The following is a 43440-nucleotide window of genomic DNA, read 5'->3' as shown; positions in this document are numbered from 1 at the left end:
GACGAACATGTCTCTAAAATACTCAAAAATCCTTCTGGGACACCCAAAACAGCAAACTGAAAATCATTAAACCAAACATTATCAATGACTTATACGAAAATGGGACTGACGACTGTCGAAGTCAGGACTATAGATTTAAAAAATGGGCTGCTATTGGGAACAGAAAAAAACCGCTTGGTTATAAATATTGTTACTAATTTCCTTATTAAAATAGGTTATCTGATTTTTATTATGTTTTCCTGCCAATGATAATTTCACTACGGAAGGGTGAATTGACCGCCAAGGCAATTCCAACCTTATTGCCTGGATATCATTGATCATCCGGCGGCCTTTTTTATTGCGTCGAAACTTTTTCAATGCTGGCAAAGCACAGCTCTCCTCTTTTCTGTTGCAACTTTAAGCCCTCGAGATCAGACCATATGATAAGGAATGCTTTGTCTGAATACATTTACTTAAAAAAATATCAAATTTTATTTTTGCCCATTTTTATTGCTTAAAGCAAAATAATAAGTACAAAAAACACAATTCGTTTATCCAATTTTAGTTTGTCAAATCAACAAAATCCGTCAGCATTTACCGGTTCTTAAAATTTGTTTTTTATAATTTTTGACTTTTTATTAAGAAAAAATAAGAGAAATTTAAAATTTCATATTGATCAATACAAAATTCAAAAAATTAAATTCCAAAAATCAAAATACTGTTTTATCTCTATAAAACCCGAAAACCAATAGACGAAAACATGAATAATAAAAACCTAATCTATCCGGGTAAAAAATAACAAGTAAAGTAAATAAATGCCATGAAAAAAAGAATTACGAATCTAATGATGTTATTATTAATGTCATTTACATGTTATGATTCAATTGCGATTGATTACTATTTTTCCACCCACTTGGGCGATGATAGTAGGACAGCTAATCAAGCACAAAATCCATCCACCCCTTGGAAATCAATTGATAAATTGAATTCTATAATTAAAAGCCTGAAACCAGGAGATGCTGTTTATTTTCGAAGGGGAGAAACGTATTTTGGGACGATTCACATTGAAAACTCGGGAAGCCCGGGAAGCCCTATAAAATTTGGAGCATATGGCTCCGGAAACAATCCTGTCATCACATCATTAACGCCATTGGTCGGGTGGAAATCTGTAGGAAACGGCAGGTTTGAAAGCAACCAAACTTTAAATACCCAAGATGTGGGTATTGTCCTGATTAATGGAGAGAAAAAAGAACTGGGCCGCTTTCCCAATGCCAATGAAGGAATAGAAGGTTATGTCACCATTGAGCGTACCACCGGCGGCAATTCAGTGACGGGAACCGGTTTCAGTGGGTCTCCCAACTGGTCCGGAGGGGAAATTGTAATTAAAAAAAACCAATGGATTATAGACCGGCATAAAATAACCTCACATAGTGGCAGTACAGTAAATTATGATAGAGTGGGTAGTCAATACACCCCAAGAGAAGGATATGGCTTTTTTATTCAAAATCACCTTAACACGCTTGACGAGCCAGGGGAATGGTATTTCGATGTTTCAAAGAAAAAATTATACATTTACTTTGGTAGCCAAAACCCAAGCGGAACAATCGTTCAATCAAGCACCCTCCCGCATTTATTAACCAAATCTTATAATGCCAGCCATTTATTGATTGAAAATATACATTTCAACGGATCATCAAAAGATGCCATCAACGTTGCGGGGGGAAGAGACATTACGTTTAGAAATATATTTGTAGAAAATGCTGGTGAAAATGGTCTGCTTTCATTGAGTGTACTCGAACTACTGATAGAAGACAGCAGAATAAAGGATTGCTATAATAACGGACTGTTTTTACGCTTTGGAAACGCGGGCGCAAGGGTTAAAGGTAACAAAATAGAAAACACCGCATTGATACCTGGCAGAAATGAAAATGGGGACGGTAACGGAATAGGAATATTTGCAGTATCAGACAACATCATCGTGGAAAACAATATAGTTGAAAACACTGGGTTTAACGGTATTAATTTCAATGGCAACAATACAGTAATAAAAAATAATTTTGTCAATACTTTTTGCTTGATAAAAGGTGATGGAGGAGGAATTTACACTTATGGCGGCCATAACAATCCGGACGCTCACAGCAGAAAAATAACCGGAAATATTGTAATTAACGGGATTGGAAGCAGGGGAGGACTGCCCAACAACACAGCGGTTAACTTCCGACCTTTAGCTGAAGGCATTTTTTTGGATGATAATTCCAATGGTATTGAAATTTACGGAAACACCGTAGCACATATCACAAACAACGCTATTAAAATGTCCAATACCTACAATGTAGTGATGGACAATAATAATCTTTTTGATTCTAATGTATTATTAACATTGGGCAATAGTACCATAGGTGGGGACGCTAGGAACATCTCAGTAAAGAACAACATCTTTTTCTCCAAAAGGGCAGACCAGAATACATATGCTATACGCTCACATAAAGATGATATTCGCCAGATGGCGGATTTTGACCTAAATTATTTATTCCGTCCCTTTGGGGATCAATTTTTTATCAGCACCCGATACGTGAATGGGTCAGGCAACAATGTTGAAGGAATAAAAAATTTAGAATTATGGAGAAACGAATTCGGAAAAGACAGGAATTCCAAAAACAATATTGTTGAAGTAGACCAGTATAGGATCAACAAAAAGATAGGGTCAAATATTTTTGCCAACGGAACATTTGATAAAAATGTTCTGGGCCAAGGCTGCAATAGTTGTTCATCCAGCTGGGATTCCGGAAAAATAAATGGGGGCACATTGAAAGTTACAGCCCCAGGTAGCTCTTCGGTCAGAATTGACGTGGGAAGTTTGAAGAAAGATAAAACTTACTTGGTCAAATTTAAATCATTGGCTAGCAAAGAGGGGAATATCAGGACCTATTTTCGACACTCTGAATCTCCTTGGCAAATTGTTTCCACAATGACTTCTTTCGAACTTAACGGGAAAGTAGCCACCTATGAAACCGTTCTATCTCCCGTTGCGGATATCGAAAAAGTTTCACTGATGATAGCGACCCAAGAGACCGATTTCACTTATTGGATAGATGATTTGGAGATTATGGAAGCGGATGTGACCATGGTGAATCCTGACGACGAAATAATATTTGAATATAACACAAGTAGTACTCCAAAAACGATCGCATTGGGTGGCACTTATGTGGATGCCACAAAAAAAGAATACAGCGGATCTGTTACCATTCCGTCCTATGGTTCCGTAATATTAATCCGCATATCAAATGAGGGGGCTCCTGCCATCATTGAAGAAACTAAAGCACCGGAAATTCAACTGGTGCTATCGGAAGATCCTAACAATTTAAAAGAAGGAGATGACATCACACTGAAAGGAAAAATTACCACCAATGGGTCAGAAATTAAAAAGGTGGATTTTTATTGTGGCCTGGAATTGATAGCGTCGCGTGCTTCTGAACCTTACGAAGCCGTATGGAAAAATATACCTAGTGGAAGTCATTACGTATGGGCATCTGTATACGATGTAAAAGGAAATCAGGCTGTTTCCCAGGAAATCGCATTCGATGTCAGCGCTCCTATTGCAGATATCATAGATCCGAATAGACTGGGCAACCCTGGTCTATCTCAGTTCTATAATTTTGGAAGCAATCAAAATGTCTTCTTTCAAAATCAGAATTTTAAATCTGAGAACACTTCATTTTTCAGTTCGGGAAGCAAAATAAGCTCAAATGCCAATGCCAGTGACCATCCCATCTTTCAAACGGCCAGATTTGCGTCAAGTTTAGGTATTACTATACCGGTCCCCAACGGGGTTTACACCGTTCAGACCTTACACAACGAAACGTATTTTGGTAAAAACGGGCCTGCTGACAGGGCAGGACAAAGGGTATTCGATATTTCACTCCAGGGCGAAGTAGTAAAGAAAGGTTTTGACATGTATGCGGAAAGCGGCAACAAAGAAACAGTTCTGACCTTTCAAAACATAGAAGTCAAAAACGGTCAACTGAACATCAACCTTCAGGCTTCTGCCAATAATGCCACCATCTCCGGAATCGCAATTGTCCAGACCTCAGGGGAACTTGGTCAGGATAAGGGAAGCGATTTCAAGTTATCTTTCAATACCAGCAATATTGGCAATATCTCCTATCTTAATACAGATTTTGAGAGACTACCCAACGATTATCTGCTTACGGCGAGTTCCAACATAAGTTCCAATAGCTCAGCCAGTAAAGACCGGCTGTTCCAGTCGGGCAGATTTGCGGCCGATTTAAAATATGGCATTCCTGTGCCCAATGGTACTTATACCGTCAAAACGTATCATAATGAAACTTACTTTGGCAAAAATGGACCGGCTGCCAGGGCAGGACAACGGGTGTTCAACATTTCAATGGAGGGCAATCTTGTAAAAAAAGATTTTGATATGTTTTTAGAAAATGACAACAAAGAAACCATCCTTGTCTTTAAAAATATAGAAGTAAGAGACGGTTCTCTCAATATTGATATGATTGCTTCAGCTAACAACGCCATTATCTCAGGTATTGCCATTGAACGACAATCAAGCGACGGAACTGCTGCTTCCAGTGGATTATTTCTAAACACGGGATCCAACAGGGAAGTATCTTTTCAAAACATCACCTTTGAGAACACTCCTAAATATTATTTGCTGACAGAGAACGCGAACACCAGCAACAACCCCTCCGCCAGCAATGAGGTATTGTTCCAGTCTGGAAAGTTCGCATCTAATTTAAGGTATCATATTCCCGTACCCAATGGCACGTATACTGTCAAAACCTATCATAATGAAACTTACTTTGGCAAAACCGGGCCAACGGCAAGAGCGGGGCAAAGGGTTTTCGATATTCTGATAGAAGGAAAAGTCGTCAGGAAAAATCTCGACATGTATGTAGAAAACGGGAACAAAGAAACCGTTTTGATCTTTGAAAATATCGAAATAAATGATGGAGTGGTCAATATTGATATGGTTGCCTCCGCTAATAATGCCGTCATTTCGGGGATAGCTATTATCGACGAAAGCGGACAGAATCAACTGGGTACTGCACACCTAAGAGGGTATGGAGAAACGGATACCTACTTTTCCGAATCCACTACAGAACCCGATAACCGGAAATCGGACGGCATGGATGATGTTAAAATATTTCCTAATCCTGCCAGTGAAAAAGTGTTTATCGAATTGCCAATGGATACTGAATTTGGAAAGGTTTTGATACATACTACCGGAGGCCGGCTTATAAGCCAATACAACCTGGAATGGATTCACCTGGAAGGAAATAAATACATAATCCCTCTCGACGGTCTCTCCCAGGGTGTTTTCTTATTGAGCATTACAGAAAAAGAAACCATAATCAAGAGACAAAGACTGATTGTTAATCCTTAAAATCTCCAACATCCAAAAAAGAGGCTGCCCCAAATTGACTTAAGGCAGCCTCTTTTTTATGCTACACCATGTTCCTATTGGACCTTCACGTTTATCCGAAAGTTAACCGTTCCAATTTTAACGTGAAAAATCTTAAATCCACTGAATTTTCAGACCGTCCATAGCTCAACATATAAAAAGTAAAGCCCTGATCCTAAAACGGCTTTTGCGCCGGATTTATGGAAAAAGAACAGTTTATTGTAAATATTAAACAACATGTGGGACTAAAGTCTGAAGCTTTCTGTATATATAGGCAGCCGTTCCCTTTTCCGAACACTTTTCCTCCCACCACTTTATGGTTTTTTGTTGAATCCCGGCCATCGTGTCCAAATCATCAATCAGATTTTTTGCAATAGCAAGGCCTTTCCCCCAATCCTCAATCTGGATGATAGGTGAATTTTTATAAAATTCCGTTTCCGGAAGTTTTTCTGATATGATCACACAACCTGCTCTCATGGCTTCGAAATGTCTGAAACATTCCGTCATATCAAATCCTTTGGGACATAATACAATTTTACTGTCCGCAAGAAATTCTCCATACTCATAGGGTGAAAAACCTGTTTTAAAAGAACTATTGAACATTATGATTGAATCGGGAAAATAATCACTAAAATCTGTCCTCAGCTTTAACAATAATGCTCTGTATTTTGTGGTTTTGTTCCAAAGCCTTTCTTTCAAAAAGGTCTGGGAAGGCAATATTGGTTTCCATTTTGAAAAATTACGGTAAAAATCAATTCGGTTATTGTTCAAATTTCCTCTAAAAAACACATTAAACTTCCTCTCCTTAGTAGGAATAATTGGCAGCTGCGGCACGTCCTTGACATAACCTAGAGGCAAGGGAAATACATTGTCAAACTTTACACTAGTGCCGATATAAGCTTTAAAAACTGCATAATAATCCCTCACATATGGGCTTGGGTCTGAACCCGATTCATCAGAAAAATACAAGAGGACTTTTTTGCGCTTGGAGTTGTATGAAATACTAACTGGATATGTGTCACCTTTAAAATTGGAGTAAATAAAAAAATCATATTCATTAAACTCCTCTCCCATAACATCTTCAAGGTTCTGAAACAATAATCTGATAAAAAGCGACTCATTCAATTTATGAAATTCATGGAGTGAATTTTCATCAAAATGAAGATTATCGTATCCAAACAACTTCATAACTACCTCATATTCAGAAATATGGACATAATTTTAGACATTTGTCCCTCCATATAATCACTCTAAAGAAATCTATCCGACAAGTAATAATAGCTTTCCGCACAAATCAACCAAAGTTATAGTAAAAACTGCTTTAGGTATATATGATAAAGGTAACAAATTACACTTTTATATATTTAAAAAAACAAATAAAATATTTGAAACTTCAAAAAAATACACCACAGATCAGTCTTGGATTTACCCATTAATTCTTGGCATTAACATGGCTTGTCGATTTGCAGTCAAATATCCCCTCATACAGATAAAAGCTTTCGACTGTATACTTCTATCAATTCTTTAGACTGGTGGATATTGGCCCTGGAAGAAGCGCCGAAAAGTATGGAATCCACACCTTCCAGGTTACATACATATTCAAAAGCTTCCGCCGGCCTGAGGGCGCCCGCGGCCAAAACCTGCATGGCCACTAATTTACACCGTTTTTGGGCAATCACTTCCTCGTATACTTTGATGCCTCCTGACATTCTAAAGCCGATTTTGTTGATAGAAGCGCAAACAGTGGGGTTTTCAATGCCTGCTTTTTCCAAGGTGTCCAATAACAAGGGCAAATTCATCGTGATGAAGCCAGGCTCGGCGCCGTGTTTATGCTTCACATGGTTATAAAAAGTAACCAAAAACTCAGTCATCCCCAACCCCAGCAATAAATCGGTTATGACATTCTGCATCCAGATAACCGGCGTATTTATTCCCTGAAACATTTTGAGTTCCGCATCGATCATCAGTTCTGCCAGTGCGGAAAAATCCTTTTTTACAAATGCCAGCCCACCTTTGGCAAAGGTGCTGAAAATGTTCCCTGGCACAAATTGTTTAATAGTGCCCATGTAACCCAATTCAGTAACAGCATTGGCATACTTATGGGCATAAGGCATACAGGGATAAATTTTAAAATCCTGGTATTTGCTGTCATTTCTTATGGTGTCGCAGATATTGGCTATCCGGTCATGGGTAGTACACATAAATGTACTGATGCCTTCGTCTATAGCAATATCCAGCACATCCATAATGGCCTTATCCTCTTGAAATCTGATGGTCTGTGACCTGGATTTTTCGTCAGAACTATGATTCACGCCGAAAAATTGATTATCGCCAAATAGTATTCTATCCATGATTTTGTTAATTAAGCGCTTAATAATTTAGTAATCAGTGCATCGGTGAAACCGGCACTTTCAAATGAACTCTTGTTTTCTTTCTCCTTGCCCTGCACGCAGGCAATAAAGTGATCCAACTGGGAACTGTATTCCTCGCCCCTTAAATAATAATCCACATTTTCCGTCAAATCCGTCAGGTATTTTACGGTCCATCCCTTTCTCAAACCTTCCCCTAAATGCTCTTCTTTTAGATATATTTTAACTTCCGTAGCATCGGCAATGAGCTTTCCCTTTTTACCCAAGATGGTTATCTGGGTATTCATTTTCCGGTGTGTCTCATCGCTCCAGTTTACCGAAAGTTGCCCGGTGATTCCTGATTCCAAAGCCATGCTACTGTAGACCGCATCTTCTACTCCTTTTGAATAAATACTTTTCAAAAGTGTCCCCGATACAGAATCGGATTTACCTAATAAAAAGTGAACCAAATCAATTGTGTGGGAAGCGTAGTCATACAGACACCCTCCTCCCTGTCCCTTCTCGGATCTCCAGGTACCGCCTTTTTCCCGCAGCACCACCGGGCCATAGGATTCTGCCATAAAATGGTAAACCTCTCCGATAAGGTCGGAATTTAATAACCTCTTGACCTCATTGAAAGTACCCAGAAATCTGTTGTGGTAACCTACTTGGTTAACCAGACCTTTCGATTCGGCTTTTTTTGCCAGCATAATGCCTTCTTCAACATCCAAGACAAACGGCTTCTCACAAAAAACGTGGATGCCGTGGTCCAAGGCGTAAGCAACCATTTCCGCATGGTGTTTCGTGGGTGAGGCTATGACCAGACAATCCAGCCTGGCCTTTTCGATCATCTTTTTGTAATCTGCATAAAATGGATAGGGAGAATATTTTTTGAATACATCCATCACCAAAGCAGATGTATCACAAACACCCACCAGGTCAACATCGGGGTGGGCACCCAAAATGGCACAATGGGAAATCCCCATTTTCCCCAGGCCGATAATTCCAGCTCTAATCATTATTTTTAAAGTTTAACAGTTCAGTTTTAAACAGTTTATATGCTTCTTTTCCTTTTTCGATCAAAATTCCGCTATTGACCAATTCCCGGTTTTGTTGAATCATCTTTTCGATAAAAGAAACGTTGAGATCCGGCTTATGAATCAGGAAATTTTCCTGGATCAGAAATCTATCCACATCCAATAATTCTCCTTGGTAAACTGAGATGGTAGGCACGCCAACCATTGCCATCTCCCTGGTCATCGACCCCCCTGCCCCAATGAACAACATGCATTTTGTGGCGACTTCGTCAAACGGTATGGGCTCTAAAGGCACCTCCAACTTGGAAAATTTTTCATGGGAATAATGGCGAAGTTGGTCTTCGTCTCTTACGAGTACAGTAACGGGGTACTTCTGGCTGAGCTCAATTAAAACATCGTCCATAAAATTGAGCTTACCGGAATAATACTGCGCGGTCTGTGGTTCAGGCCGGACATAAATTCGCTTGCAGCAATCAGGATGCCGCCTCAATGCCTGGATTTCCAAACCTTTTACCCACAGGTAAACACCTTCTTTTATGCCCGGATATTGTTTTAGTTTTCTCTTTTTTGCTCCCTGTTTCGCTATTTTTTCCAAAGAAATGTTTTCAGGGACGAATATCCTTGAAGCAAAGTAAAAGCTTGGAATGTTTCCCAACGCATGCTCATTGTCATTGGTATATATAGAAGGGAAGCCCAATAATTTAGCCGTGATTGGCAGGTAGAAACTGCTCTGGCATATCCCTATATCCGGCCTTATGGATTTTAAGAATCTGTAAAGTGACAATACCCTTAGGGGAAAAGCAAACACTTTCCTGAAGAAAGACCGCTCGGCCCTGTCTCCCACAATGGTGTGGACCCAGTTCCGTTGCTGTACCAACTGGACAGTATTGGCCGAATCCCTACAGGTAAAGACAAATTCGTGACCCTCAGCAGTGAGTTCCTTTACCAAAGGATCAAAGAAACTCACCTGCGGCGAGTTGATAAAATCAATCCATATTTTCATACTTCCTGCTTTTCACGTTGGACTTCATTTCAACAAGATATACGCTCAAGGCCAGAAACATCCACGCTTGTGCCCATCGCATATAGGGTATTTTAGAGGTAAAAAGCCTATTGATCTGGTAATAGAAATAACCTCTTGGATCCTGCATGTTTTCTATCGTCCATACCAAAACCTTTTCGGCAATTTCCTTATGTTGATGAAACCGTTCCAGTTTATTGAGGGTAATGACAAGTTGGGTAGGGGCATGGATATCTATGGGATAAATGCTGTTGTTGTAGTATTTCGGAATTCCCTCTTCGGTGAAAAAAGTGTTGATATAATACGCAAATCCTTTTTCAAGGTATTCTTTGTACTCATCATCGCCTGAATATTTCATATAATCAGCCAGGCATTCCAAATTATATCCGGTATGAAAATTATCCACCCATTGATGAAAACCGTAAGTTCCGTACCCCCAAGCCCCATCCTCACGCTGATGTTTACAAGCAAAGGCCACGGATTTTTTAGCTTGTTCTACAAGTTCATCTTCCAGGGTATAGCTGTAAACCCTTGATAAAATTCTCGATCCCAACAATGAAGCATTGAATACCACACTCTTGTCCAATGGTGAATAGGAGAAAGAAAAATCCCGGTCCTCATCATAAGTCCTGTTCAAATCCTTTAAGATGAAATCGCAGGCACTGCGTGCGGTCTTCAGATAGGCCTCATTTCCCGTTACTTCATAGGCATCCAGCAGCGCGGAACCTATGAAAGTGGTTGCCACTACAGTAGGCGTATGTTTCGGTTGGAAAAAGGCCCTGGATTGCCAATCAAAATTATAGCCCCAACAGCTCCCGCTCCAGTTTGGATTTTGAAGCTCGATCAACTTATTGGCAAAAAATACAATCTTGTTTCTATATTCTTCAGAAGGATCCAGTTGATAAAGGTTGCAATAAGATGACAGGAACAACCCTAACGCTTTGGGATTGTATTCTTTATCTATTCCTACATAGGGTCTCAGATTGATGGGGGCTCGTTTAAAGAACTGCGTCCAAGCAAGCTTGACCACAGGTATCTTCGAAACCACAGGGATTTTGTTGAAAAATCTACTGTTTAGGCTGTCATAAGGATCATAGCCTTTAAATTCTTGCAGCTCGCAATAATCCGATAATTTTTGAAAAGCTGATACTATGATTTTTTTCATATTGATTATTTAATAAAGAGCGTATTGTCCAGGAGTCATTTGGACAGTGACAGCTCCAATATGATTGACTGGTAATTATTAGATATGTATACGGCCCGGCTTTCTTCAGACAAATCCGGTTTTAAGTAATTACTTTATGCAGTTTATCGATAAAAAGCGGCCAACTATTTGTTTTACAAAAATTCATTCTTTCTTCGTCGTCTGAAAGGGTGTTTTCCGAAGTTACTTTGGCAATCTCAAAAATGTCATCAAACGAATCATACGTTTTTACAAAGCTGAAGTGATTGCCTATATCTCTAAATGCTCCGTGATTAGGGCCGATGATGATTGAATTCATTCGAATAGCATCAATCAAGGTTCCTGAACTTATCACGGTGACGGAATTATATGTAAAAAGAGTAAACTTACATAGGGATGAAAACGTCGCAATCTCATTTAATTCAAAAAACTTATCATAAAAAGTGACATTATCCGACATCATTTTCAATAATTCATTTTTATAATCCTTGTCCGGGCACTTCCCAATAATGAGCACTTTGAAATGATGCAAACTGGAATTTTCTTTGATATATTTTAGAAATTTATCGATTCCTTTATATGGAAAAACAGTGCCCCATATTAAGAAATCATACTGTTTTTCGGAATTTGTAGGATTGTCAAATACTTCTCCAACTGGATGGATAATCACTTCTGTTTTGGATTCGGCTTCAGGATAATTTTCTCTTACAAAATCCAATCCGGATTCTGAATGAGTGATTATTCTGTCTGCCCGCTTCATTAACACCTGAAACATATAATCTGTCAATTTATTGTCCTGACGGTGATGGGAGCCCTTGTTGTGCAATATCCATACGATCTTCTTTCCCATGAGATTCGACAACCAGGCGAAAACGGTGAAACCAAGTATTTGGATTCTCCCGAACTTTTTTTCCGCTAAGAACTCGATCCAGTTTAAAAAAAACAGGTCTGCTTTGAAAAAGCATAAAAATAAACTGATTACCCCCCTGTTGGGGATATTCTCGTTTACGAGATGATACTTGCTTTTTATTGATTCCTGAAAATGATATAGATAGGGATTCGGACTACCATCGGTTCTGTTTTTTACCGGATATAAAAAAACCTTCTTCATTGTTTCCTTATTCAACTCAATGTCTTGTCAACGACTAACGAAGACAGCGTGTTTCTGAATTTCTCCCTGACAGTTTCCGCATCATGTCTATCTTTAGCGATATTTATTGCGTTGTTGGCTATTATTCTTCTTTCCTCTAAATGAAGTAACATCGATTTCAGCGCAGTCTTGAGCAAATCTTTGTCATTTTCTGCGACCACTTTAGCCCATGAGTATTTCTCAGCATAACTAGCAATGGCTGTATCTTTTGGAGCGAAGACCAAAATTGGCGTTCCACTGATCATATATTCGGAAGCCTTGGTAGGCATAGAATATTTTATAAATGCAAGAGAGGAATCTGAAAAATCATAGGGCAAAAAAAGAATATCCGCCTCGGCAAAATGCTTTGGCAGGTGTTCATAAGGAACAAACCCTCGAACAACTACGCATGCATATTTCTGACTCCATTTAGGTACTTGGCTCACTTGTAAGACCAATTTCAAACTAAACCCCATCTCCTGATTCAATGAATCAATCACGTCCGCCATCATTTCCAAAGAACTTTGAATTCCCAATCCCATCCTACCAGCGTAAAGGACAACAGGGTTCTCAGGCAGATCGTAACTGTTCCTTTGATAGCTGCTCCAAAAATCCAAATCAATTGGGTTATGGAAAGTTAACCATTTATAGCCATATCTGGACTCGTATTCCTGTGCCATTGACTCGCTGATACTCAGATGAAGTGCTGTCTGGCTTAACAGCTTTCTAAACTCAGAATCGATTTTTCTGTACCAAAATTTCCCTAACAACCCCTCATGTTTAATCAGTTCAGGCCAATCATCCATCATGTGAAAAATCATTGGTTTATGTAGGTAATTTTGGATTTTGGAACAAAGTAAGACCGCATCCCTTCTTTGAGCCTGGGCATAAATTATGTCCGGTTGGAACTTATCCAACCAATTACCCAAATCTTTAGATAACTGATATTTTGCGATACTGTTGGAAAACCCTGTCCACTTTAAGAACGGATTAAGATAACCTTTTACAAATTTTGACCTAAATGAAGGATTTTCTGAAGGAATCGGGTTTTGACTTTCAAATTCAAATGGCCCAGAAGGATATTTTTTACTGAGAACATTAAAAGGGAATGCCCATACATGTTCTTTATACCCCAACTGATAATAATTTTCACATACCTCCATATTTGTGTTCCCATTTAACAAATAGGGGGAACAAACTACCGCCAGTTTGCCCTTTTCCCATTTAGAAAATAAGTTGGAAAGTGTAATCCCCCCTCCCGTTTCATTATTAAATGGTTGGCCCACTATCAATACTTTCGGTAGATTCATTAAATTATATACTGGTTTATGTTTTTTTCTTATTATTCCTGGTTATGGGGTATATTAAATCTTCTTAAGCTCAAGCCGTTGTATAAAATCATTTAACTCCGCCTTATTCCCCTCATAATAAGTAGGATAAGTGTTGTGAAAAATATCGAATACTTTTTGAGGAGTTGATGCCATATCATAAGTTTCTTTCATATCCCTCAACTTCTTTTCCAGATCCCTCCTGCTATCATATACTACAAAACACTCGGCGAGGGTTCCCGGTCCATGTATAGAAGGATTTTCATCTAACCTCCATGCCATCGCCCAGGAACTATCAGGCGTAAAAACATACGCTCCACAACTCAGGCATTCCGCGATTGGCACTCCAAATGACTCTCCAAATTGGATAAAATAAAAAGTAGCTTTTTTATAGATTTCCCTGATTTCCTGAATAGAATATTTTTTTGATAAGGCGATATAGGGAATATGCAATTGTTCCAAAACACTGATCTGCTCATTCCGGGTTTTTTCATGTCCCTTTCTCTCAAAGTCCACCACGGCAAATAAACCGTTTTTTACTTCAGGTTTAAGGCCTGTACATTTAAGGTACATCCCTATCTGATTCCAGGGAGGAGAAGGCTTTTGACGGACTTCTGTCACTTCTGAGACGGAAAGATGCCAATCGAATAATTCAGAAGTATGATGTCCTTCTTTTTTAAATAACTCAATGATAGTCGGCGCATTCCCTAAATAATATACCCCATGATATATAAGTGGAATATTTTCAAGGTACATCTTAACCTTCAAAAGGTCATATTGGTCTTTCAAAAAACACCTAGGACTGGTTTCTATGACTATTACCGCGTCAAATCCTTTTAATTTCTTTATAAACTGTTTGTCGTGAAAATAATTTACGGCCTTATAGATAAACCATGAAAAGCGATTATATTTTTTTTTGATAACAGCGTAATTCAGTAATCGTCTAAAAACATTTATTTTAAAAAAAACCTTGGCATCATGTCCATGCTCTGACAAGAATTCCGCCAAACAATTGGCCAAAACTTTTGGACTGGCATTGCTAGGTTTGGTTACTAGTGCAAATTTTAACATATATAGCTTTCTGATAATTTAATTTCATTTTTATTTACGGCCTAAAATAAGCCAGCAAGAAGTTTTCAGGTAAATTCCTTATTACATTCGAATAACAAATACCCACTGCAAACCAAACGATCATATAATTCAAAGTAAAAACTTGGACGGTTGACGGATGGGTATTGAGCAGCCAAAACAGTATCCATATTGCTGAGGCTTTTGACAGGAGATTTTTTGACCGAAATAGACCATTGTAAATAGCAGGAAGCAATATCAACAGCAATAACGTAAGATTTATTATTCCTCCTTTAAGGATCATATTCAGGTAATCTGTTTCAATAGTCCCTCTAAGATTACCCTCACCCATCGTAGGTGAATAATATCGCCCCCTCATCCCCCTACCGATCACCCAGTCAAGCCCCTGCATATCCTTGTAAAAATACCTTTCCACTCCAGATCGGGTATCTTCCATACCTCTCTTTTCAAGGTATTCCAATATTTCTATCTCCTGTGAATTTATATAATAAGCCCCAAAGGCAGAAATAATAAAAAAAGCAGACAATGATAAAATTGTCATCAATAACCTTGATTTACTTTTTATCCAAAAAATAACATAAAATATAAATAATGATCCAACAGTCATAAACAATAGACCCCGTCTAGCTCTCACCATGGCAAAAAAAATCGTTAAAAGCAGCACACCAAGGGCATACATGTTTTTAGGTTTAGAATGATATATAAAAGTAAAGAGGATAAAACCAATAGGTACTGCAAGCGTTTTAGAAAAATACTCTACAATTTCACGGCTCAAAACATCTTTCTCCTTCTCCATTAAATTTGAGATAAACATGATGTCATATATGATATAAAACACACTCAAAATGATGATAACAGCAAAAACCTTCTTATAGTAAATCAGTTTTTTGGGAAACAACATCACCAGGGGAGTGAAATAAAGAAAACCACCAAACCACGCATCCAAAATAGTAGTCTTCATATCTCCTTTATCCATGGACAACCCCCTCAAAAAAATAATAGAAGCCCAAAACATAAATATAATGAACAATATTTTGATATATTCATTATCAAATTTAAATTTTATAAGCCTTATCCAGGCGGGAACAAAAATCATTATCCCCAACAGTTGAAACGCCTGAAAAAAAACAATATTGACTTGTCTTGTTTTTATTATTGTCCAACTGGCAGTATATATAATAAAACCAATCCAGAAAAGGTTAAGGGTGACCAATTCCAATCGGTCATAATGCAAAACACTTTTTAGTATTTCTTTGGCACGGATTCGCACAATTATGCTTGATGATTAATAAAAGAGAACAAATCGTTGTGTTTCTCAAGGATAATAGCTTTATCAAACTGTGGTAGCAGCCTTCCTTTTAAACCGTTGGTTAAACAGTATTCAATTCCTTTGGAAAAATCTGCCGCATCCTTATAATCAGCTAAATAACCATTTCTCCCATGTTCTATTATATCAGGGATGCCTCCTGTTTTGAAACCTACGACAGGAGTGCCACAGCACATACTTTCAATAATGGTAGTAGGGAGGTTATCAGCCAGAGAGGGGGCCACAAAGACATCCGCTGCGTTGTATATTAAATTTGTAGTATAATCATCGCGGATAAATCCCATGAATTTTGAATCGAACGGTATTTCATTTGCCAAGTCTTGACGCGAAGCATTTCCAAAAACCAATACCCCTATTTTTTTTTCACTCAGCTTATCCCTTAGATTATGTAATGCCTCTTTCAGATAACCCCATCCTTTATATGGACTGTTAATAAAATTCGCTCCAAAACATATAATATGGTCATAGTTTTCCATATTTAATATTTTCTTGGCTACATGTTTGTCAAAAGGTTTGAACAGTGTATCATCGATCGGATTAGGAATTTGGAAAACCGGCTTGTTTTGGGTAAGAGGTGCCGATTTTGCCAAGTTAAAGAGCCAGGAACTCGGTGAAACCAGATATATATTATCATGTTTCCGATAAAATTTTTTCTTTTCTTCAAATTGCTTATAGGAAACATCATTTTCTTTCCTACTTATTAGCAAGGGACACTTACCGCAGTGCGTAAGAAATTTTTCACAGTCAAAACTGTAGGAGCACCCGCCGGTCAATGACCACATATCATGCATTACCATGATCAACGGCTTTCCTAAATTCGCCAGTTTGTCTAAACTTTTGACACTTAAAAAACCACCCAATACCCAATGTATATATATATAATCTGCCTCTTTAACTAAAGGATGGGAACTGACATCCGAACCCATAAAAGATAAAGTAAAAGCCCCATGGATTTTGCTTTTTTTACGGGTCACATAATCTTGTAATCTTTGATTGATCTTTCTAATCAATAATCCTTTTTTTCCCAAATTTTGGATTCTAGGATTCCCTTTCACATCAGAATTAAGTGATAAAACAAAAGAGTCAAAGCCATGCTCTAAAAGCGCATCATGTAACCTGATGGTGTAATTTCCAGAAGGGCTGGATCCAAACTGTAAATGAACTACTTTATTTTTATTTGGAGGTATTACCTTATCCATATACCTTTTTTATTTTTATAAATAATCAAATAATATTGAATTGGAGCAATGATAATCCCGTTAAAGTTGGCTATTAATGATGCAATGAATAAGGAGTATACTCCCATATCCAAATATTTAATCATGGCCAATGCTACGAGAATATATATGATTGGGCTTACAAGACTGGCCCAAAACTGTATTCGCAAAGCGCTGATACCATTTAAAAAATTAACAAATACATTCCCGAACATATAAGTGCTTACAAAAATGAAACCCCAGAATGAAAGGATAAAATCGATTTCAACATTTCCTCTCAACCAGATTCTGTAGACTTCATCAGAAAAAATCAGCATCACTGCTCCCCCACACACTAATAATACAATTAGCTGGAGGTATTTTTTGATCGCTTTCCGGATCCAACCAATATCATTTTGAAAGTAGGCGTCAGTAGAGGCAGACCAAAAAGGGGATAAGAAGATCCCAAAAGCCATCCCCAACATATTGAAGTATTTGTAAACAATATTGTACGAAGTAACTTCATAGGTACCAAAACTTTGCGCTATGATTATATTCGCAGATTGGTATTGGATAAGGCCCGCAACCTGAATTATAAAAAAAGTCAGTCCTAAATTAAACAATCCCTTTGAATGCTTGAAGTCAATTTTAGATATTTTGGGTCGATAGTTATAGTATTTTCTCCTAAAAAAAATCAAGTTGGCTATTCCCAAAATAAGAATTGGCGACAGGCATAAGGCTACTCCTAATTTAAGTAACGAGCCTTCCGTTGTTTTTACCAATATGGCGATAAACAAGAGCGAAATCAATTGTCCGAATAAATCTATTAGTGAAGCCTTGGCGGGTTGTTGATCAGCTGTAATTAAAGTATTGATGATTTTAAGAACAAACTGAAGGCAAAAATAGGTGAATACGATGACGGCTAGTAGAGATACTTCAGATCGCATCTCCGAGGAAACGTTCAAAATAGATACCCAATCCAAAAAAGGATTCACGAAAAGAAAAACTAGCCAAACCCCTGAAAAAATTATTGTTAAAATAGCGTAAGTAGTACTAACGTACATTTGAGCGGCAGCATGATCTCCTTTGGCTTTGGCTTCCGCAAACTTATTCCTCAATCCATGTGTTAGGCCTATATTGAAAAAACTAAACCACCCTACTATAGAGCTCAGGGTCAACCATATCCCATACCTTGTAGGATTAACATAATCAATAGTGAGGGGAACCATAATTAAACTAATGGCGATACTCCCCCCCTTTATTAATATAGATCCTAAAATATTCTTTCTGGCCTTGACTGTTCTCCCCTTTCCCTTGTGCAAATATGCTTTTGAAAGGGTAAGAAGGGAGGTAAGCTGTTTATTCATCTAATATGTTGAATGATTAAAAATCCTGAGACAATAACTTTGAAAAATCAAGAATAAACGCGTCGTCTTTTAATGTCTTTTTCAGTGTATCCATATCCATAATTGTAACCATAATACCCGTTTCCAATTTTGGCATCATTCATCACTATCATGGTTTTTTTAAGTTTATTATTCAGCTTAAGCTCTTCAAGAAATATTAAATTATCTTTAGAGGTATAATTATATCTAACCAAGACCAAAGCCAGATCTATATAAGGTGATAAGTTAAAGGCATCTGAGACGGTACCAACAGGAGCCGTATCTATAATTATGTAGTCAAACCTTTCTTTAAGACATTTAATCAGAAAGCCTGCTTTCGGACTTAACATTAGCTCAGCAGGATCTTCGGGAATAGCTCCACATCCAATGAAAGACAACCCATCAATTATTTCACTTTCGATAATCAATTCATCTAAGGAAATGCTCTCCCTTGACAGATAATCCGAAATACCCCTTTTGGATTTAAGGTTTACACTGCTCAGGAGCGCAGGCTTCCTTAAATCAAATTCCAAAACAACTACTTTCTTGTTCGCTAAACTTAAACTGGAGCCTAAATTTAGACTGAAAAAAGTTTTTCCTTCCCCGCCAATGCTGGATGTCACAAGAATGACCCTGTCTGGCTCCCCCTCATGTAGAAATTTGAGATTTGTCCTGAGCAACCGGAACTGTTCAGCAATGGGAGTCCTTTTTTTGTTTCCCATAGCCAATGCACTCTTTTCTTTTGAGTGGGAAACCTCTCCGATAATGGGAAACGGAATAATTTTTTGAACTTCAATTTTTTTTAGGATTTTATTACTGATATTGCTTTTAATATACACAAATCCGATAGGAAATACAATTGAAAGCATCAACGCCATCCCCAGAATCACCACCTGATTGGGTTTAACCGGACTACTGCTGGCAGACGCGGTATCAATCACCCTTGCATTGGAAATCGTTGTTGCTGCTAGTGATAATTCAGACTCTTCCCGTTTATTCTGAAGATAAAGGTATTGTTCCTGCTTACGGTTCTGCTCCCGCGTAAGTTCGAGCAACCCCCTTTCAATTTCAGGTACCCTTGATAACCTTGCATCCAACCGATTGATGCTCGCTGAAAGATTTCTGTTTTCTATCCGCAAGCTGTTCTTAATGTTGGTTAAATTGGTTCTGATATCTGATTTGAGCGCAGTCAATTGCTCGTCGAGAGACACTACAAGGGGGTTACTTGGCTGGGTAGTTCTCAAAAACCTGTCCTTTTCGGCCCTTAACTGATTAAACCGACTGATTAAGGCCACTAGCGTGCCGTCTTCAATGGAAAGATTACTGGGAACTTCAGCACCCATATTAGAACTACTGTTTAGGTAGGACTCAATAGACTCCAAAACTTCCAGTTGGATTTTGTTCCTGGAAAGCTGGGCTTCATAATTTCGGGTGTTCTCCACAAATGAGGAATACTCTGAGCCCGGACTGGTTATGCTGTTGTTCCTTTTATATGCTTCAATTTTCTCCTCCACTTCCCCCAATTCTTTTATCAAAGTTGATAGTTGTTGGTCAATGAAAGCAATCGTGTTTTCAGCCGTTATGTTTTTCTCCTTAACTGCCTGATGGTTATACTCCTCAATTAATCTGTTCAAAATGTCTTTACCTTTTTCCGGAACCGCATCAGTTAGACTCAGATTAAGGACTGAAGCAAATTTATTAGATACCGCTACCCTTAATCTACCGTTATAACGACTTGCCAGTTGGTCTTTGTTATTTAAGGCAACAATTAAATGACGGGGCGTGTCCTCGTTAAAGTCAAACTGTTTTTCAATGGAAAATATTCCATACCAATTTTGAATCTTCTCTCCATAGTCAAAAGTCTTTCGGCTGTTTTCGGAAGATTCTATTTCAAAATTTTCATCGTGTATATAGACATTCAATCTCCTATCATCGGGCGGCACAATACTTCCATCGCCCTCCTCGTGAACAATCACGGAAATTGGCACCTGTTTGCCATATAACTCTTTCTCTCTTGAAAATCTATCGACTACGTAAAATGAAGCGTGTAGCGGCAAATCCTCTATGGCGTCCCGCATTAAACTATAAGAACCCAAAACTTCAATCTCATTTTCGACCTGTTTAGTAGTTTCAAATGCTTCTAGATCGCTCATCACTATGTTTTGTGTAAAATCAGAGCTTTTATTGACTTTTATCAAAATGGATGAGGAAACACTATATAAGGGCGTGGCAAAAAACAAGTATACGATTGCCAAAGCGACAATTACAATAAGGGAAATCAGAAATAGCCACCAATATCTTAAGTACTGTACTAAAATTTCTTTAATATTGATAGGGCTGGACTCCTCGTCCCGAAATCCATCCAATAACATATCAGATAACAGATCAGATTTTTTCATAGTTTAATTTCTCGCTAAGAACCATCTAAGGTTAAACATCAGTGACACTGCCAGACTTGTGGCTATTCCAAAAAGTGTCAAAGACCTTTGATTCGTACTGGCCTGTACGGCTTTAATCTTGTCCGGTTCGACATAAATCACATCATTCTGTTGCAAATAATAATAAGGGGAGGCCAACAAATCCTTATTGTTTAAATTGAGTCGCTTTGCACTCCTCACACCATCTCTCTCCCGGATGATCAGCACGTTCTCTCTTTTCCCGTACATGGTCATATCACCGGCGAGTCCCAATGCTTCCAATATGTTGATTTTTTCAGTCGGTACGGTGAACGTCGAAGGATGATTGACTTCCCCGACCACCGTGATTTTAAAATTGACAAACCTTATATTGACTATAGGGTCTTTTACATACTCCTGCAATCTGGCGGTAACCGCTTCAACCGCCTCCGCCTTCGTCATACCTTCCAATCTAATTCTTCCAAGCACCGGAAAATTGATTTCACCATGTTGGTCTACCAAATAACCCTCATTCAATGGCTGGACATTGGATGAACTCCTTGCATCCGTACCCGCATTGAGGACACCCACGTTAAATAAAAGATTGGATTCGGGGCTTAAACTGCTTACCGTGATTTTAAGAAGGTCATCCTTCTGTATCTTAGGCTGGATCATTTCAGGTACTTTGACAGAATAATCAGATTGGCCTTCCACGTCACTAAAATAAACCAAGTTTCTTTTGGCGCAGCCAAAAGACATCCATACCACTAAAAAGAAAATAAAATGAGCTTTCATCATCCGAAAATTAAAATGTGTTAAATTAAGAATTTTAAAACCGTTAAACTTCCTTATACCACCTGGCTGTCCCTGGGGACAATTCCCGTCGATAAGTACTGCTTTATAAAAGAAATAAATATACAAACAAAATATTTTTATGTTCAAAATAAGTATTTTTAATTATAAAAATCACCGTGGCCCGGATACAGCTTCGCCCCGTAAGCCCCAAAATACGGCTTCTGAATTAGATAAGCTCCAAGAACTTTCCTCCACCTAGCCAACACCATGCCGATTTTTAAAAATCCACATAAATTTGATACTAAACAACAAAAAAATAGCTAGGAAACAGTTCTTAATGCATCTCTTCCATTCCCGTGACCCGACCAGTTGCCCCGTTCCCATTATCCTATTTCCCCCCTGATTTTCCCCTCCGCTTTAACTGTATGAGACAATACCGATCCCTCCTTTAATAAGCCTTGTGATTATTGTATATCAGTGAATTAGCTGTTTCTATTACTATTTTTATATCCAGAAGGAGACACCAGTTCCGTACATAGAAGCAATCCAGTTTAAATCTGGAATAGATGTCAAAGAAGTTTTTTATCTCCCCCCTATAACCTTTAGACTGCGCCAAACCGGTAATTCCAGGTTTTACCGCATGTCGGACCATAAAATTGTCTATCTCCTTGGCAAATTCGATGTTCATCGGAACAGCATGTGGCCTCGGTCCCACAATCGACATATTCCCGATAATTACATTAAATACCTGGGGCAGTTCGTCCATACTTGTCCTTCGAAGAAATTTGCCTATCCTCGTCACTCTTGAATCATCCTGGGTGGCCTGTTTGATATCCGCCTCATCATTGATAACCATGGTACGGAACTTATAACAGTAAAAGTGCCGGTTGCCCCTGCCATGTCTTAACTGCCTGAAAAAAACCGGCCCCTTAGAATCCAGCTTGATCATGATAGCCAATACCGGAAACATCCACGAGAGAAAAAAGACGACGGTCACCAAAGAAAACAACAGATCAAAAAGCCGTTTTAAAAGTCTTTTGGAAAAATCCCCGCTCAAATCTTTAGGCTGGAACTGATCCACATTTTTCATGGTGTTCCTATTGCTATTTCTTTGAACAGACCGGCTTGATTTTCGAATAGTTAAAATATTTTCCATTTTCTAATAATCATTTACTCCTATTTTCAAACCTAACATTTTATTTAAAAAGCATTTTTATATATCTAAAATACATTTTTACAAATATATGACTACCTGTTTTAGCAAACAAGGGATTAACAAAAAAATAAAATAAAAATCATTTTTATGTATGTAAAAAACTTTTTTATATACTTATTATAGGAATGTTTATTTTATCATTTCTCTTCTATTGTAGAATTAATTATTGATCATAGTAAAAAAACAGAATATAATATTCGGTTAATAAAAATTATCCTTTGAATTATAGAAAAACCGACAGGAATTTCAACGCCATTTTCTGGAATATTGAAATGAAAGCAGTACAAATGAAGCTAACATTTCATCCTGCTTCGTCGGCTTTAAAAATTCAACCTGACTTTCTGTCTTTTATTCCCTATATGGAAATGGCATTGATTTTTTTCTCCGTCCTTTTGGGCTGGGGTAAAACTTGACAAAGGACTAATAAGCCTTTTTATTTTTAAAAAACAAGGTATGGATGGTCCATACAATAATCTTTAGGTCCAAAGCCAGACACCATTTTTTTATATAAAAATGATCCAGTTTTACCCTGCCATAGATGTCAAAAAAATGACGGATTTCCCCCCTGTATCCTTTCGATTGTGCCAACCCGGTAATACCGGGTTTTACGACATGCCTGAACATATAATTGTCTATTTCCTTTGAAAACGCGTAGTTCATCGGTACGGCGTGCGGCCGGGGGCCAATTAAAGACATTTCTCCCTTCAGCACATTGATCACCTGAGGCAATTCATCCAGGCTCGACCGTCTCAGGAACCTTCCAATCTTTGTGATCCTGCTGTCATGTTTTGACGCCTGCTTCACATCCGCATCAGGATTCAGGCGCATGGTCCTGAACTTGTAGCACAAAAAGATTTTATTTCCTTTTCCATGCCTGTTCTGCTTGAAAAGAATCGGCCCCGGCGAAGAAATTTTTATGAGTACAGCCAGCAATGGGAACAGCCATGACAACACAAAAACAAGGAGAAACAAAGAAATGGCTAAATCCACCCCTCTTTTAATCAATAATTTGTAGGGATCAGTCAAGAAAACTTCACCGGCAGGGGTAACGAAACCACTGAGATTTTTGGAGATAAAAGTATTCTCATTCGTTTTCTTTAAAAACTTTTCCATAATGGGTAATCACCGTAGAGACCTAAAATGTAAAACTTTTTTATGTATTTGAAATACATTTTAACAAATATATTTAGCATATGAATAATATGCAAGCAATTCGAAGGAATTAATACAATAAAAAATGTTCGTTCATACTGTATACACAAATATGATTTCGCTTCCAAATGAACAACGCGAAAAATGACCACGGACAATATAAAAATGAAGAAAAACGGTCATTTTCGAAGATAGTGTGTCCATACTTCTCAAAAAACCCTAATCTGGTATTCGAGGATTTTTGATGTCAAAAAATAGGTCAGTTTATTTTGCTTAAAACTGATCTAAACTTTCCTGACTTGGATCTCGAGATGGTATCCACAGGCTGAAAAAGCATATTCACTTGCCCCCCAACCCGCTTCCGCAATTCGGATTCAATCTCTTTGGCTACGCCACCGGACTCCACCCCCTTTTCACGTACGAATTTAATTATTAGAGAATCCTTTTCTTCCTGAATAATCTGACATTCAACCAACCCAGATATATCTCTAAAAACAGTACTCAGCCTGCCGATAACCCTCCCGTCAGGTAAAATTAATTTATCATCATCTCTTCCAATCACTCTGGAAACATATCTGCTTTTGAGACCACAGGAACAAGGGCCGCTCGCTACTCCTTCCACATAGTCGCCCGTGTCGTATCTCAACAACGGCATGGCTTTGTTCTTTGGATTAGACCCAATAATCCTACACCCATCTTCAAACATTAAAAACTCTACGAAGGAATAATCCTCCCTTACATGGTAATTACCTAACCTACACTGCTGTAAAACAGCTACTCTTTCAGCTTGTCCGTAATGGTCATATACATTTTTAAAAATTTTTTTCACCATTCTCTGATCGTCGACAGGAAACGTTTCACTGCTCGTAAATACTCCTTTTATATCCCATTCGGCCCGCCATCCCATTTGTTCAGCTACTTTTGCAAGAAAGGTAATCGAACTTGGATAAGCCATTATTATATCCGGTTTAAATTCACCCAATCGATCCAAATAGCCCTTTGAATTATTCACCGATAAGTGATAAGAAGACATTAATAATCTTCCTGTAAAAGGCATTTTAAGCCAAAATGGCTCGCTCGTTTTATCTGGGTGAAATAAATGATCTCCCCTTATTACTGCAATTTTGGGATTAATTGGTACCTTTTGATTAAATAAATAACTCTTAACAATATATTCTTCAAATATAACATTGCCAACGGACCTGAAAACCTTAAGGGGGGCATTAGTAGTACCACTTGTAGAGCTCCTCACATAAAACAAAGATTGGGCCTTTATAAACTTTTCCGATTCTTTGATTGCCTCCTTGTTAAGGAGCGGGAAATCTTTGAATTTATTAGGTTTCGGTTCGTTTTTAAAAATATTAAGTTTGTAAATAATGTAAAAAAGATAATTCACCAGAAAATTGTCTTTTATTAAAAACCATTTTAAATCTTTAATATAGAACTTAAATTTACTCATGACGTCAAATGGAATTTTTATCTGGCTTTCGCTCTAATTTCTTTTTCTGAACCGGTTAAGGCACGGTAAAATTCGTTTATCATCACATCTACGCCTGCCTCATTCTCACTGGTTCTTAGGGCGTTTTCACTTAGTTTCCTTAACAGGGTTCTATCATTTAAAACCTTGAAAATGGCCTCAGCCAGCTTTTGTGGCTCATCCTCCGGCACAAAATATCCATTTACATCATTTTTCAAATATTGAATCTCAGCGCTATGATAATCTAAATCTTCTGTAATTATTGGCAAACCAAAAGAAAATGCATGTACTATTCCTAAACCGACTGAACCAGGAATGGAGTATATATCAGCAATTTCGAAATATTTACCTAATTCATCTTGATCGTAAATCGCTCCCTTAAAATGTATATTTCTTCCCAAGTTCAGATTTGTAGCTAAGTCTACACATTTTCCCATCTCTTCTCCCTCTCCAATCACAATTAAATGGATGTTGATGTCCCATCCCACTAAGCACTTCATCGCTTTAACAAGATTATGAACCTTTTTAAATCTATTAATTCTTCCCGAAAAAAGTATAAACTTACTTTCATAAGATATTTCAGGAAATTCAAGTTTTATAAATTTTTGTTTATTCAATTGCTGGCGGGTTCTATCCTTAATATTTTTCAGTTTATGAGTATCCAAAGTATTATAAGCCAAATAAATACGTTTTCTAGAATAGCCTATTTGAACCAAAAATTCATATCCTATTTTTGAATATACTATAATTGCATCAGCCCTTCTCAGAAAAAAATTAACATAACGCTGCCGCATTTTACGCAGAAGCAAGTTTTTAACCGGTTTATGTTCGTAAGCTCGAGTCCACCAAACATATCTGATTTTTAATATTTTACAAACAATAAGTGCAAAATATTCAGTGATATTAAGGGCTCCGTTTTGGCCTATAACACAGTCGGGTCTGTTTTTCCAAATATACCAAAGTGCAGAGGGGAAAAAATTAATCTTACGTTTATCCGAAAAGATATTAGTAAAAACCCTGTACTTTAAATTTCCGGAATCTTTAAGATAAGGTTTAAGTTGCCCCGTCGTGAGTATTTCCACATATACCCCTTTTTCAATACTGAGGTAATTAAGAATTTCATTTCTATAATGCTGCCAATTTGCATCCCTGGATATAAAATATATCGTATTCATTCTTCTACTATAACATTAATTAGCGTGATCGAACTTGGAGGAAAAATCATGAAAAATAATTCATATTTATTCATTTATCCTCGCTTGTATTTACGAAATACATTTTCTTGACAATAATAAGCAATTATTTTCAACTAAGCAGATTTAAAACAACCACTTTGCTCAATAACTATTATCTCAAAAGTCAACCATCACTATATTGGACAGGTTATTTTTTGCATCCCAAACATAGGACCTTGAAAAAATCTGCGAAAATCCTGGCAGCCCATACTTGACCCGTTCTCTTTCAATTCATTTGGCGAAACACCTGGAAAGTGTATTCCTAAAAGAATCAGCCCCAAGTTGAGAAATTCTTTAAAGAACTTTCCAAAGCGAAAACGATAGACTTGAGGCTTATTTCAAAAATCTCTTAACAAATTACATGCCATAAGACAAAAGGCTTAGTCTTTAGAGGTGGCGGAAATGCCTTGTACAGTCTTCACAAAAAGCTTCACCTTCTCAGGGTCAATATCAGGATACACCCCATGACCCAGATTGGCAATGTGTCTGCTCCCTTTAAACTGGTTCAGCATTTGGTGGGTATAGTGCACGATTTCCTTTTCAGAAGCATACAATACTGCAGGGTCGAGATTACCCTGCAAAGCTTTATCCGTTCCAACCAGCTGCCGGGAGGTATCCACATCCATGTTCCAATCAAGCCCTACCGTGTCACAGTTAAGTTGCCCGATTTCTTCTAAGGCAAAAAATGCCCCTTTTGCAAATACCGTTACGGGTGCTTCCGTCAGGGCGTTGCATATCTTTTCAATGTATTTCAGTGAAAACTCCCGATAATGATAGGGCGGCAGGATGCCTGCCCAACTGTCAAAAATCTGTACCAGATTAGCCCCCGCGCCCACCTGGGCTTTTAAATACTTTATGGTGCTGGCAGTGATCATTTCCAGCAGCTTGTGGGAAAGGGCCGGGTTTCTGTACAACATGGCCCTGGCCTTGGAAAAAGTCTTGCTGCCTGAGCCTTCCACCATGTAGGCAAAAATGGTCCAGGGAGCTCCCGCAAAGCCTATCAAAGGTACGCGGCCATTCAAGGCCTTTTTGGTGATTTTGATGGCCTCCAAAACATAGGACAGCTCCTCAATATCAGCTATCCGGATTTTTTTTAAGTCCGAGGCATCCGCTATGGTCTTGGGAAACCAAGGCCCCCTTTTTTCAACCATTTCATAAGGAAGGCCCATCGCTTCGGGCACCACCAATATATCTGAAAAAATAATTGCCGCATCCACCCCCAGGATATCCACCGGCTGTATGGTGACTTCAGCAGCCAGTTCAGGGGTTTTGGCCAACTCAATAAATCCGCTCACACTGTTCCTCACCGCCCTGTATTCCGGCAGTATTCTGCCTGCTTGCCGCATCAACCACACCGGCGTCCGGTCTACTTTCTCTCCTTTTATTACCCGTAAGAGTAAATCATTCTTGATTTGCATGAAACAAATATAAATGAAGAATATGAAAAAAAATAAAAAAGCCCTCCTAACCGTAGTTGAAGGACTCTCATGCTTCTGAAATTTTATCCTGATTTACCGGGTTCTTTTCTCCATTTTCACAATATCCTTTTCCCCCTTGCCTATATAATTCATTATAGCGTCAAAGTCGCTGAGATCCACCCTCTCATTTTCTCCAAGAAAGTAACCGGGAAGATAGACAATACGCAGATATTGACTTTGCGTCCATTCCTCCTCCAGTTCAGTCGGATCAAAATTGGCCTCCAGAAAAATGCTCAAAAACTCATAACTGTATTGGTAATTATAGGTCAAAACCGCGCCTTCACCGAAGAAAACCGTTTGTGGCAACGGTCTCCACACAGAATTCCCATTGCTTAACCCCCATTCCAGAAAAACCAATAAATTGTCGTCGGGGTATATCTCGAAAGGAAAAGTAACCGAATACTCATTCTCCTCCGTAAAATCAACCTCTACTTCAAATACCAAATTCAGCAGTGTGAGCCCATCCTCACCGTCTTCACCGTCTTCACCATCCCTCCCATCAAAACCCGGAGGTCCTTGGGGTCCTTCCGGACCTTCGCAGGCGGGTAACATGAAAATACCGGCCAAAAACAACAATAGTAAAATCTTTTTCATATAAATTAAGTTATGGTCTATTAATTGAATCCCACCTTTTGAAAGATAAAGCGATATTTTTTCTTTTCCAATATTTTATACCCAAAAAAAGCAGCCTATTTTCAATAATAAGCTGCTTTTTTTATCTTTTATGGCTGTAGGGAATTTGTCCCCTACTAGTTTAGCATGATTCTTGGGATATCTTTTGTATCCACCCCCAGCAACTTGATCATGGCGTCATGGTCAGCCAGATCCAATCTGGCGTTGATAAAGTCTGCCGGCACCACCAACACACGAAAAACCTGGTCTTCGGTCCATTCCGGTCCCAGAGTGGTCAGATCAAAATTACCCTCGATAAATACGGTGTAATCCACCAGTGTGAAATCAAAGGAATAATTGAATATACCGTTTTGGTGAAACACGATTTGGGGAAGAAGCCGCCACACATCCAGATCATCGTCCACGCCATCCAGTCTATAGATCAGGACCTTGTCCGATTCCAAAACTTCAAACCCGAACTCATCATATATGCCGAAATTACCCTGGGCATTGAATGTGCCCACGATTTCGAAAACATCACCCACGATGTTGACACCATCCGCGCCGTCAGCGCCGGGAGGGCCTGGAGGGCCTTCACAACTCAATATCAGAAAAAGACCAACGCCTATCATGGTCAAATTCAAAAATCCCATTTTGTTTTTTTTCATAATATCCAATTTTATTTTCGTGCTACATATTTACGCAATGTCATCCACTAAAAATCATACCAACGTTTATTTTACAGGCGCCCATATTTCCACCTTATCCGAAGCAATTATCTTGTCAATATATATTCCCTGCAATTCAACTCCGTTCTCTCTGGCAAAAACAGCCATCTTTTCTTTGACATTTTCAGGCCCCGGCATCACCAACCTGTGGGCCTCTATGGTCGCCAAAACTGCTTGATTACAACTAAAACTGATGGTATCCCATTCTGATTTATCATTTAAAGCACCGTTTGCTTCTACTCCCACAAACACATGGAGCGTATCTCTTTTCCCCGCCGGCTCCACAAAATATACGGTGTGGAGAGGATTGTCTTCAGATCCAGCAGCTTCCACCTTCCTAAATGCAGCTCCAAGTGCTTTATCCTGTGGCGTACCGTGATAGTCCACACCCATAAGACGGATCGTTGTACAGTTCTCCAGGCTGATCTCCACTTCTTTAAATCCCCCCATAAAACCATAAATAAGCAACATTAACCCTCCAAAAACAACTATGGCGAGAAGTATTCCTGTCCTCTTCATCTTCAAAATAAATACCTGGCGCCTATACCTCCCAGAAGTTTGATATGGCCCGGTCTGTCCACAACCTCCAAAAACATGCCCACCTCCGCAAACACGCTGATAGGGAAATCCTCAAAATAATACTCTGACCCGATAAATGCTTCCGGTCCAAAATCGATGTTGGTCCGGTGATCATTTCTGAATTGCCCCTCTGTGGTAGGGCTTGGGGTGTGGTATACGTAATTTACCCGCACACTCCTCAGCATTGCACCCACTCCTGCATACCCAAAAAGCTGCCCCTCGGTGATATTGAATTCCGAGCTGATATCCTCATTGTAAGCCAGTCTGGCATGAAGGGATAATGCGTCTGAGGTGCTTTGACCAGTATATATGGCAGAACTAACCGGCCTGCTGTTTTCAAAGGCCCTCCTATAATATTGTGTACTGTTAGGGCCACCTCTTCCTACCATGGCCTCAGCCGAAAACTGCTCGTCAAGAAAAGTCTTATACGTAATGGCAAAAGGCTCGCCTGCCCTTATGCCCAGATGATGTTGCTGGGCCAAGGCGGCCAGTGGCGCCATGAGTAAAATAAAAAACACCAATGGTTTCATTAAATTCTTCAGTAGATTTTCCATAACTTGGTTTACGAACGGATACTACCTCCCCCGTGTTGCGAAGAGTAGCTGAAACTTTTTCGAAATTATCCTATCACCATGGATTTCAGCTGCATCTGATGTAACTGGGCATAATACCCATCCTGCCTCAACAATTCCTCATGGGTACCGATTTCTTTTATCTCCCCCTGATGCAATACAATGATCTTATCCGCTTTTTGAATGGTGGAAAGCCGATGTGCGATAATGATTGACGTCCTGCCCTGCATCATTTTCTCAATGGCTTTTTGGATCAGTTCTTCAGTTTCGGTATCCACTGAAGAAGTGGCTTCGTCCAGTATAATAATTTCAGGGTTATAGACCATTGCCCTGACAAAAGAAACCAGCTGCCGCTGTCCTACCGACAAAGTCGCCCCTCTTTCCTTAACGTCATAATCAAGCCCGCCAGGCAATTTTTCTATGAATCTCCCCGCCCCAACAAGCTCAGCAGCATAGTGAACCTGTTCTTTCGTGATAGCGGGATTTCCCATAGTAATGTTACGGTATATGGTATCTGAAAACAAAAAAACATCCTGCAAAACCACACCTACATGTTTTCTCAAGGTGGACAGTTCATAATCTTTGACATCCGTACCATCCACTTTTATACTGCCGCTGTTGATGTCATAAAACCTGCTGATAAGGTTGATGATGGAAGATTTTCCTGCACCCGTGGCGCCGACCAGCGCAATGGTCTCCCCATGCTTTACCTCAAAATTAATGTCTTTCAGTACCCACTCTTCCTTGTCATAGGCAAACCATACGTTCTGGAATTGTATGTTTCCCTGGATTTTTTCGGGAGCAAACTTGCCTTCATTGGGGATCTGATCTTTATTCTCCAATAATTTAAAAATTCTTGATGAACTCACCACACCCATTTGTAACGTATTGAACCGGTCCGCTAACATCCTTATTGGTCTGAAGAACAATTGCAGATACATGATAAATGAAATCAATACACCCACCTTGATATCCAAATCAAAAACCCCTGTGGCACCATACCATACAACCAATCCAATACCTATTGCTTGGATGATTTCCGCCACGGGATAATAGATGGAATAATAAAGTACCGATTTTAAATGGGCTTTTCGGTGTTCTTTATTGATGTTTTTGAACTTTTCATACTCCCTTTTTTCCCGGTTGAATATCTGAATGATACTCATCCCCGTAATGTGTTCCTGCAGGAACGCATTTAAATTGGATACGGCATTTCTCACATCATTGAATGCCACCTTTACTTTTTCTTTAAAAATATAAGTGGAAATGATCAGTAAAGGCAACGTGCAGAGGCTCACCAGCGTCAATTTCCAATCCACTAAAAACATCACCAGCAAGATCGAGACCAGTTGCAACAAGTCGCCTATGATCGCGGCCAAGCCCTCACTGAATACATCTGACAAAGTCTCCACATCAGAAATATTACGGGTCACCAGCCTTCCGATAGGAGTGTTATCAAAAAACTTCAGGCGCATCTTTAACAAATGTTTATAAAGCTTTACCCGGATATCACGGATGATCACCTGACCAAGCCAGCCTGACAGATACGTATGGGCAAACTGGACGACGGAGTGAAGGACCATCAAACCGATAAGCAGGTAAATCATCCACAGCAATCCCTGCCTATCTCCGACCGCCACGTAATCATCTATGGCAATTTGGATAAACAGAGGCCTGGTCGGGGCAAGCACCGCAAGGGCCACAGTCAAAAATACCAGGAAATAAAACCTGAATTTGTATGGGCTGACAAACTCATAAAGTTTCCTAAGCACCCGGAGATCCAAAATATCCCCGCTTTTCACATTTTCTTTTTCTAAACCCAAAACTGTGTCTTTTTATACAAAAATCCGTTGTGGATAAATTACCTGACTCAAATACAACCCGTCTGGAGGAACAGAAGGTCCCGCTTTAGACCTGCTCCGGCTCTCTATCACTTCCCTGATTCCCTCCACTTCCATTTTTCCTCTGCCGATCTCTACCAGGGTTCCTACAACCGCCCGCACCATCCCTCTCAAAAACCGGTTGGCCATAATATGAAATATCATTCTGCCCTCATTTTGTTCCCAAAAGGCCTCTTTTATTTCACAATGGAAATGGTTGACTTCTGTCTTCATCTTGCTGAAGCATTCAAAATCCCGGTATTCCATGAGCAGGGCCGCAGCCTTGTCCATCGCTTCCACATCCAGTTCGTAAAAACAGTGCCAGGCCAGGTTTTTGGAGAAAGGGTCTTTTCTTGCGACCATGTGGTACTCATATTTCCTTGCCAGGGCATCAAATCTCGCATGGGCTTCCGGCACTACCTTCCGCAAATCCAAAACGGCAATATCATGGGGCAATATGGCGTTGATCCGCTTAATGAAGTCTCCGCCCACTATTTCTCCCCCATAATCAAAATGTAAAAATTGTTGCAGCGCATGAACACCTGTATCTGTCCTGCCGCTTCCCATCGTTGCTATGCTACACCTCAACAAAGTGGAAAGTGCATTTTGTATCTCTTCCTGAACTGACCTGGCATTCTGTTGGATCTGCCAGCCATGATAGCGGGTACCCTGATAGGCCACTTCCAGAAAATATCTGCGCATATGAGTCATGATGGTCACAAAGATAGGATTATGTCCAAAATTAAAATGCCATTTCAACTATTCCTTGCGAAAAATCAAATAACCCGTTTTATTTGTCAAAAGTTATAAATTATGATACAACGTGTTCAGAGTATTTTCCTGTTTTTAGTGGCATTGGCCATGGTCGCTGTAGTTTTCCTTCCCATATGGTTTCAGGTAAATCCTGGCCAAACCCAAGCCATGGACCTCACCGCATGGTACCTGACCGTCAAAAGCGTCCCTGATGGGGAAATCATATCGAAATCCGGAAATTATTACATAGGCATATTGGCCATCGCCGCCGGAATACTGGCCCTTTATAGCCTTATGCAGTACAGAAACAGAAAGAGACAGCTGTTCCTCAACATGATAAATGCCTTGGTAATGGGAACGACCCTGGGGCTTGCTGTTTTTGTGAGCTATCAGGCGAACCTGGATTTCAACCCAAAAGTAAGCGGGGCATATGTCATCGGTTTTTATAGCATCATTTTTGCGCTCATCATGAATATCATTGCCAACAGGTTCATCAGAAAAGATGAGATGCTGGTCCGTTCAGTGGACAGGATCAGGTAATTCACCCATGTTTTCACAATAACCGACTGGTTCCTGACTTCCAAAAATCAAGAACCGTCTTGATGTCTTTTTATGAGATATGGTTATAGAAGAGGATTTTTTTGGTTAATCCTTTATTTTATAATAGCCCTGATCCCCGTAGTTATCGGATATGGGGGTAAATTACCTGATTATAGAGGGTTCCTGCTGGAAACCGGGGTTGTGCTGGGCTTTTTGGGGCTTTCCATTTCCGGTTTGCAATTTTTGTTCTCCGGAAGGTTTGTTAGCGTGGCCCCGGCATTTGGTGTGGACAACCTCATTCAGTTTCACAAAGAATTGGGCATTATAGGCGTTGTTTTCTGTTTGGCCCATCCGGCGACGCTGCTTCTGGCTGACCAGGAATTCATTTCTTATTTTGATCCTACAGAAAATCTTCTCAGGGCACTTGCCTTATCGGCAGTAACAGTAGCGATGATCCTGCTCATTGCCACCAGTCTGTGGAGATTGAGTTTTGGTATGAGTTATGAATTATGGCGGTTGGGCCACGGGGTTCTCGCGTTTTTCATGATCTTTATAGGAATCACCCATGCTTTCCAAGTGGGCCATTATATGGAGCCTTTATGGAAAAAAATCCTCTTTGTATTGTTTTTTGGAACGCTGGCTTATTTGCTGGCCCATACCCGGCTTATCAGGCCGTACAAAAACAAAAAGAGAGCCTATTTTATCAAAGAAGTCGTTGAGCAACGTGACTCCTGTTATACCCTTTCTCTAGTCCCTCACCAACAGGAAAGGTTATCCTTCCAACCGGGGCAGTTTGTGTGGATCACCATCAAAAATTCGCCGTTTTCCTTGCAACAGCATCCTTTTTCTATCTCTTCCAGCACAGAAGACCCTGAAATAAAACTCACTGCCAAAGCCTTGGGGGATTTTACCTCCGCCTGGAAAAAGCTGGAACCGGGATGCAGGGCTTTTTTGGAGGGGCCCTATGGGTCGTTTACCCTGAAAGACAAACCTTGCTTTCTTATCATGGGAGGGATTGGCATAACTCCCGCTATCAGTATACTGGAAACATTGAAAGACAAAAAGGATTTCAGAAAATGTACGCTGATCTATGGCAATGAAAATTGGGAGAAAATCCCTTTCAGGGAAAAACTGGAAAACCTTCAATCCATGATCCACTTAAAAGTAATCCACGTGCTGGAAAAACCGCATGCATCCTGGGAAGGGGAAAAAGGCTTGATATCAAAAGAGCTTATCGGAAAATACCTCCCGGAGGAAGTCAACAGCTATGATTATTTTATTTGCGGACCGGAAATTATGATGGATGTGGCAGAATTGGCCCTGAGAAACAAAGGAATAGATTGGAGAAACATATATGCGGAAAGATTTGAAATGGTATAAATAATAGCAAAATCATGCAAAAACAAAGAAAATTACTTTTCCTTGCCATCAGAAGAATCGCAGACTTCGTGGCCTTGCTTTTGCTGATTGCTTCTATCATCATCGCTGCCCGTATCATTTAATTGATGCCTGAAAGGGACAAACTCCTATTTTTCTCTATTTTTATACAAAAACGTATTCATTATGAAAACAGAAACTTTGGCCATACATGCCGGCAACCAAATCACGGATTCCAGGAAGCCCGTAATCCAACCCATTACCCTTTCCACCACTTTTATGCATCATGAGGGGTCCATGGTCTATAGCAGGCTGGAAAACCCCAACAGAGAATCTCTTGAAAAAGTGATGGCTTCGCTGGAAACGGGAGCCGATGCAGCCGCATTTTCTTCCGGCAACGCCGCCGGTATGGCGGTTTTTCAGGCACTTCCGGTAGGAACCCACGTGATTGCCCCAAATGACATGTACCATGGGCTCAGGCGGCTACTCACAGAAGTATTCAAAGACAAGCTCAGCGTGGATTTTGTGGATCTTACACAACCGGAAACCGTGGAGAAATCCCTGAAGCCCCATACAGGATTGTTGTGGATAGAAACACCTTCCAATCCACTTTTACAGATATCCGACATCAGGGCATTGTCGGATATTGCCCATAAGAAAAATATCCCGGTGGTCTGTGACAGTACTTTTGCCACACCCATATTCCAAAACCCTCTTGCATGGGGAGCGGACATGGTCATGCACAGCAATACGAAATTTATAGGGGGACACAGTGATGTGATCGGAGGTATCCTGGTAACCAAAACAGAAAATAAAATCTGGGAAAAAATAAAAACCATCCAATCCATTGGTGGGGCCGTTCCATCTCCTTTCGACTGTTACCTGCTCGTAAGAAGCATAAAAACCCTTCCGTACCGCATGAAGGGCCATGAAGAAAATGCCACGCGGCTGGCCGGTTTTTTGGAATCCCACCCCAGGATAGATGAAGTTTACTACCCGGGTTTACCTTCCAATCCCGGCCACCGCACCGCCAAAATGCAGATGTCAGGTTTCGGGGGAGTCCTGTCATTCTTGTTCAAAGGAAGTGCTGATAAAACAGATCAATTTATCGCCAATCTCCAATATTTCACCAATGCCACAAGCCTGGGAGGCGTGGAAAGTCTCATTGAAAGGAGGGCCAAAGTAGAGGGGCCGGGATCCAAAACCCTCCCTAATCTTATCCGGCTTTCTGTCGGCTTGGAAAACATCGAGGACCTTATCAGTGATATGGAAAGCGCATTTGAAAAAATCAGCTGAACCGGATCTCACCGGCTTTTTATTGTATCAGATTGTATCGGCTTTTTATCTCCCGTCCCGGCAGGTTCTTTGACAGGCCTGTCGCCATATTTGCCGATTTTAAGCTCCTTGCCGGCGTTTGCATCTTCCAAGTCTTTGAATTTCAGAAGGGAGACTTCCATGTCAGCACCCGCTTCGATTTCTATTTTCTCCGAATAAATCAACCCCTTTGCCTTTGCTTCTGCCGAAAACCTTGCCAGCCCGCTGACATAAAAATTCCCCAGAACCTCCCCCATCACGCACACTTCAGCAGCATGGATATCTCCTTTGATATACCCGCCCATTCCTATGATCACCTTCTTTTTCGCCATCACATCTCCCATCACATTCCCATCAATCCGGATATCTCCGTTGGCCTCAATATTCCCCGTGACACAAAGCCCCGCAGCAAATACAGACATAGCACTGGCCATTTCCATTTCCTCCTGAATTTTTCTTTCTTTTGACCACATAAAATTACTTTTCTAATATTTCCCGAGCGTTACTGCCGGTCACCTGATTCCTGATGGACATACAGGTTGTTTTTGAAGATGGAAATTATTCTATGAATGACGGCAACCAGTGAAGCAGGGCAGTAGGGTTTTCTGATACCTAATAAAAGAATTTTATGGGATTATTCCAACCCTCTGGGATATTTTTAAGAAAAAATACAGTTTGTTCCTGCCGTATCTCAACCAGCCCATCCTTCCCGGTCCAAACTCCTGTATTGGATGGCTTCTGCAAGGTGCTCTACTTTGATTTCTTCAGAAGCCGCAAGGTCCGCGATAGTGCGCGAAACTTTTAAGATTCTGTCGTATGCTCTGGCGGACAAGCCCAGTCTTTCCATGGCTGTCTTCAACAATGTTTTTCCAGCTGCATTGATTTTGCATACCTCTTTTACCATGTGGGAAGGCATCATGGCATTGCAATAAATGGCGGGGCTTTCAGCAAATCTATCCACCTGATTTTCCCTGGCTAAGGCCACTCTCTCCCTGATTGAACTGCTGGACTCTGATTTTCTATCGGAAGTCATTTCCTCAAATTTAACAGGAGTGACCTCCACATGAAGGTCAATTCTATCCAATAAGGGTCCGCTGACCTTATTGAGGTATTTTTGAACCACTCCCGGCCCACATACACATTCCTTCTCGGGGTGGTTATAATAACCGCAGGGACAGGGGTTCATACTGGCGATCAACATGAAGTTGGCTGGAAAGTCTACGGAGACTTTAGCCCTTGATATGGTCACTTTTCTTTCTTCCAAAGGTTGCCGCATCACCTCCAGCACGGTTCTTTTGAATTCCGGCAGCTCATCCAAAAAAAGTACTCCATTATGGGAAAGGGATATTTCTCCAGGCTGTGGGTTCCCTCCTCCTCCTACCAATGCCACGTCACTGATCGTATGATGGGGCGACCGGAAAGGGCGCTGGGCTATCAGTGAATCCTGCGGCCCCAGCTTCCCCGCTACGGAATGGATTTTTGTGGTTTCCAACGCCTCATGGAGGCTTAATGGAGGTAATATAGACGGCAGCCTTTTTGCGAGCATCGTTTTGCCCGCACCCGGCGGACCGATCATGATCACATTATGGCCGCCGGCGGCTGCGATCTCCATGGCCCTTTTGATGTTTTCCTGACCCTGTACATCCGCAAAGTCAAAAGCATAATCCTGCAGCGAATCATAAAACACGTTCCGGGTATCGGTGACCATCGGGGCGATCTCCGTCTTTCCTTCCAAAAAATGGATGGCCTGCTCCAGGGTATCCACACCTATTATATCAAGGTTATTGACAATAGAAGCTTCTCTGGCATTTTCCATGGGGAGTATGAATCCCCTAAATCCCTTCTTCCTCGCTTCTATGGCTATAGGCAATACGCCCTTAATAGGCCTGAGTCTCCCATCCAAGGCCAGCTCCCCCATAATGATGTAATCCTCCAAAGCAGGGAAAAACACCTGTTCTGAGGCTTGCAGAATTCCCATGGCAATGGGGAGATCGTATGAAGACCCTTCCTTTCTGATATCCGCAGGGGCCAGATTGATGACAACTTTTTGTCTCGGCATTCTGTATCCAAAAAATTTGAGGGAAGATTCAACCCTCTGCTGGCTTTCTTTAACCGCGCTGTCAGGAAGACCTACCATATAAAAACTGGTCCCCTGACCTACATTTACTTCAATGGTGATAAGCTTGGCATCCACACCGGATACCGCGCTGCCAAAAGTTTTAGCGACCATTACTAAAATTTTAAATCAAACAATATAGCATTAAAACAATGTTGAATATACATAATATTTGGTCAAGCCTTCACCGATTTCCAAACATTATTTAAAATTTTCCCTGGGTTTGATGGATGAAGACTCTTTGTCATCCGGCGGGGTTTCTATTTTTTTATCTATCTGCCCCATTTTTACGCCTCGCTCCAAATCAAACACCATGGCCTTCAGTTCTTTCTTATCCAACTCGAGTTGTTTGATTTTTTTACTCAAATTACTCATATACCACATACTCAAACCCCAAGCCGCCAAAAATATCACCAAACCGACCAGCAACCAGGTCACCACATGGGCCGACTCCGGGTACCCTCCCCACATTCTTTCATAAGTGAGGAAATAAACCAACCCTACACCAAAAAACAAGGCCGTTAATAGCTGGAATATATTGTTCAACTTTTTCATATCTATCAGGGTTTAGCTCTCCTAAATATACTAAAAAGACTGGATTAGGGAAAGTTTCTTATACAATCCGTTTTTGTCCATCAACTCATGATGATTACCCCTTTCCACGATTTTTCCGCCATCGATTACAAGGATTTCATCGGCATGCTGTATGGTGCTCAACCTGTGGGCTATTACCAGGGATGTCCGGTTGGCCATCAGCTTGCCCAGCGCCTCCTGAACCAGTCGCTCCGAGGCAGAATCAAGGGCAGACGTAGCCTCATCCAATATCAGGATGGCGGGATTCTTCAAAACCGCCCGGGCTATGCTCAGCCGCTGCCGCTGCCCTCCCGAAAGCTTGGTCCCCCGCTCGCCTATATTGGTGTGGTAGCCATTTTCCAACTCCATGATAAATTCATGCGCATTGGCCACCTTCGCGGCAGCCACAACGCTTTCCTCCGAGGCTTCCGGCATGCCAAAAGCGATGTTGTTGAATACCGTGTCATTGAACAAAATAGACTCTTGTGTTACAATTCCCATCAACTTCCTTAGGTCATCCAGTCTGTATTCCTTTATATCCACGCCATCTATCTTTACACTTCCCGTATTGGGATCATAAAAACGCGGGACCAGGTCCACAATGGTTGATTTACCTCCGCCCGAGGGACCGACCAATGCAATGGTCCTGCCCTTTTCCAACACAAAGTTTATGCCTTTTAATACCGTTTTATCCTGGTAAGCAAAACCTACCTGATCAAAAGTGATGGATTTTTCAAAGGACTTCAGTGATTTCGCCTGGGGAGAAGACACTATTTTGGGTTTTGAGTCCGCCACGGCAAATATCCTCTCGGCCGAAGCCAGGCCACGTTGTATGCTGCTCAGCGCCCGTGAAATTTCCTTAGCGGGATTCAATACCTGGGTAAAAAGAATGATATAGGCGATAAATTCACTTGCACTTAATGCCGATTCGTTGTTCAGTACCAAATACCCCCCATAAAGCAGTATTCCGGCTACCACTGACACCCCCAAAAACTGGCTGATCGGGGAGGCCAACTCATTCTTTCTGGCCATGGAGATGTTTACCGCGGCATAGTAGCCCGTTTCCTGATCAAATTTATCCTTAATATACTCTTTTGCCCCAAAGGCTTTTATCACCCGCATCCCGGAAATGGTTTCATCAAGGATATTCACGATTCTACCTAATGATTCCTGGCTTTGTACCGCTGTTTTCCTCAGGCGCTTAGTGACGTACCCGATGATGGCACCGGAGACGGGAATAAGTAGGATCGTAAACACCGTAAGTTTGACCGACATGAAAAACAAAACGGAAAAATAAAGGATAACCGTTACCGGCTCTTTGAAAACCACCCTCAAAGATTGGACTATGCTGTTTTCCACCTCTTGGATATCGTTGGTCATTTTTGATATCAGATCGCCTTTCCGCTCATCGGAAAAATAACCCATGTGCATGTTTGACACCGTGTCAAAAATGTTCATCCGCATCCCTTTAATAATGTCTGCCCGGACCTTTGCCAAAACCACGCCGGATAAATAGGCAAATAGGTTGGAAAGAAAGACGGACACCACAATGATGGAGCAGACATATACCAGCGTTCCGAATTTCCCATAAAGAGCGGCCACCTGGAGAAAATAATGGTTAAAAAGGTGGAGGAAATATTGTATGGAAAGGGAAAACTCAGGTTTCTGGCTGTACTGCTCAAGCTCCCCAGGCCCCACTTGTTCAAAGATCACGTCAAAAAGCGGTTTGAGCAAGGTGAAATTCAACAAGCCGAAAATGATCGACAACAACGCGTATACCACATAAAACGGGAAATACCTTCTGTAAGGTCTGGCGTAGGAAAGTATCCTTAAATAAGTTTCCATAAGAAAGCTTCAGAATCAAGCCGCAATTTATGACTTTTTATGGCTATCCCCATCCGCACCTATCCTTACTTATGCATAATGTAACGAAAGCCATCTTCAATCCCTTAAAAATGGTGATCAAACCTGGCCATGTTGAGCCGCAAAGACACCTGACCAAACCCAGTGGTTTCCATCCCATCCTCCGCCGGCCTTTTTAGCGCCCGGATGGCCTGGGAAAATTCTAAAAAAAGATTGTGCTTCAGCATATAACTGGAGCGTACAGAACCCATGGCAACGTGGTTTTTATCCCCCTGACCTATATAATTCCCGAAAAGTGCTGTGCTGTTATCCAGCCTGTTTTTGAGAACATCGCCTCCATAATTGTCCTCCTGGGAAGGGTCCGTGCCGAAATATTGATACATAAAGGTTCCCTGAAAACTCAGCCTGGGAATGGGCTGGTAGCGGATGATGGTCACTGCTTCCCTGAAATTCGCTCCAAGTGGATGAGTCAGAGGGGTCCTGTAATTGCTGAACGATTGATATTCAAATTTTTCCTGATAGGTAAAGGGCCTGACCTGGTTATACTCCAGCTGCCAATCAAGATTGTTGATCCCTGCCACATTTATGTATTTATACCCCAATTGAACGCCATGCTTGTTTCTCCTCGACCCGCGGCCGGTTATCCTGAAAAACTCATCAAAAACGAATTCGTCCAAAACAAACTGACCGTACACCTGCATATTCCTGGCCAGGTTCCATTTTAAATCCGCACCCATCATGACCTTATCCGGGGTCCCCAACTGGTGTTCTACCCATCGATAGAAAATCAAAGGGTTCAAATAATTCCAGTCCAACCGGTTGGCCATTACGGATTCAAACAGGCCTATATTCAATCTTTTGCCGAGATTCATGCCCAGTCTGTGAAGGGAAAACCATTTTTGGGGATACCTGCCATCGGTGGGAAAACCCCTCTCATAAATAATGTCCGCATTCATCTGGGCCCAGAGGTTGGTGAAATCAAGTTTCCATACTTTGGTGTTGACTTTCAGAAACATGTAGGGATTGGAGAAATCAGATAGAATCAATGACCTGTACCCTTCGCCGATAAAGTTCCGGTCCTGCCCCATCTGTACATGGATGTGCCTGGTCGCCTGAAAGTCCACATAGGCCATGGCTGAAAAATAACTGTATCCCTCGTTGCCGTAGCGCTTCCAAAAACCCTCTCCCGGCACAGCGCCATTGTAGACCGCGTACTCCCTGACCCAGCCGGGGTATACCAGATCCGTGGATGTCAGAAAAGTATAGAAGCCGACCTTTCTGTCAATGCTGCCCCTGACTTCTACCCCTCTTGTATTTCTAAACCTCCAATCCCTTCCAGTCTCGACACCTCCCTGGAAATAAATTACGGGGTTTACATGCACATCAAAAACGCTGTCCCGGTAATAAAAAAAATCTGACGGGGTTTTGTAAAAGTTCTTTCCCAAGCTTTTTTTTGCAACCGGGGCCTCTTCTTCATGAAATTCCCAGCTGTCCTGGCGGAGGTACCGGAGATTAAAAAGGTCCGACCGGCTCTCCATAAATAGGTTTTCCTCAAAATTCTTCAAAAAATCCGCTAACTGATCTCTTCTATAAGGCTTGGTCCCCGTATGAAAGGTTCCCGAGAAGCTTCCATTGAGGATCTCATAACGATCAATAAGATGATAATAATCCCTGTTATAGGGGATATATGCACTCTGTGCCCGAACGTGGACCATCCCCGTTAAAATGACTAAGCCCAGCACAAAAAATAACCTCATGCTTCAAGAAATTTTTGACAAGTTATTTGAAAATACAGCGGCCAATATAGTCTTTTTCGATGATGTTTATGGCCAATGAGGACCATTCTATCGATAAAGAGGGCAAAGTTACTCAAGTTATTCACATTTAGAACGCAAAGTTTTGGAGGGAATGATAAAAAGGGGTAAATTTGTGCCTCAATTTGAAATGGGAGAAAATAACAGGCAATACAATGAAAAAAGACATTCATCCTAATTACAGAGAAGTGGTATTCTATGACACTTCCAGCGATTATAAATTCATAACCAAATCCACCATAGAAACCAGTGACAGCATCACTTGGGAGGATGGAAAAGATTATCCTTTGGTGAAGGTTGAGGTTAGTTCTGCTTCTCACCCATTCTATACCGGTAAGAAAATGCTTCTGGACACTGCGGGTAGGGTTGAGAAATTCAACAGAAGATATAAGAAAAAATAAGATTTTTCCTTTTCTGACAGAGATTAGGTCTACCGAAAGTTTATTTCCGGTAGACTTTTTTATTTTTGTGCCATGGATAACGTTATTCTGTTTGATGATCCTAAAATAAGAGGCAA

At 40.5% G+C, this 43440-nt stretch carries 35 protein-coding genes (1 of these 35 running past the window's edge); 6 read left to right on the top strand and 29 right to left on the bottom strand.

Going from position 1 to position 43440, the window contains the following annotated elements; all coding sequences use genetic code 11:
- Window positions 1-961: 961 nt before the first annotated feature.
- Window positions 962-5392 (top strand): malectin domain-containing carbohydrate-binding protein, encoded by a 4431-nt coding sequence (locus tag ACFPFU_RS15635; RefSeq protein ID WP_377065712.1) that lies wholly within the window; start codon window positions 962-964, stop codon window positions 5390-5392.
- 246 nt (window positions 5393-5638) lie between these two features.
- On the opposite strand, the gene ACFPFU_RS15630 is transcribed toward ACFPFU_RS15635, so the two are convergent.
- The 24 genes from ACFPFU_RS15630 to truA all read right to left on the bottom strand — a co-directional run bounded on the left by ACFPFU_RS15630 (window position 5639) and on the right by truA (window position 33275).
- Window positions 5639-6598, bottom strand: a complete 960-nt coding sequence (locus ACFPFU_RS15630; RefSeq protein WP_377065711.1) for a hypothetical protein — start codon at window positions 6596-6598, stop codon at window positions 5639-5641.
- A gap of 293 nt (window positions 6599-6891) precedes the next feature.
- Window positions 6892-7761 (bottom strand): hypothetical protein, encoded by an 870-nt coding sequence (locus ACFPFU_RS15625; protein WP_377065710.1) that lies wholly within the window; start codon window positions 7759-7761, stop codon window positions 6892-6894.
- Between the two features lie 11 nt (window positions 7762-7772).
- Window positions 7773-8777, bottom strand: a complete 1005-nt coding sequence (locus ACFPFU_RS15620; RefSeq protein ID WP_377065709.1) for a Gfo/Idh/MocA family protein — start codon at window positions 8775-8777, stop codon at window positions 7773-7775.
- Window positions 8770-9798 carry a DUF354 domain-containing protein gene (locus tag ACFPFU_RS15615; protein ID WP_377065708.1) on the bottom strand — a complete coding sequence of 343 codons (1029 nt, stop codon included), beginning with the start codon at window positions 9796-9798 and terminating at the stop codon, window positions 8770-8772. The genes ACFPFU_RS15620 and ACFPFU_RS15615 overlap by 8 nt, the downstream gene beginning before the upstream one ends.
- Window positions 9782-10981: a delta-aminolevulinic acid dehydratase gene (locus tag ACFPFU_RS15610; RefSeq protein WP_377065707.1), complete on the bottom strand. Its 1200-nt coding sequence runs from the start codon at window positions 10979-10981 to the stop codon at window positions 9782-9784. Before ACFPFU_RS15610 ends, ACFPFU_RS15615 begins: the two co-directional genes overlap by 17 nt.
- Before the next feature lie 121 nt (window positions 10982-11102).
- On the bottom strand, window positions 11103-11849 hold the full coding sequence (locus tag ACFPFU_RS15605; RefSeq protein WP_377065706.1) for a glycosyltransferase family protein: 747 nt from the start codon (window positions 11847-11849) through the stop codon (window positions 11103-11105).
- A 272-nt stretch (window positions 11850-12121) separates the two neighbouring features.
- Entirely contained in the window at window positions 12122-13438 is a 1317-nt protein-coding gene (locus ACFPFU_RS15600) for a glycosyltransferase (RefSeq protein ID WP_377065705.1), read from the bottom strand.
- 54 nt (window positions 13439-13492) lie between these two features.
- Window positions 13493-14245: a hypothetical protein gene (locus tag ACFPFU_RS15595; protein WP_377065704.1), complete on the bottom strand. Its 753-nt coding sequence runs from the start codon at window positions 14243-14245 to the stop codon at window positions 13493-13495.
- A 316-nt stretch (window positions 14246-14561) separates the two neighbouring features.
- On the bottom strand, window positions 14562-15521 hold the full coding sequence (locus ACFPFU_RS15590) for a hypothetical protein (protein WP_377065703.1): 960 nt from the start codon (window positions 15519-15521) through the stop codon (window positions 14562-14564).
- A gap of 296 nt (window positions 15522-15817) precedes the next feature.
- Complete coding sequence (locus tag ACFPFU_RS15585; protein WP_377065702.1) at window positions 15818-17071, bottom strand: glycosyltransferase; 1254 nt, start codon at window positions 17069-17071, stop codon at window positions 15818-15820.
- A complete protein-coding gene (locus ACFPFU_RS15580; protein ID WP_377065701.1) occupies window positions 17059-18435 on the bottom strand; it encodes an MATE family efflux transporter in 1377 nt (458 codons plus the stop codon). The genes ACFPFU_RS15585 and ACFPFU_RS15580 overlap by 13 nt, the downstream gene beginning before the upstream one ends.
- Window positions 18436-18482: 47 nt before the next feature.
- Window positions 18483-20852, bottom strand: coding sequence for a GumC family protein (locus ACFPFU_RS15575; RefSeq protein WP_377065700.1), 2370 nt, complete (start codon window positions 20850-20852; stop codon window positions 18483-18485).
- A gap of 3 nt (window positions 20853-20855) precedes the next feature.
- Window positions 20856-21647: a polysaccharide biosynthesis/export family protein gene (locus ACFPFU_RS15570; RefSeq protein ID WP_377065699.1), complete on the bottom strand. Its 792-nt coding sequence runs from the start codon at window positions 21645-21647 to the stop codon at window positions 20856-20858.
- A 445-nt stretch (window positions 21648-22092) separates the two neighbouring features.
- Window positions 22093-22734: a sugar transferase gene (locus ACFPFU_RS15565; protein ID WP_377065698.1), complete on the bottom strand. Its 642-nt coding sequence runs from the start codon at window positions 22732-22734 to the stop codon at window positions 22093-22095.
- 546 nt (window positions 22735-23280) lie between these two features.
- Window positions 23281-23973 carry a sugar transferase gene (locus tag ACFPFU_RS15560; RefSeq protein WP_377065697.1) on the bottom strand — a complete coding sequence of 231 codons (693 nt, stop codon included), beginning with the start codon at window positions 23971-23973 and terminating at the stop codon, window positions 23281-23283.
- Window positions 23974-24271: 298 nt separating this feature from the next.
- Window positions 24272-25471 (bottom strand): phenylacetate--CoA ligase family protein, encoded by a 1200-nt coding sequence (locus ACFPFU_RS15555; protein ID WP_377065696.1) that lies wholly within the window; start codon window positions 25469-25471, stop codon window positions 24272-24274.
- A 17-nt stretch (window positions 25472-25488) separates the two neighbouring features.
- Entirely contained in the window at window positions 25489-26664 is a 1176-nt protein-coding gene (locus tag ACFPFU_RS15550) for a glycosyltransferase family 4 protein (RefSeq protein WP_377065695.1), read from the bottom strand.
- A 440-nt stretch (window positions 26665-27104) separates the two neighbouring features.
- Window positions 27105-28142 carry a uroporphyrinogen decarboxylase gene (hemE, locus tag ACFPFU_RS15545; protein WP_377065694.1) on the bottom strand — a complete coding sequence of 346 codons (1038 nt, stop codon included), beginning with the start codon at window positions 28140-28142 and terminating at the stop codon, window positions 27105-27107.
- Window positions 28143-28235: 93 nt separating this feature from the next.
- On the bottom strand, window positions 28236-28796 hold the full coding sequence (locus ACFPFU_RS15540; protein ID WP_377065693.1) for a hypothetical protein: 561 nt from the start codon (window positions 28794-28796) through the stop codon (window positions 28236-28238).
- 155 nt (window positions 28797-28951) lie between these two features.
- On the bottom strand, window positions 28952-29482 hold the full coding sequence (locus ACFPFU_RS15535) for a hypothetical protein (RefSeq protein ID WP_377065692.1): 531 nt from the start codon (window positions 29480-29482) through the stop codon (window positions 28952-28954).
- Window positions 29483-29548: 66 nt separating this feature from the next.
- Window positions 29549-30061, bottom strand: coding sequence for a hypothetical protein (locus tag ACFPFU_RS15530; RefSeq protein WP_377065691.1), 513 nt, complete (start codon window positions 30059-30061; stop codon window positions 29549-29551).
- Between the two features lie 2 nt (window positions 30062-30063).
- Window positions 30064-30675, bottom strand: coding sequence for a hypothetical protein (locus ACFPFU_RS15525; protein ID WP_377065690.1), 612 nt, complete (start codon window positions 30673-30675; stop codon window positions 30064-30066).
- Window positions 30676-30740: 65 nt separating this feature from the next.
- Complete coding sequence (locus ACFPFU_RS15520) at window positions 30741-32516, bottom strand: ABC transporter ATP-binding protein (protein WP_377065689.1); 1776 nt, start codon at window positions 32514-32516, stop codon at window positions 30741-30743.
- Between the two features lie 12 nt (window positions 32517-32528).
- Window positions 32529-33275, bottom strand: a complete 747-nt coding sequence (gene truA, locus ACFPFU_RS15515) for a tRNA pseudouridine(38-40) synthase TruA (protein ID WP_377065688.1) — start codon at window positions 33273-33275, stop codon at window positions 32529-32531.
- Between the two features lie 111 nt (window positions 33276-33386).
- On the opposite strand from truA, the gene ACFPFU_RS15510 reads away from it, so the two are divergent.
- The 3 genes from ACFPFU_RS15510 (at window position 33387) to ACFPFU_RS15500 (ending at window position 36539) form a co-directional block, all read left to right on the top strand.
- Window positions 33387-33866, top strand: a complete 480-nt coding sequence (locus ACFPFU_RS15510) for a DUF4293 domain-containing protein (RefSeq protein WP_377065687.1) — start codon at window positions 33387-33389, stop codon at window positions 33864-33866.
- 72 nt (window positions 33867-33938) lie between these two features.
- Complete coding sequence (locus tag ACFPFU_RS15505; protein ID WP_377065686.1) at window positions 33939-35246, top strand: ferredoxin reductase family protein; 1308 nt, start codon at window positions 33939-33941, stop codon at window positions 35244-35246.
- A 183-nt stretch (window positions 35247-35429) separates the two neighbouring features.
- Window positions 35430-36539 carry a trans-sulfuration enzyme family protein gene (locus ACFPFU_RS15500; RefSeq protein WP_377065685.1) on the top strand — a complete coding sequence of 370 codons (1110 nt, stop codon included), beginning with the start codon at window positions 35430-35432 and terminating at the stop codon, window positions 36537-36539.
- An 8-nt stretch (window positions 36540-36547) separates the two neighbouring features.
- On the opposite strand, the gene ACFPFU_RS15495 is transcribed toward ACFPFU_RS15500, so the two are convergent.
- The 5 genes from ACFPFU_RS15495 to ACFPFU_RS15475 form a co-directional block, all read right to left on the bottom strand.
- On the bottom strand, window positions 36548-37030 hold the full coding sequence (locus tag ACFPFU_RS15495) for a bactofilin family protein (protein ID WP_377065684.1): 483 nt from the start codon (window positions 37028-37030) through the stop codon (window positions 36548-36550).
- Window positions 37031-37248: 218 nt separating this feature from the next.
- Entirely contained in the window at window positions 37249-38787 is a 1539-nt protein-coding gene (locus ACFPFU_RS15490) for a YifB family Mg chelatase-like AAA ATPase (protein ID WP_377065683.1), read from the bottom strand.
- 87 nt (window positions 38788-38874) lie between these two features.
- A complete protein-coding gene (locus tag ACFPFU_RS15485) occupies window positions 38875-39228 on the bottom strand; it encodes a DUF485 domain-containing protein (protein ID WP_377065682.1) in 354 nt (117 codons plus the stop codon).
- 30 nt (window positions 39229-39258) lie between these two features.
- Window positions 39259-41091 carry an ABC transporter ATP-binding protein gene (locus ACFPFU_RS15480; RefSeq protein WP_377065681.1) on the bottom strand — a complete coding sequence of 611 codons (1833 nt, stop codon included), beginning with the start codon at window positions 41089-41091 and terminating at the stop codon, window positions 39259-39261.
- A 104-nt stretch (window positions 41092-41195) separates the two neighbouring features.
- Complete coding sequence (locus tag ACFPFU_RS15475; RefSeq protein WP_377065680.1) at window positions 41196-42866, bottom strand: hypothetical protein; 1671 nt, start codon at window positions 42864-42866, stop codon at window positions 41196-41198.
- Window positions 42867-43078: 212 nt separating this feature from the next.
- Between ACFPFU_RS15475 and ACFPFU_RS15470 the strand changes: the two genes are divergently transcribed.
- Both ACFPFU_RS15470 and ACFPFU_RS15465 read left to right on the top strand, forming a co-directional pair.
- On the top strand, window positions 43079-43324 hold the full coding sequence (locus ACFPFU_RS15470) for a type B 50S ribosomal protein L31 (protein ID WP_377065679.1): 246 nt from the start codon (window positions 43079-43081) through the stop codon (window positions 43322-43324).
- A 72-nt stretch (window positions 43325-43396) separates the two neighbouring features.
- A protein-coding gene (locus ACFPFU_RS15465) for a putative sugar nucleotidyl transferase (protein WP_377065678.1) crosses the window boundary here: on the top strand, window positions 43397-43440 show its 5' end (the start). 1153 nt of this gene lie beyond the right edge of the window; only the first 44 of its 1197 coding nucleotides appear in the window; the start codon lies at window positions 43397-43399; its stop codon lies off the right edge, out of view.

The organism is Negadavirga shengliensis (assembly GCF_042652345.1).
In the GTDB taxonomy this organism is placed as follows: domain Bacteria; phylum Bacteroidota; class Bacteroidia; order Cytophagales; family Cyclobacteriaceae; genus Negadavirga; species Negadavirga shengliensis.
The sequence above is the reverse complement of the archived record's forward strand: the minus strand, read 5'-3'. Positions and strand labels throughout refer to the sequence as shown.

What these genes read in the sequence shown, in the direction of transcription:
- ACFPFU_RS15630 (WP_377065711.1), bottom strand. Translation starts at nt 6,598, where the DNA reads ATGAAGTTGTTTGGATACGATAATCTTCATTTTGATGAAAATTCACTC.
- ACFPFU_RS15625 (WP_377065710.1), bottom strand. Translation starts at nt 7,761, where the DNA reads ATGGATAGAATACTATTTGGCGATAATCAATTTTTCGGCGTGAATCAT.
- ACFPFU_RS15620 (WP_377065709.1), bottom strand. Translation starts at nt 8,777, where the DNA reads ATGATTAGAGCTGGAATTATCGGCCTGGGGAAAATGGGGATTTCCCAT.
- ACFPFU_RS15615 (WP_377065708.1), bottom strand. Translation starts at nt 9,798, where the DNA reads ATGAAAATATGGATTGATTTTATCAACTCGCCGCAGGTGAGTTTCTTT.
- ACFPFU_RS15610 (WP_377065707.1), bottom strand. Translation starts at nt 10,981, where the DNA reads ATGAAAAAAATCATAGTATCAGCTTTTCAAAAATTATCGGATTATTGC.
- ACFPFU_RS15605 (WP_377065706.1), bottom strand. Translation starts at nt 11,849, where the DNA reads ATGGGAAAGAAGATCGTATGGATATTGCACAACAAGGGCTCCCATCAC.
- ACFPFU_RS15600 (WP_377065705.1), bottom strand. Translation starts at nt 13,438, where the DNA reads ATGAATCTACCGAAAGTATTGATAGTGGGCCAACCATTTAATAATGAA.
- ACFPFU_RS15590 (WP_377065703.1), bottom strand. Translation starts at nt 15,521, where the DNA reads ATGGATAAAGGAGATATGAAGACTACTATTTTGGATGCGTGGTTTGGT.
- ACFPFU_RS15585 (WP_377065702.1), bottom strand. Translation starts at nt 17,071, where the DNA reads ATGGATAAGGTAATACCTCCAAATAAAAATAAAGTAGTTCATTTACAG.
- ACFPFU_RS15580 (WP_377065701.1), bottom strand. Translation starts at nt 18,435, where the DNA reads ATGAATAAACAGCTTACCTCCCTTCTTACCCTTTCAAAAGCATATTTG.
- ACFPFU_RS15575 (WP_377065700.1), bottom strand. Translation starts at nt 20,852, where the DNA reads ATGAAAAAATCTGATCTGTTATCTGATATGTTATTGGATGGATTTCGG.
- ACFPFU_RS15570 (WP_377065699.1), bottom strand. Translation starts at nt 21,647, where the DNA reads ATGATGAAAGCTCATTTTATTTTCTTTTTAGTGGTATGGATGTCTTTT.
- ACFPFU_RS15565 (WP_377065698.1), bottom strand. Translation starts at nt 22,734, where the DNA reads ATGAAAAATGTGGATCAGTTCCAGCCTAAAGATTTGAGCGGGGATTTT.
- ACFPFU_RS15560 (WP_377065697.1), bottom strand. Translation starts at nt 23,973, where the DNA reads ATGGAAAAGTTTTTAAAGAAAACGAATGAGAATACTTTTATCTCCAAA.
- ACFPFU_RS15555 (WP_377065696.1), bottom strand. Translation starts at nt 25,471, where the DNA reads ATGAGTAAATTTAAGTTCTATATTAAAGATTTAAAATGGTTTTTAATA.
- ACFPFU_RS15550 (WP_377065695.1), bottom strand. Translation starts at nt 26,664, where the DNA reads ATGAATACGATATATTTTATATCCAGGGATGCAAATTGGCAGCATTAT.
- hemE (WP_377065694.1), bottom strand. Translation starts at nt 28,142, where the DNA reads ATGCAAATCAAGAATGATTTACTCTTACGGGTAATAAAAGGAGAGAAA.
- ACFPFU_RS15540 (WP_377065693.1), bottom strand. Translation starts at nt 28,796, where the DNA reads ATGAAAAAGATTTTACTATTGTTGTTTTTGGCCGGTATTTTCATGTTA.
- ACFPFU_RS15535 (WP_377065692.1), bottom strand. Translation starts at nt 29,482, where the DNA reads ATGAAAAAAAACAAAATGGGATTTTTGAATTTGACCATGATAGGCGTT.
- ACFPFU_RS15530 (WP_377065691.1), bottom strand. Translation starts at nt 30,061, where the DNA reads ATGAAGAGGACAGGAATACTTCTCGCCATAGTTGTTTTTGGAGGGTTA.
- ACFPFU_RS15525 (WP_377065690.1), bottom strand. Translation starts at nt 30,675, where the DNA reads ATGGAAAATCTACTGAAGAATTTAATGAAACCATTGGTGTTTTTTATT.
- truA (WP_377065688.1), bottom strand. Translation starts at nt 33,275, where the DNA reads ATGCGCAGATATTTTCTGGAAGTGGCCTATCAGGGTACCCGCTATCAT.
- ACFPFU_RS15510 (WP_377065687.1), top strand. Translation starts at nt 33,387, where the DNA reads ATGATACAACGTGTTCAGAGTATTTTCCTGTTTTTAGTGGCATTGGCC.
- ACFPFU_RS15505 (WP_377065686.1), top strand. Translation starts at nt 33,939, where the DNA reads ATGAGATATGGTTATAGAAGAGGATTTTTTTGGTTAATCCTTTATTTT.
- ACFPFU_RS15500 (WP_377065685.1), top strand. Translation starts at nt 35,430, where the DNA reads ATGAAAACAGAAACTTTGGCCATACATGCCGGCAACCAAATCACGGAT.
- ACFPFU_RS15495 (WP_377065684.1), bottom strand. Translation starts at nt 37,030, where the DNA reads ATGTGGTCAAAAGAAAGAAAAATTCAGGAGGAAATGGAAATGGCCAGT.
- ACFPFU_RS15490 (WP_377065683.1), bottom strand. Translation starts at nt 38,787, where the DNA reads ATGGTCGCTAAAACTTTTGGCAGCGCGGTATCCGGTGTGGATGCCAAG.
- ACFPFU_RS15485 (WP_377065682.1), bottom strand. Translation starts at nt 39,228, where the DNA reads ATGAAAAAGTTGAACAATATATTCCAGCTATTAACGGCCTTGTTTTTT.
- ACFPFU_RS15480 (WP_377065681.1), bottom strand. Translation starts at nt 41,091, where the DNA reads ATGGAAACTTATTTAAGGATACTTTCCTACGCCAGACCTTACAGAAGG.
- ACFPFU_RS15475 (WP_377065680.1), bottom strand. Translation starts at nt 42,866, where the DNA reads ATGAGGTTATTTTTTGTGCTGGGCTTAGTCATTTTAACGGGGATGGTC.
- ACFPFU_RS15470 (WP_377065679.1), top strand. Translation starts at nt 43,079, where the DNA reads ATGAAAAAAGACATTCATCCTAATTACAGAGAAGTGGTATTCTATGAC.